This window comes from Corynebacterium sp., from assembly GCF_030532325.1.
GTDB lineage: Bacteria > Actinomycetota > Actinomycetes > Mycobacteriales > Mycobacteriaceae > Corynebacterium.
The window spans coordinates 1-56,178 of sequence record NZ_JAUNLS010000013.1 but is presented as its reverse complement, the minus strand read 5'-3'; the positions used below and the strand labels follow the sequence as shown (position 1 = coordinate 56,178).

The window sequence follows — 56,178 nt, the reverse complement described above, 5'->3', positions numbered from 1 at the left end:
TTGCGGGAATCCCCCCGCACCGCGTAGCCGATGCGCTGGCCGGAGAGCTTCTGCAGACGGTTGGCCGCGGCGCGGACGGCGACCCTGCGCGGGGCCGTCACCAGGACCTTGCCGGAGGATTGATTGGCCAGCGCGGGCGGGACCAGGGTGGTCTTGCCGGTGCCGGGTGGCGCCTGAACCACCACGTGGCCGCTGGCGGGCAGTGAATCAATCGTCTGGGCGACGGGCAAACCCGCGCCGATTTCCTCAAGGTTGAACTGTGGCACGGTGCTCCAGTGTAGTTTCTGGGGTTTATCATCGTGCCTATGACAAAAGTAGCTGTGGTAACTGGTGCCTCCTCCGGAATCGGCGCGGCCTCCGCCCGCGCGCTGGCCGCGGATGGCTGGCAGGTGGTCATCGGCGCGCGCCGCGTCGAGCGTCTCGACGCGCTCGCAGAGGACATCGGCGCGGTGGCCTACCCGCTGGACGTGACCAAGGATGAGTCGGTGACGGAGTTCGTCTCCCACCTCGACCGGGTGGATCTGCTGGTCAACAACGCCGGTGGGGCCAAGGGCCTCGAGCCGCTCGTGGAGACCTCCCTGGAGGATTGGCGGTGGATGTACGAGGTCAACGTGCTGGGCACGGTGCGCATGATCCAAGCGCTCATGCCCAAGCTCGAGGAGTCCGAGTCCGGGCTCATCATCAACATGGGCTCCATCGCTGGGTGGACTACCTACGAGGGCGGCTCCGGCTACAACACCGCCAAGCACGGCGTGCGCGTCATCTCCCGCGCGCTGCGCCTGGAGAACCACACCGTGCGCGTCACCGAGCTGGACCCCGGGCGCGTGGCCACCGAGGAGTTCTCCCTCAACCGCTTCCGCGGCGATGCGCGGCGCGCGGCGCAGGTTTACGATGGGCAGCTCAACCTCAGCGCGGAGGACATCGCCGAGGCGGTTCGGTGGGTCGCCGCGCTGCCGGCCCACGTCAACATTGACACCATGACCATCAAGCCCCGAACCCAGAGCTAGAGAGCCCCCGAACCCAGAGCTAGAGAGCACAGTGAGAGAGTGAGGCAGCGATGATTTTCAGCACCACACCGACCATCGAAGGCTACGAGATCGCCGAGTACCTCAGGGTCATCGGCGGCGAGACCATCTCCGGCATCAAGTTCAGCAAGGACTTCGGGGCGGCCTTTGCCAGCTTCGCCGGTGGCCGCGCCGCGGGCTACGAGGAGGAGGCCTACAAGGCCCGCGAGGCGGCGCTCAACGACATGTGGAACCGCGCCGTCGAGCTGGGCGCGGATGCCGTGGTGGGCATCTCGGTGGACTACTCGACTATCGGCCAGGCCAACGACATGCTTTTCGTCGTGGCCACCGGCACCGCCGTCAAGCTGCGGGCGGTCTAACTACTGCTGCAGGCCGAACTGATCCCACGCCGCCGGGGAGAGGTTCTGGTAGACGTGCTTGAGCTCCTGGTACTCCGCCAGTCCGGTGGGGCCGAGCTCGCGGCCGTTACCTGATTGCTTCATGCCGCCCCACTCCGCCTGCGGGAGGTAGGGGTGGAAGTCGTTGATCCACACGGTGCCGTGGCGCAGGCCGCGAGCCACGCGCTCCGCCTTCCCGGCGTCGGTGGTGAACACGGCGCCCGCCAGGCCGTACTCGGTGTCGTTGGCAATCGCGATGGCCTCCTCTTCCGTGGTGAAGGTCTCCACGGTCACCACGGGGCCGAAGGCCTCGTCGTGCACGCAGTCCATCTCCTGGGTGGCGCCGTCGATGATGGTGGGCAGGTAGTAGATGCCCTTGCCCAGGTCGGTGTTCGCGGTGGAGTCCTCCGTGGTGGCCGCGCGCCCGCCGGTAAGGATGGTGGCGCCCTGCTCGCGCGCCTTGTCGACGTACGCCGCAACCTTCTCGCGGTGCTCCGCCGAGATCAGCGGGCCGGTTTCCGCCAGCTCATCGGTGGGGCCGCCGATCTTGATCTTCTCGGTGCGGGCGACAAGGGCCTCGACGAACCTATCGTGCAGGGACTCCTCCACCACGATGCGCGAGCCCGCCGAGCACACCTGGCCGGAGTGGAAGAAAGCGCCGTTGAGGGCGTTGTCCACGGCGACATCGAAGTCTGCGTCCGCGAAAATTACGTTGGGGTTCTTGCCGCCGAGCTCCAGCGCGGTGCGCTTGACGGTCTCCGCGGCGTTGCGGGCGATGATCTTGCCGGTGGCTAGGCCGCCGGTGAAGGAGACCATGTCCACGTCGGGGTGCTGGGACAGCGGGTTGCCGCAGCGCGCGCCGGCGCCGGTGATGAGGTTACCCACGCCGTCGGGAAGCCCGCATTCCTTGAGCACCGCCATGAGTAGCATCGCGGTGTGCGGGGTGAGCTCCGCCTGCTTGAGCACGAAGGAGTTTCCCGCGGCCAGCGCCGGGGCAACCTTCCAGGAGACCTGCAGCAGCGGGTAGTTCCATGGGGTGATCAGGCCGCAGACGCCCACGGGCTCGACGTCGATACGCGAGCGCAGGTTCTCATCGCCCGGGTCGACGACGCGGCCGTCGTGGTGCGAGGCGAGGGTGCCGAAGTAGTCGAAGGCGTTGGCGATGTCATCCATATCCATGAGCGACTCCGCGTAGCGCTTGCCGGTGTCGGCGGATTCCGCCTGGGCAAAGAGTACCTTGTGCTCGCGGATGTAGTCGGCCACGCGCACGAGCAGCTTGCCGCGCTCGATGGCCGGGGTGGAGGACCACACGCCGGACTCGAAGGACTTCTTGGCCGCCGCGATGGCGCGGAGGGTGTCCTCCTCCGTGGCCTCCGCCACGGTGCCTACGTGACTGCCGTCTGCCGGGCAGATGATGTCGCGGGTCTCGCCGCTGACGGAGGCCTCCCACTGCCCGTCGATGAAGAGGGACTTGGGGGACTCCAGAAGGTCAGTTGCCGTCGGATCAAATAAAGAGGTCATGCTTCTCCTTTGTAGTGGTTTTTAGGATTCTGTAGCGATTCTTAGGATTCAATGCTGTCTTCGCGCCAGGTGCGCTCCGGTTCCGCGCCGTCGGAGACGTCGGAATCCGCGTGCTGCGCGTGCTGGACGTACAGGTAGGCCATGTGGCGTTCGTAGAGGTCGAGTACGTTGTTGATGATTTGGCTCTCGCTGTAGCCGTAGACGTCGTAGCCCAGGGAGCCAGTGAGGTCATAGACCTCGAGGCGGTAGTACTCGGTGTCCTCGCCCTGCGCGTAGTCCGGAAGGTCGGCTGCGACGGGGAAGAGCTGGTAGCGGAACTTTCGCTCGTGTTCCATGGTGACCTGGAGGTCGAGCTGCGGGATGTCGAGCTCAGGGAGCTGGCTTGTCAGCAGTATCGCGTCGTGGCCGCGGGCGCGCAACTGGACCGCGACGGCCTCGAGGGCGATGGCCGCGGTGTCGTTGATGTAGGCGGTCATCTGTTCCTTGGTGGGGAAGGAATCGAGCCTCTCGAGGCGCTGCTTCCAGCGCTCGCCGGAATCCACCGAGGTGCGGCTGGCCACCGCGCCGTGCAGTGCGGTCTGCCGCACCGCGCGCTGGGTGCTCTCCAGGCGCAGGGACTTCCACAGCGAGTACATGACCAAGTAGATCACCACCGCGAAGGGCAGGCCCATGACCACGGTGGCGGACTGGACCGTGGCGATTCCGTCGAGCTGCAGCAGGGCCAGCGTAAGCCCGCCGACGGTCACGGACCAGAAGATGCGCAGCCAGCGGGGACCGTCCTGGCGGCTATCGGTGATGCGGGAGGTGAAGTTGGACATCACCAAGGCGCCGGAGTCGGCGGAGGTGATGTAGAGGAGCAGGCCGATGAATGTGGTGAGGAAGATGACGATGCCCGCGCCCGGGAACTCCGAGAGCATGTCGTAGAAGCCCTGCTCCGGGGCGTTAATGGCTGCTTCGGCGAAGCCGGGGAAGTCGCCCGAGCGGACCATGCCCAACGCGGTGTTGCCAAAGAAGGACATCCACAGAAGGATGAAGAGGAAGGGGAAGGTCAGGGTGCCGAAGATGAACTGGCGCAGGGTGCGTCCGCGGGAAATGCGCGCCAGGAAGAGGCCCACGAAGGTGGCCCAGGCAATCCACCATGCCCAGAAGAAGAGAGTCCAGGACTGCATCCATTCGGACACGTCCGCCTGGTTCTCGGAGAAGGCGAAGGTCTCCATGGTCCACTGCGGCAGGGCAACTACGTAGTCGCCGATGTTGGTGATGAGCGCATTGAAGAGGTAGGAGGTCTTGCCCACGATCACGATGTAAATCATCAGCGCGATGGCGAGGAAGACGTTGAGCTCGGACAGAAAGCGGATGCCCTTATCGACGCCCGAGACCGCCGAGAGCGTAGCAATGGCCACGGCGATAATGATGAGCGCGGACTGCAGGCCCAGCCCCTGCTCGAATCCGAAGATGATGTGGAAGCCATAGGAAAGCTGGACCACGCCGATACCCAGCGAGGCGGTTACGCCGAACACCGTGCCGAGCATGGCGGCGACATCCACGGCATCGCCTACTGGCCCGTGCACGCGCTTACCGATGAGCGGGTAGAGCGCCGAGCGGATAGCCAGCGGCATGTTGAGGCGGTAGGCAAAGTAACCAAAGGCCATGCCCATGAGGGCGTAGAGTGCCCAGCCGGTCAGCCCGTAGTGGAACATGGACCAGACTACGGCCTCCTTGGCCGCCTGGACTGAGCCCGGATCCGCCGTCGGAGGAGTGACGAACATGGTGATGGGCTCGGCCACGGCGAAGAAAACGAGGTCCACGCCGATGCCGGCGGCGAAGAGCATGGAGGCCCAGGAGAAGGTGCTGAACTTGGGCCGCGAGTGGTCCGGGCCCATGCGGATGTTGCCCGCATTGGATAGGGCGATGTAGAGCACGAAGACCACGGCGGCGGTGGCGGTGAGGATGTAGAACCAGCCGAGGTTGGTGGCGATCCAGCCGGTGATGTTGCCCAGGGTGGCCGCCGCGTGCTCTTTGCCGAGCCCGGCGTAGAGCGCCATGGCGATGATCAGCGCGCCCGAGATGATGAGAACGGGATAGTTCGGCTTGGGCACCTCGACTTGGTCAGCGCCGACGTCCGCGCCAGTCTCTGCTTTATAACTGCCGACGAGAGCACGCACCTGGTAACTTCGCCTCTTTTTCGCCCCCGATTGTGGGGGCCGGCCGCGTTGGGACGGGCCTTCCGGATCGTGCGGATCGAAGTTCGCCATCGGGTGCTCCTCTTTCGCTATGGGGTAGGAATTTTATTCTTCGGGTGTCTAAAAAGCTCCGGTTCTCCTGGGACAACGCTGAACGTGAGCAATATCACAATGTGGCGTATTATGCGGACTGTCCAGCCGGAAATTTTCGCCACGTCTGGCAAATATACCTTAAGCTGTGCATTCTCTGAGGGTTGTGGGTACGCTGATAAGAGTGAGCGAAATATATATTCGCCACTAGGTATATTATACATTCTGCATTGTAGTGATTTGCATCACTCTGTAGGCGAGAAGTGAGAGGATTGTGTATGGCGAAGAGGGTAACGGACGAAGTATGCGACGTTGTGGTCGTCGGCGGCGGTTCCGCAGGATCCGTCATCGCGGCGCGGTTGACTGAAGATAAAGACACCAGGGTCCTGGTGCTCGAGGCTGGACGTCCTGATTCCCTCTGGGATCTCTTCATCCACATGCCCTCTGCATTCTCCTTCCCCATTGGGGCGAAGAACTACGACTGGATGTACGAGTCCGAGCCGGAGCCGGAGATGAACGGCCGCCGCATCTACCACGCCCGCGGCAAGCTGCTCGGTGGCTCCTCCTCCGTCAACGGCATGATCTTCCAGCGCGGCAACCCCATGGACTACGAGAAGTGGGGCCGCAACCCGGGCATGGAGAACTGGGACTACGCCCACTGCCTGCCCTACTTCAACCGCATGGAAACCGCCGCGGCTGCCGACGATAACGATCCCCGCCGCGGCCACGACGGCCCGCTGTACCTGTCCCGTGGCCCGGCCACCAGCCCGCTCTTCCAGGCCCTGTTCAAGTCTGTGCAGGAGGCTGGCTACAACCTGACCAACGACGTCAACGGCTACCGCCAGGAGGGTTTTGCGCCCTTCGACCGCAACATCAAGAACGGCAAGCGGTGGTCCGCAGCCCGCGCCTACCTGCACCCGAACGCCGACCGCGAGAACCTGGAGATCCGCACCCGCGCGCTGACCACCAAGATTCTCTTCGAGGGCCAGAAGGCTATCGGCGTGGAATACGAGTGGAAGGGCGGCGTGCACCGCGTGTACGCGGACAAGATCGTGCTCTCCGCGGGCGCCATCAACACCCCGCAGCTGCTGCAGGTCTCCGGTGTGGGCGATGAGAAGCTGCTCAAGCAGCACGGAATTGACGTCGTCAAGCACCTGCCCGGAGTGGGTGAGAATCTGCAGGATCACCTGGAGGTCTACATCCAGTACGAGACCACCAAGTCCACCGACTCCTCGCAGCCCTACCTGGACAAGTGGCGCTGGCCGTTCATGGGCCTGCAGTGGCTGCTGACCCACAAGGGCCCCGTGGCCACCTCGCACTTTGAGGCTGGCGGCTTCGTGCGCTCCAACGACGACGAAGAGTACCCGAACCTCATGTTCCACTTCCTGCCCATGGCGGTGCGCTACGACGGCCAGAAGGCCGACGTCAAGCACGGTTTCCAGTGGCACGTGGGCCCGATGTTCTCCGACACCGTAGGCCACGTCCGCATCAAGAGCGCCAACATTCACGACAAGCCCGAGATCCTCTTCAATTACCTGAAGACGGACCAGGACCGCCGCGAGTGGGTCGAGGCCGTGCGCGTGGCCCGCAGTCTGCTCGACACCAAGGCTATGGAGGAGATCGGCGCGCGCGAGTTCAGCCCGGGCCCCGACGTGCAGACCGACGAGGAAATCCTCGAATGGGTGCGCAACGACGGCGAGACCGCGCTGCACCCCTCCTGCACCTGCAAGATGGGCACGGACGAGATGGCAGTCGTGGACCCGGACACCATGCAGGTCTGGGGTACCGAGGGCCTCTACGTTGCTGACGCCTCCGTCTTCCCCAACGTCACCAACGGCAACATCTACGCCCCGACCATGATGGTGGGTGAAAAGGCCGCGGACCTCATTGCTGGCCGCACCCCGCTCGCCCCGCTCAACATCGAGTGGTACCACGCCAAGAAGGGCATGCCGCTCTACGCCGAGGGCGAGGCCGTGCGTGACCACAAGACGGCGATCAAGGGTGCGCACTAACGTAAGCTAGTCCGCATGCTAGAAGTCTCAATCAAGGGAGAATCCATCAAGCTGGGCCAGTTCATCAAGCTGGCCTCGCTGGTTGCCACCGGCGGCGAAGCCAAGGAACTCATCGAGCAGGGCGCGGTGACGGTCAATGACCGCACCGTGACCCAGCGCGGCGCGACCTTGCACGTGGGCGACGTCGTCTGCATTGGCGATACCTGCGCGCAGGTCGCGGACGACGAGGAGGACGACTACTTCGACGAAGCCACCGCCGACGATGATTTCGACCCCGAGAAGTGGAGGAACCTGTAATGCCGGCGTTCGAAGCCGAAGTGGGCATGCCCTACTGGATCACCTTGACCACCTCTGACGCCGAGGCCTCCGCTGCGTTCTGCTCTGAGGTCCTCGGCTGGGAGTTTGAGGACAACATCGCGCGCCTCGAAGGCCTGCCGATCGCGGAACTTGTCCCCGAGACCGGCGGCGATACCTGGGCCACCTACTTCCTCAGCCGTGACATCAACGCTGATTGCCAGCGCGTCGAGCAGCTGGGCGGAAAGGTGCTAGCGCTTGGCGACGACCACCTCGCCCTCCTCGTCGATCCCGCCGGCGCCATCTTCGGGCTCATCCAGCCGAAGCTGGATCAGTTCGTGGCCGGCGGCGAGCCGGGCACCCCGGTGTGGCACGAGCTGGCAGTCACCCGCGACTTCACCCGGGCGCTGGACTTCTACGGCGAGCTCTTCAACTGGGAGATCCGCGGGGACGAGGCCTACGCGCTGGCCGAGGAACAGGGCGCCGCCTTTGCCGGCATGTGGAACGCGCAGGGGCAATTCCCGGAGCAGGTGCCGAGTTTCTGGCAGACCTACCTCGGTGTGCGCGATATTGACGCCGCGGCGCAGAAGGTGCGTGCCGCGGGCGGCGAGATTATTCGCGAGCCGCATGATTCTCCTTTTGGGCGCCTGTGCATCGTCGCCGATTCCACGGGAGCCACCGTGACCTTCTGCGAAGTGGAGGATGCTCCCGAGGAGCCCATGGATGAGCTCTTCGACGTTTAAAGCTGTCGTCGACATTGTCCAGCGCGTGCCCGCAGGCAACGTCACCACCTATGGTGAGGTGGCCAAGGCGGCGGGCGTGAGCCCCCGCTACGTGGGTTGGGTGATGGGCAAAGCGGAGCTGCCGTGGTGGCGCGTGGTGCGCAGCACGGGGCAATCCCACGACATCGAGCGCGCGCGTGAGCACTGGGAGCGGGAGGGGATCTCCTACTCCGGTGACTGTGCGCTGATGTCTAAGCATGGTCTGGATTGCGACGATCTCGTACGTGGTTGCGATTAAGCAGGTCAATCCTTTCCGCGACGGTGAGCTTCCAGTGGGTGGCTAGTGGGCCTTGCGGGGCGGTCATTACCCAGGTGCCATCCGACATAAGCCAGTAGATGTCCCCGGAGATGGGGTCCATGACGTAGAAGGCCCGTTTGTCTGTCTTGATGTTGTGGTGGTGTTGGCACAAGCAGGCGAGGTTATCGGTGCTGGTGGGCCCTCCCCGTCCGTACTCGACGCGGTGATCGAGCTGGCAGCGCGCGGCCGGAACCGTACAGCCCGGCCAGCGGCAGGTACCGTCCCGGGCCTCGACGAAGGCGCGAGTATTCTCCGTGGGCACGTAGCCCTCGGTGGACGCGGGGAGAATCGGGCGGGTTGTGGTATCGAGCGGCGTGCGGGAGAGATCCTGGTAGCCGTAGCCGGGCAGCAGCGCCAGACTCGAGCCCTGCGCCTGGAAGGTGTTGATCCTGACGCTGGCTTTGACGGGCTCGGTGATGATCTTGACCAGGGCTTCTGCCTGCGAGATTCCGTCCGCCTTGGCGCGCTGGCGCACGAGGGCGTCGATGATCTCGGCGGTGGCGGGATCCGTGGCCAGGGTGAGGTAGCCCTGCTGCGGGCCGCGGATGTACTCGTAGTGATCGGCGGGGACGTCCTCTTCCTCGAGCGGCTGGTAAAAGGTGTCCATTACTTCTTTGATGGCCGCCTTGATGTCCCCGGCGGCGGGCAGGTGCTGGTTGCGCCGCCGCGGGGTGAAGAGGCCGACGAGTGCCTCGTCGACGTGAGGCAGGATCTCCTTCTCAGCGCCAAGTAGGGCAAAGCCGATGGCGCTGAGCCGGGGAGCGTCGAGGAACCAGTGTTGCTGGTTGAGTTCGGTGAGTTGTGGCATGTGCGCGAGCAGCATGAGGGAATAGATCATGCGCTCGGCGGTGTGGGCGCTCACCCCGAGGGAGCGTCCTATGTGGTTGTAGGTGAGTTCTGCGTCCGCGTCGGGGTCCGGAATCACCGAGCTCCACGCCTCAAACATCGCACGATTGTTTGACATAAAGGTCTGGGCTAGGGCGGATTCAGGGTTGCACGGGGCGAAATAGGCTGTAATTAGGGCTGTGGACATGTCATACCCCCAAGTAGTGACATGGTGTGTAGATAGGGAAGGATGCTTTCCTTGCCTGCCATCATATTCGCACAGGTGTTTGTTCGTCAAGGTGTTCGAGGAAAAATTCTTCCACCGATCCTGAGCAGGAAAAACCGCGCGGGAGGGATACACTAGGGGCGTGTTGAAGAAAGCCCTCGCCACCGTTTTCGCCACTGCGCTGGTGGCCCCCACAGCGCAGGCGGCCGTCTTCCTCGATCCCCAGAAGGTCCCGCCGCGCACCCAGGCCACGCTACGCTACGCGGACGGTACAACGGTCTCCACCGGCAACAGCCACGAGTCCCGGCCCGCGCTGTCCCTGGTCAAGCTTTACCTGGGAATGTGGGTGCTCAAGTACGGGGCGCCGGAGGACAAGGCCAAGGTGGAGGACATGATCCGCTTCTCCAACGACGCCACCGCCAGCCACCTCGACCGCACGTACCCGCAGGCCATCCCGGGCATCATCGCGGAGTACGGGCTTAAGGAGACGCACTACCCCGGCTACTGGGGCAACACAACCACCTCCACGGAGGATCTCGCCCGTTTCACCGCGACCATCTGGTCCGATCCGGTGGCGCAGCCGATGGTGAGGGGGATGAGGACGGCGTCGCCAAGAGCGGCGGATGGATACCTGCAGGATTTCGGCACCGCGCGCATTCCGGGCGTGTGGGGCACGAAGCTCGGGTGGGCGGATGATCGCAGCGTGCACGCGACGGTCTCGGTGGGCAATGGCTACAGCATCGCGGCCAATACTTACGGCTCGCCGGGGGATCTCACCGCGGACGTGCTCGGCGCGGTGCGAGTGGTGCCGGATCCGGTGCCCCAACCCCGCACCTGGCAGCAGCTGTGCAAGGAAGTCAATGACCGCCTGCAGCAGGTCGGCTCATCGAAGGTGTGCTGAGACCGGCAGGTAGGAGTAGGTGGTATCGGCGCGGGCCCGGCGGTTTCCGCGCAGGACTGCGTAGATGACGGTGGGGTAGAGCACGGCGGCGACCAGCACGTATTGCACGATCATCACCCACGTGGCGTCCCACATGTAGTTCCACGCAAAGTGGAGCAGGAAGGATCCCGCCAGCGTGCCGAAGCCCACCGCTAGGCGCCACCACAGCGGCTTGTAGGCGCTAAACAGCGCCCAGCCGATGCCGTAACCGGCCAGCGCAGTCAGACACATGTGCAGACCCGGGCCCGCCAGCAGGCGCAGGCCCCACATCTGCAGCATGCCCAGCCAGTCGGAGCTGGGGTGCATCAGGGCGCCGGTTACGGAGTAGAGGAAGTTCTCGTAGACCTCAAAACCCCAGCCCACCATGGCGCCGACGACCATCCCGTGCCACGGGCGGTTGAGCTGGCGGAAGCTGAGCAGAATGAAGAGCACGCCGAGCGCCTTGCTGAACTCCTCCGGGTAGGCGCCCGCCCAGGACATGATGGCGCCGTCCCATCCCACGGTGGCGGCCGTGCTCATGAGCGGGGCTCCCGGGATGAAGGCGAGGGAGACCGCCGCGGTGCATCCCCAGAGCACGCTTGCCGACGCCCACCCGGCCCCCTTCACCCACATCGGGCTCACCCGCCATAGGGCGACGCCGACTGCGCCGAGGGCGGCAGCGATGAGCAGGCTCAGCGCCGCGGGCCCGGGGGCGGGCAGGAACATGACGCCAAAGTTAAGGAGCGCGGGAAGCGAGCCGAGGGCGATGATGACCCACAGCGCTGCCTGAAAGAGTTTCACCTAGACGGCCTCCAGGAATCGTTGGGACAGGGCCTGGGCGTTCTCGCCGGTGATGATGATCTGGTAGTCCAGGTTCTCCTCGCCGGGGATGCTGAGGGCGCGGGTCTGCGAGGGAGCGTCGTCCAGCACGAGCACCTCGCCCTCGTGCTGGACGGGGCCGGTGGGCATCCCGGTGAAGGAGTTGGAGCGGATAGCACGGCGCAGGGCGAGCTCGTCATCGTCGACGTCCTCGGTGATGGTGGCCTGCACCATGGTCTCCCCGCAGTCCCAGGCCAGCGGCAGCATGGACTCGTAATTCGGGGTGCAGTATAGGCCGGGCACGGGGATGTCCCAGTCGTAGCCGGGAACGGAGAGCATGACCTGCTCGGGCTCCGGCTCGGAATAGGGCAGGGCAGCGCTGAGAATCCACGGCGCGCCGAGGACCACCAGGGCCGTGGCCAGGGTGGCAAAAAATGTTCCCGTCAGACGCTGGGGAGGGAAGCGGAAATTTGCCATAGCCCACACTCTAACGCGCGCGATTGACATAGAGTGGCTGGCATGAAGGATCTGTATCAATTTGTCAATGGCCCATGGCTCGAGTCGCACGTCATCCCGGATGATCGCGGCGTCGACGGAGTCTTCCACGATCTGCGCGATGAGGCGGAGCTGCTTGTCCATGACATCGTGAAGGATGATACTGGTCGGCCAGGCGCGCTGTACGCCTCCCACATGAACACCGAGCGGGTCAACGCCGCCGGCGTGCGCCCCCTGGACGCGGACCTGGACCGCCTCGCGGTGGGTTCCCCGGAGGAGCTGGCGCGCGTCTTCGGCGAGCTGGAGCGCGAGGGCATCGGCGCCCCGGTGACCTTCTGGGTGGAGAAGGACTCCGGCTCGGAGGAGGCGGTGGCCTACGTCATCCAGTCCGGTCTCGGCCTGCCGGATGAGGCCTACTACCGCGAGGAGTCCCACGCGGAGACCCTGGCCGCCTACGAGAAGCACGTGGCCGAGATGCTCGGCTTCCTCGATCCCGCGCGGCTTTTCGGTCTGGGTGCGGAGGCCGCCGCTGCGCGCATCGTCGCGCTGGAGAAGGAACTGGCAGCTGGCCACTGGGACGTCGTCAGCGTGCGTGACGCGGTGAAGACCTACAACCCAATGGAGATCTCGGAGCTTCCCGGCATCGTGCGCAACCTGCTTGTGACACTGCCGGATCACCGCGTGGTGAACATGATGCCCTCCTACATGGAGCATGTGGCGGAGATGTTCGGCGCGGACCGCATGGCTGATTGGCAGCTGTGGGCCACCTGGCACATCCTGCTCGCCCGCGCGCCCTACCTGGCGGAGGAGATCGGCGCGAAGAACTTCGAGTTCTTTGGCACCCGACTCTCCGGCGCCACCGCGCAGCGCGATCGTTGGAAGCGCGCCGTCGGCCTGGCGGAGAGCATGGTGGGCCAGGAGATTGGCAAGGTCTTTGTGGAGAAGCACTTCCCGCCCTCCTCCAAGCAGGAGATGGACGAGCTGGTGAGCTACCTCATCGCCGCCTACCGCGAGCGCATCTCCCAGCTGGAGTGGATGACACCGGCCACCCGCGAGCGCGCGCTGGAGAAGCTCTCCCAGTTCAAGGCCAAGATTGGCTACCCCGAGCGCTGGCGCGATTACTCCGGCCTGGAGTTCGGCCCGGATCTGGTGGAGAACGTGCGCGCGGGCAGCGCCTGGAACCACGACTACGAGCTGGCCAAGATTGGCAAGCCCGCGGACCGCGACGAGTGGTTCGCCACCCCGCAGACCGTCAACGCCTTCTACAACCCGGTGGTCAATGACATCACCTTCCCCGCGGCCATCCTGCGCCCGCCGTTCTATAACCCGCTTGCCGACGCCGCCGAGAACTTCGGCGCCATCGGCGCGGTGATCGGCCACGAGATTGGCCACGGCTTTGATGATCAGGGCTCGCAGTATGACGGCCACGGCAACCTCAACTCCTGGTGGACGGAGGAGGACCGTGCGGCCTTTGAGAAGCTCACCGCTCAGCTGGTGGATCAGTACGAGGGCCAGGTGCCCACGGTGCTCAAGGAGGCCGGCATCGAGTCCGCGGGGGTTAACGGCAAGTTCACCCTCGGGGAGAACATCGGTGATCTCGGCGGCCTGGGTATTGCCGTGGTGGCTTACAAGAATTACTGCGCGGACAAGGGCATCGACATGGACGGCGAGCTGCGCGACTTCGAGGTGGAGGGCGCCTCGCCCGAGCTTTACGAGCGCCAGTACACCGGCCTGCAGCGCTTCTTCCTGTCCTGGGCCCGCGTGTGGCGCACGGCCATCCGTCCCGAGATGGCCGCCCAGTACCTGGCCATCGATCCCCACTCCCCGGCGGAGTTCCGCTGCAACATCATCGTGGAGAACGTTGACGAGTACTACGAGGCCTTCGACGTCGAGGGCGGCATCGCCCCGGAGCAGCGCGTCACCATCTGGTAGCTGAGAAACATGGCACTGACGCAAGAAGAACAGCTCGAGCACCTCGCCTCCTACCTCAACGCCCACTACCCGCTGCCGGACTTCCGCCCGCCGTGGAAGGGCGGGGGCTCGCCGGACGCGGATCGGTACTGCGCGCTGCTGCCGGATCGCATCGTGCAGGCCTCGATGCTGCTGCTGGGCACCGCGGTGGACCACAGTCTGCCCGGCACCGCGTTCACGGAGGGGATCTCGGTGGAGGACTCCGTGTACGGGGCCCTCTTTGTGCCCAGCGAGCCCAGCGGGCGCTTCGCGGTGTCGCTGCACTCGGGCGGCTGGTGGCGCGGCAGCGGGCAGGCGCTGGAGATGCAGTGGCGCCCGGAGGTGGCTGCCGCCGCACAGCTGTCCGGGACCACCATCCTCGACGTGGACTACCCCTTGGCCCCCGAGCACACGGTGGCGCAGATGGTGGAGTTCACGCAGGCGGCGGTGGATTCCCTCGCTGGCCCCGTGACCGTGTGGGGCTACTCCTCCGGCGCGGCGCTGGCCAGCCTCGTGCGTGCCGACGCCCTGCTGCTCACCTTCCCGGACTTCGGGGCGCTCGAGGCGCTGCCGGAGGAGATTCGGGGTGGCTGTGTGATCCCCCAGGACTTCCCGCGCACGCTGGTGCAGACCGCGGCGCAGGATGAGGTGGCCGCCCGGGTGGAGATCCCGGGGGCGGAGACCGCGGAGTACGTCTCCACGCACCGCATCTCCACCCCGGAGGTGGCCCGGCAGCGCATCCGCGATACCGCCGCCTTCCTGGCCAGCGTTTAGTCCTTCGCCTCGCCTTCCTTGCGGATCTTCATCTCGGAGTTCTGCCACAGGCCGGAGCGCTGGATCACCTCGTGATCGATGACGGCTTCGGCCGGGGCGTTGCCGCGGGAGTCGGTGCGCAGCTCGTACTTCTCGATGGCGCCCCAGTCACGCGCCCAGTCATGGTTGAGGTAGCTGGGGATCTCGTAGGAGTAGTTGACCGCCTCCGCGGTGGACATCGCGCCACCGCCGGAGAAGGACTGGAAGTCCGTGAGCGAGGTCTGCGCGGCGGCGTCGGGAAGAATACGGTACTGCGGAATCTCCGTCACGCCGGCGTAGTGGTCGAAGGTGCGCTGGCAGGGGAACTGCAGGGCCACGGACCAGTCCAGCAGCGCGGGGGTGCTGGAATCGAATTGGGAGTTGAGGGTGGCCAGCTCGGGCACGCGCGGGGGAGTAAAGGCCATCCAGTCGTCCTCGTCGGTGGAGTCATCCACCGCGACGAGGCGCACGACGTTGGCCTCCTCGGGCAGCTCGTCGAGCGCGATGCGCAGGTTGCGCCACTTCGGGGTGGCGCCGACGTCGGAAAGCTCCGCCTTGCCCTTGTCCACGACCTTCTCGCCGCGCAGGGTGCCGTACTCCAGGGTGAGCTTGAGGCCGTCCTGCTCCACGCCGTTGACGTCGTGGTGGTAGATGTTGCCTGCCGCGCCCACAGCAAGGATCGGGGTGCTCTCGGTGGCCTTGGGCAGGTGGTACCACTGGGTGGTCACCTGGGAGGTGGAGCGCTGCGCATCCGTGTAGGAGCCCAGCACCGGCACCTTGGTGTAGTCAAAGTTGAAGGGCAGGTGCATCCGGGAGCCGTTGACGCCCGCGGTGCCACGCACGCCACCGGTGGAGGAATCGGTGATTTCCGCTTCCTTCTTCTCGGTGGCGGCCTGCTCGTCGCTGGAGGTGGCGTTGGATTCCTCGGTGGAGGCGGAGTCAGCGATAGCACCCACGGAGGCGGAGTTGATGTTCTCCGGTTCGATGGAATCCGGGATCATATTGGGCCCGAAGCCAAAGGAGGGGCGCGTGGGATCCTCGAGGGAATCCTTCAGCTCGCCCTTGACCGGGGTGAGGAAGGACTCGTTGGTGTTGGTCTCCACCAAGGTGGAGTCAGCCAGCGAGCAGACATCGCCCTTGAGGGAGGCCAGGTTGCCGCGGCCCACCGAGTAGGCCTCGCCCTGGGAGACGTAGGCCTTGGCAAAGGAGGCGCAGGAGAAGACCACGATGAGCGCGCAGGCGATGGCGATGGGCGCGGACATGAGGCCCGCCCAGCGCGAGACCTTCGCTGCGGCGGCCGCCTTGAACTCCTCGACGGTCCCCTCTTCCTCCGCCTTGCCCTTGCGATAGCTGTGGGTGATGGCCTGCACCAGGCCCACCGCCAGGACCACCAGGCCGATGAGCAGCATGATGGTGTTAGCCTCCACCGCCTTGTACTGGACGGTGCGGTCCCACCACGGGATGCCAAAGGAGGAGACATACCACCAGGCGTTCCAGCCGGCCAGGGAGATGGCGAGCAGGAAGATCACTGCGGCGATGGAGAAGGTCCGCGCGCGCGGGGAGCGCATGGCGATCTGCGAGAGCACCACCGCGCCCAGCGCGGCGATCACCCCGGCCACGCCGGCGTAGATGCCGAAGTGGTGCGTCCACTTGGTGGGGGTGAACATGAGGAAGAAGGCGGACAGACCCACGATGAGCAGCAGGCGCTGGGTGGGGCCGACCTCCGCGCCGACGACCCGGCGGTCCTTGACAAAGGCAAAGACGATGAGCCCCAGGCAGAAGAGCATGGTGAACATGGCGAAGCGGCGGGTGAGCGAGCCGTCCACGGACTGCTGGAAGAGCGTGGTGTAGCGGACGTACTCCGAGTACCACGGCAGGGAGGGGCCCACCTCGGAGCGCACGCGGGTGGACTCCAGCACGGTGGCCAGCGTCTGGTCGCCGAAGGCCGCCACCATGATGGCGGTGCCGCAGGCCAGGAAGGGGGCGATCATCGCCATCCAGCCCACCTGGGGCGCGCGCTCCGACATGAAGCGGAAGAGGTGCGGCAGGGAGACGAGGAACACGCCCACCGCGAAGAGGCCCGTGGGGCCGGCGGCCAGGGTGATGGTGGCGATGATGGTGCCCACCGCGGCCGGCAGCAGGCGGCGGGTGGCGATGGAACGCTCGAAGGAGGCCCAGGTGAGCATGACGCCGAGCGCCACGATGGGCTCCGGGCGGATGCCGTTGTTGTAGGGCAGCCAGAAGGCCAGGAACATCAGCGCCGCGGTCCAGTGTGCTAGGCGGCGATCGTTGATCACGGAGCCGAAGCGCGGGAGGATCTCGCGGGAGAGGATGAACCAGATGAGCAGCGCGGAGATCAGCGCCGGCAGGCGCACGAAGGCCGAGGCGCTGGAGATCTTGGTCAGGGCCGCGATGAGGTCGTAGTAGGGCGTGCCAAAGGGGGCCTCGGGCACGCCGTACCAGCGGTAGTAGTTGGCCATGTAGGTGGCGTGCTCGGAGACGCGGCCCATGGTGAGGATGAAGCCGTCGTCGGAGGTGTTCGAGCCGAAGATATGCCAGAAACCGAGGATGGCGGCCACCACGCCGTCGAGCGGGCGCACCTGCTTCCAGGTCTCGGGCAGGACGGAGAACTTCTTGCCGTCGAGGCGGTCGATGCGTGCGATGCACACCAGGCTTACCAGCGCCATGGCCACGCCCAGCCACATGGCCAGGGTCTTGATGAGCGTGGGCGAGGAGGTGAAGCGGGAGTTGATCTCCACGTGGATGTCCAGGCCGTCCTTCGTGAGCGCGGCGAGGTTCTCCGGGGTGTCGTCGATCTCGGTGTACACGCCGGTGACCTGCGGGCGGACGTCGTCCTCGGTGGTTGTGGTGTGCTTGCCCACGCGCACGGTGGTGCCTTCACCGGTGGCGTCGATTTTAAGGAGGGCATCCTCCGGCAGGGCGGCAACCTGCTTTGGGGTGAGGGAGAAGATGACCTCGTTGAGGGAGGTCACGGACAGGCCGCCCTCGCCCATGCGCACGAACATGCCGCGGTTGGAGGCCTTGGTGGACTCCTGGGGCACGGTGCCGTAGAGCAGATCCTGGCCCTCGCGCAGCTTGTCGACGCCACTGAGCGGAATCTCTGCGTTAATCTCCTCCGGCGCCACGGAGATGAGCGGCGCGTTGATGGACTGCAGCGAATCGTTCTGCGGCCAGTCAAAGGAGGACTGGGTCTGGTTGACGGGCAAGAACGGGGTAGCCACAAAGCACAAGAAGCCGATGAGGCCAGCGATGATGGCGGTGAGCTTCAGGCTCGTGTTCTTGGGTTTCGTGAGGCTATCTGACACGGCGATCAGTGTACGTCACGGCCCCGAATTATCGGGAACGCACCGCCACCACGAAGGGCCCGGCCTGGGTGGTGTCCCAGCCCTCCTCAAAGACCTCCGGGTTGAAGAAGACCGCCCGGTAGCGCACGTTGGGTTGGTTGGGGTAGATGTCCTCCGCCAGGTGGGTCTTGAAGCCGTCGCCTGGCTCCTCCAGATCGCCGCGGAAGATGATGACGTCCGGCCCGCGCCAGGCGGAGGACTCGAGGGCATCGGCGAACTGCTGCGGGGTCTGCTCCCAGGAATCGCGCGCCCAGGCGGCGATCTGATCATTGCGGGAGTTGAACTGACCCAGCGGGTTGGCGTAGTTGCTGGTGAAGGCGTTGAAGCCAAAGTAGGGGTGGTAGGCCATGAAGAGTTTTTCATCCGTGAGGACGACGGTCTGGTTGGCCTCGTAGCCGTGGCTATCGATGAACTCGCGGATCTCCTGGTAGTTGCGGGCGGAGTCGCTGGTGAAGCGGTCCGCGCGCTCGCCGTAGCCGTCGGTATCGGTGTAGGCGTGGTCGATGCCCTCCTCGTTGGCCTCCGGGATCTGCTGGGCGTAGTAGATGCCGCTGAGCCCGAGCAGCACGGCGAAGCAGGCGGTGATGCGCTTGTTGGTGCTGGCGCTCAAGCGGGAGGGGTAGAGGGTCTCGAAGCCCAGGAGTCGCAGCTCCGCCAGACAGAGGACGCCCGCGGTGGCAAAGATGACGGTGACCACGGACTCCAGGCGGAAGCCCAGCAGCGTGGAACCGGCCAGGGTGACCACCATGGAGGCCACCGTCCACAGATAGATGCCGATGAGCGCCGCGGCCAGCGAGAAGACCGCGCGGTCCTCGATGCGCATGATGAGGTAGATAAGCCCCAGGATGCTGAGCAGGCCGATGAGTGAGAGCGAGAGGAAGGGCGCGGGGATGAGCGTGCCTTCCTCCGGCAGGTAGTGCTGGGCGGTGGATTTCACCGGGAAATCGGCGCGCAGCACGCCCAGGATGTACGGGCCCCAGGCAATCGCCGCGATGGCCAGGGAGCCCACGCCCATGATCACCAGGCGGCCCAGCGGCGCCCAGCGGTGCTCGTAGAAACAGCTGACCACCGCGATGAAGCTCACCACCGTCAGCGCCACCGCGCCGGTGAACAGGGTGTAGAAGCAGGCAGAGATGCCCAGGTAGATGGTCACCGCGGCGGTGGACCACCAGGAGCCGTGGAAGGCGCGGGAGCACAGCACCGCCACCGCCGGCACGCCCATGGCCACCACGGCCGAGTAGGGCTCCTGGGCGTTGAGGGTGAGCGTGACCGCCGTGGTGGTCAGCGCGATCGCCGTGGCCACCGGCAGCGAGCCGACCAGCCGCTGCCACAGCGGCACCAGGATGCAGCCGGCGGCGGAGATCGAGATCAGGGACCAAGGCTGGAAGACCTCCCAGCCCGGCATGCCCAGCAGGTTGGCCAGGCGCCCGCCCAGCCAGAACCAACCCAGGGGATAGAAGGTGGGAAGGCCCTCGTAGTTCATGTCCGCGTAGGACATGGCGTCGGCGCTGCGGGTGAGGAACTGGGTGCGGAAGACCTGATCCACCTGCACGCCGTCCAGCCACAGGTGCGACGCACTCAGCGGCAGGCCGATGGTGGCCAGGGTGAGCAGCGCCGGCGAGAGGTAACACAAAGCGATGGTCAGCCAGTGGCGCCAGGCGGGGCGGGGCTTGTCGGCGTCGTACAGCCACCACACGCACAGCGCGCCCACCAGCACCACGGTGCCCACCGTGCCCACCGTGCTCAGCGCGCGGGTGACCATGGAGGTGCTAAACGCCGGCAGGGAGACCGTCTTGAAGGCCAGGAAGCCCACTAACGCGACAATGCCGCCACCGAGAGCGGCAGCGGCGATGCCCAGGAGGGTCGCACGGCGCGAGGGAGTGTCGGCGTCGTACTCCTCGGTCCGGATGGGCTGCGGGCGCACGTCTACTGGGCTAGTCATGCACCTAGTTTCCCATACCGGGGATGGATTGCAGGAATTAGAAAGGCAGCTTGCGGAAGATCGCCTGCGGGATGAATTTGAACGCCAGGGAGACGTACTCAAACAGCGGGTGGACAAAGATGGACTGCTTGCCGTCGATGACGGCCTGGTAGGTGGCCTCGGCCACGTCCTTGACGTTGACGGTCAGCGGGGCCTCGCCGGCATCGGCGGACATCTTGGTGCGCACCTGGCCCGGGCGGACCACCAGCACCGAGGCGCCGGAGCCGCGCAGGGCCTCGCCCAGGTTGATGAAAAAGCCGTCCACGCCGGCCTTGGAGGCGCCGTAGACAAAGTTGGAGCGGCGCACGCGCATGCCCGCCACGGAGGACAGCGCCACGATGGTGCCGTGGCCCTGCTGCTTGAAGCGCTGGCCCAGCAGCACGCCCAGGGAGACCGGGGCGGTGTAGTTGGTCTGCGCGGAGGCCACCGCGGCCTCCTGATCCTGCCAGAGCTGCTCCTGGTCCCCGAGGGTGCCGAAGGCGATGATGGCGACGTCGACGTCGCCGCGCTCCCACGCCTGCTTGACGACGCCCGGGTGGCCGGCGAAGTCCGTCGCGTCAAAGTCGATCACCTCGACGTCGGCGCCGCGGGATTCCAGGGTGGACGTGGCGTCGTCGATGCGCGGGGAGTCGGCGCGGGCGGCCAGGGTGACCTTAGCCGGGCCGTGCTCGAGGAATTCCTCGACGATGCCCAGGCCGATCTCGGAGGTGCCGCCGAGAAGAAGGATGTGCTGTGCTTGGCCTACTGCGTTAAGCATGGTGGTGTTCCTTTCTTGTAGTGCACTTCTTGAAGTGCACTCTTTTAGTGCAGCTCGAGGCGGCGGGACATATCGGAGGCGAAGACGCCGGTGGGGTCGATTTCGTTGCGGGTCTTGAGCCAGCCCTCCATGCCCGGGTACATCTTGTGGAAGTTCTCGGCGCTGGTGCGGGACTCCTTGGCCAGGTAGAGGCGGCCGCCGAACTCCATGACGCGCTTGTCCAGATCGTCGAGGAAGGAATCCAAGCCCGGCTTGATGGGGAAGTCCACGCAGACGTTCCAGCCCGGCATTGGGTAAGACAGCGGGGCCTTGTTGCCCGGGCCGAAGAGCTTGAAGACGTTGAGCGCGGAGTAGTGGCCGGAGCGCTGCATGTCGCGGATGATGTCCTTGAAGGGCTCCACGGCGTCCATCGGCACGACGAACTGGTACTGCAGGAAGCCCTTGGAGCCGTAGCCGCGGTTCCACTCGCCGATGAGATCCAGCGGCTGGTAGAACTGCGTGAGGTTCTTGATCTGGTTACGCGCCGGGGCGCCCATCATGTAGTAGGCCTCGCCGATGGCCATGAGGGTGAGCTTGTTCATGGTGAAGTTGGGGAAGATATCCGGCACCGTCATCAGCTGCGGGGCGTTGAACTTCAGCGGATCCTTGGCCAGCTTCGGGGCGAGCTCCTCGAGCTGCGCCAGGGTGGCCAGGCTGCCGCGGGAGATGGTGGAGCGGCCCAGCTTCGGCTCCGGGGAGATCACGTCGAACCACGCGGAGGAATAGGTGTAGTTGTGCTCCGAGCCATCCGAGTGGAAGGCGATGGTCTCATCCAGGTTGCTCGTGCGGTCAGTATCTGCGATGAAGTAGGCGGTCTCCGTCTTGGTCATCTTGATCTGCGCGCGCAGGATGATGCCGGTCAGGCCCATGCCGCCGACGGTGGCCCAGAAGAGGGTGCCCTCCGGGTCATCCGCGGAGCCCTCCGGGGTGAGGTGGAGCACGCGGCCGTCGGCCACGAGCAGCTCCATGGAGACCACGTGGTTGCCAAAGGAACCCGCGGAGTGGTGGTTCTTGCCGTGGATGTCCGGGCCGATGGCGCCGCCGATGGTGACCTGGCGGGTGCCGGGCAGGACGGGGACCCACAGGCCGTAGGGCAGGGCGGCCTTCATGAGCTGGTCTAGGGTGACGCCGCCGTCGACGTCGACAATGCCGGATTCCGGATCGATGGAATGGATCTTGTTGAGGGCCTGCATGTCGATGACGAGGCCGCCGCCGTTTTGGGCGGGGTCGCCGTAGGAGCGGCCCATGCCGCGGGCGATGACGCCGCGGCGCAGGTGATCGGGCTTGTCGGAGTTGTCGTCAGCGACCTGCGCGACGGCCTTCTTGATGACTTCGACGTCCTCGGTGACAAGGACATGGGCGGTCGACGGTGCGGTACGTCCCCAACCGTGCAGGGACTTTTCGGTGGTATGTAGTTCCATCACTTACTCTTTGCTCGACGAACTGTATCGTTGTCCAAGCCTACCCACCCGGGCCCTCCGGTGACGGAGACGACACTAGTGATATTCGGTACAAAACGGACGTTCGTCCTGCCCGAATGTGTGAGAACGTGCGCGTTTAGTAGAGGTCCATGATGTCGCGGATCTCCTTCGGCAGCTCCTCCTGCGAGGTGATCTCCGGGCCCTCGTACTCGCGCAGGATCTGGTAGACCCTGCCGCGCGAGGCGGAATCCAGGATGGGCAACTCCTCCGCGATGAGCCGGGTCATGAACCCGTTGAGCGGGGTGCTCGTGTGCTCGGTGGCCAGGAAGTGGCCGCTGCGCTTGTCCTCTTCCGCGCGCTCGTCCTGGGCGGCGCGCTGCACCGGGGTGAGGTGCTCTTTCTTGCTGGAGTACATGCTTGTCAGCCTACCGGGCAGGCAAAAATGCGTATGGTGGGGCCCATGAGCTCCACGGTCACATACATCGGGCGCGACGCCGCCACGGTGACGTTGGCGCGCGAACCGCTCACCATCATCTGCCAAGTCTCCACCGTGCACACCGATATTGAGGTGCACCGCCAGATCGGCTTCTCCGATGCGCTGACCTTTGACGAGCTGCACCGGGTGCTCTCCGTCTGCTTTGGCCTGCCCGCGGAGGATTCGCCCTGGCACTTCTTCGAGCACATCGACGCCCGCGGGCGCCGCATCAACCCTCAGCACCAGGTCTCCGAGTTCCTGTGGCGCGAGGGCGATCAGATCGACTACGCCTGGGGCCTGTGGGACTTCGAGCTGGTCGTCGCGGAGATCTACCCGCGTGACGCGGGCACGCCCGAAGCGCTCTGCGTGGGCGGCTCCGGTTCCTTTGACACTCCCTTCGACATCACCTCCATCAACGCCGAGCTCACCGGTCAGGAGATCATCGACGAGGTCCTCGAGTTGGTCGTCGCCCCGGTGCGCGCCATCATCGAGCGCACCAAGCTCTATGACTTCGTCCCCCTGCTCCAGGCCCTGGACCTGCAGCGCGGAGTGGAATCGATTCCCGAGCTGCGCAGCCTGCCGCGGGAGGTGACCACCGAGGGCCGCGACGCCTTCTGGTCCATGTTGCTGGCGCTGTCCTGCATGGGCGGGCGCGAGCTCACCGACTCCGTGGCGGAGACCACCATGGCGGCCCTGGGCTGGGTGGCTGATGACGGCACCGATCTCAGCGGGGAGGAGATCCGCCGGATGTGCGCGGCATCGCTGGGAGTCCTGGAAGATCTGGGCGCCTACGGGCCCCACGCCGCCGCGCCGGTGGACCGCCTCGACGTTTACCGCGCCGTGCTGCGCAGGTAGAGTGTGTCCGCGTGACTGATAATTCCGTAGAGGTCCACCGCTCCTCAGAGGCGTCGCTCAAGACGCAGCTCGTTCGGTTTGTCTCGGTGGGTGTGTTCACGGCGGCCATCGATTACGGCCTGACCCTGCTGCTGACCTACCTTGGCCTGCACCGCTCGGCGGCGAAGGCGATTGGCTGGGTCTTTGGCACCATCGCCGCCTACATTGCCAACGCGCGCTGGACCTTCGGCTCCAAGGTCTCCGGCCGTACCGCCGGTGCCGTGGCCGCGCTGTACATCTCCACCTTCGCGGTGCAGAACTTCCTCTACTGGGTGCTCAACGCGCCGCTGATCTCCCTCGGTTTTGAGGGCGCGGTGAAGGACACCATCGCCTTTGTCATCGCCCAGGGCGTGGCCACCGTGACCAACTTTGCCATCCAGCGCGTCTTCATCTTTAAGGGCAAGTAACCCATGACGCAGTCGCTGCGCGTGCAGGGCGCCAAGTTCGCCCTCACGGGAGCGATCTCCGCCGTCATCGACGCCTCCGTGACCTGGGTCCTACAGATTGGCCTGGGCGTGCTTGGCGACGTCTCCTCCCGCACCGGCGGCTTCATCTGCGGCACGCTGACCGCCTACCTGCTCAACCGACGCTGGACGTTTAAGGCCAAGGCCTCGCTGCGCAGGCTCGGCGCTGTGATCTTGACGTACACGCTGACCTACGTCATCAACATCGCCATCTACCGGCGCGCGTTTCCCTTCTTTGATCACTCGCTGGACTGGCCGTCCTCGTGGGCGCTGGTCGCGGCCTTTGCGCTGGCGCAGGGCACGGCCACCGTCATCAACTTCTTCGTGCAGCGCTGGTTCATCTTCCGCCAGACACGCAAGTCCTTCGAGGTGCCCTAACTCCTGCGGAAGTCCTCCTTGCGGCCCCTGTTGTGCAGGCGCAGCCACTCGAGGAATCCCTTCGGGTCATGGCGCTGGACCAGGAAGAACCAGCCGAAGCGCGCGAACTCCTGGGGCAGCAGCTTGCGCATGCCGCGCTGCCAGAGCAGGTAGCCGCGGTTGCGGTAGGTAAAGAAGCGCTTGAACTCGCCCTCGGGGTACTGGGTGTGCATCCTGCCGCCGAGGATGGGCTTGAACTCGTCGGAGCCGTCCGGGTGGAGGTAGCTGGTGGTTAGCGCGGTGCCGAAGCTCAAGCCCGAATTGGCCAGGCGGCGGTGGTACTCCACTTCGTCGCCCCGGATGAACAGGCGGTAATCCGGCACGCCGATGACCTCCATGGCCTCGGCGGAGATGAGCGCCCCGTTAAAGAGGGAGGCGATGCCGGGCAGGAAATCCCCCTCGAGCTCGCGCATGTAGCGGCGCCACACCAGGCCTTGGCGCAGGGGAAAGGCCAGCTTGCCTGGCTCGTCGATGTTGCACACCGCCGGGGAGACCTCGTGCAGCCCGTGCTTTTCTGCCACCCGGTAGAGCTCCTCGAGCACTCCGTGATCGGCGGGGCGGCCGTCGTCGTCGGCGCACCAGACGGCGTCGGCACCCAGCGCCAGGGCGGTGAGGAAGCCGAGCGCGAAGCCGCCGGCGCCGCCCAAGTTGGTTTTGGAAGGTACGTACACGGCGCGCTGGCCGGCGAGTTCCTCCACGAGGTCCTGGACGGCGGACTCCGCGCCGTTGTCCACCACGATGACCCACTGCACGGGGTGGGTTTGGTTCACTACCTGCTCCAACGACGCCCGAAGGAGATCAACGCGACGGTGAGTAACAATAACGGCAGCCGTGGACCCGGCGGTGCTCAAGGTGGCAGTCATGCGCTCTATTCTGCCACCCGGGCGTGAGCCCCTAGACTTGTGACATGGATTTGCAGAAAATGTGGCCGCCCTTTGGCCTGAGCATCACCGCCCGCGACGATGAGCATGAGATCACCCTGCGCGTTCTGCGCGATGAGGACATCTGCGCGATCCACGGCGTGACTCCGGAGGAGATCTACGGCCCGGACGTGCCGGTGTACGCCTTTCCCTGGCTCTTTGCGGCGCCAAGCCCCGCCTTCCGCTGGGCCCACCGTGCCGAATTTGGCCCGGAAAAGTGGTCCCTGGACTTGGGCGTGTTCTACCGCAACCAGATCATCGGTGTGGTGGACATGCGGGCCGAGGACTTCAAGAACGCCCGCGCGATTGAGACCGGCTCCTGGCTCTACCACCGCGAGCAGGGCAAGGGCCTGGGCACGCTGGTGCGCCACGCTGTGGCGGGCTTTGCCTTCCGCTACCTGGAGGCCACCAGCCTGCACACCAGCTGGGTGGAAGGCAATGCGGCTTCCGAGCGCGTCTCGGCGAAGGTGGGCTACACAGTCACCGGGGAAAGCACCGAGCCCTCCGGACCGCAGAAGCAACCGATGCCGACGAAGACCGCACGACTCGACCGCGACTCCTACCAGCCCGGCGCCCGCGTGGTGGCCACGGGGCTGACCTTTGAGCTGCGCACGATGCTCGGCGTGCAGTAGCTCCTTTCTCAGCTCTTCCCCTCAGCCCGCCAAAAGTCTGAACCTGGAAAGCTGAACCTCACGGTCGCGCACTGCCCTGCTTGCCGACGCCCTTCTCCCCACCTGCAGGTTCATCCATCCAGGTTCAGCTTTTTGTGATGGAAGGGCTAAAAACAACAAGAGCCCCAACCCATGCGGGTCGGAGCCGTTGTGTTTAAAGCCGTGTCAGCTTAGAGCTGCGGGAGGGAAACGCCCGGGATCATGCCGTTCTGCACTGCGAAAGCAGCGGTGCCCAGGACGGCAGCGGCGATGCCGACGCCCCACAGGATGTCAGCGGTGGTGCCGAACTGGTAGCCCTCCTTGAAGTCGTTCTTGTAGGAAGAGCCGTAGAAGTTCTTAAACGCCTCGGACGAACCCGGGTTCTGTTCGTGGACTTCAGAGCTTCCCTTGTAGGAGCCGTAGTGAGGATCGGAGAAGACGCTCTTGTTGATAGCGTCTACGAACGCATCCTCCCAGGTGGCAGCGGACGCGGTTGCGGTGGACAGGGAGAGCGCAGCTGCGACAGCAACGACGCCAGCGGTGAGACGCTTCATGAGAGGCGCCTTAGAGAGAGGTAAAGAAAAGGTGCGAACGTATTTAATACCGTTTCACTTGTGAAGTAAAGAGCTTTCGTCAAAATATGTCTGACCGTGCACCCATATGGGGGAATGGCCTAGGCGAAATTGCTGGACATGGTCGGTGTGGGGCCATTGCAAGCAGGGGGCAGAAACTCCGGAAAGTACGCCGCTATTTGGGACTGCGCAACATGGATCTTCTTGGTTTGCGGAAGGGTTCCTTAATGAACGCTTACTGAAAACGGGAAAGTTCGATTTAGGCCGAGAAAACATAAGAAGCTCCAGCCGCTGGAGGCTGGAGCTGGGGTTGGATAGGGTTTAGGGGCTTTGTTCCGATCGGTTGAAAATGGAACCAGCTTAGAAGGGGAGCTTGAAGCCCGGGATCATGCCGCTCTGGGATACGAAGGATGCGACGCCGAGGATGGCGGCGGTGATGCCGAAGCCCCACAGGATGTCGGCGGTGGTGCCCCGGGGGTAATCATTCTCGCCGTCGTTGTCGTAAGACGATCCGTAGAACTTGTCCCAGGACTCGGACGATCCGTCGTTCTTATCCATGGCATCGGAGCTGGACTCGTAGGAGCCGTCGTGGGCGTCGGACATTCCGTCGCCGTCCTTGTCGGTGGTCGGCTTGTTCTCGCCGGCGGAGGAGTTGCTGTCCGTGCCGCCGTTGTTGGAGGAGCCTTCGTCGGCAGCGAAGGCCGGGCTCACGGACAGGGACAGTGCGGTGGCAACAGCGACCACACCAGCGGTCAGACGCTTGGTCATAATGTTCTCCTTTGATAGGGGATTAGGGGCATGTGTGAGCCACACTACATGGCAACAAGCGTCATAAGGTTAACAATAGGTGAACTTTGGCTGGCAAAACGAAATAGCTTGACCTAGGCCTCGCTGGCCTCGTCCTCACCGGGGACTGCGTCCTCGTTCTCAAAGCGGCGGCGCAGGTCACGCACGTACTCGCCCACCTCGGGGCCCTCGTATTGACCCACCACGTCGGAGACCTCACCGGCGGCGCGGATGGTGCCGTGGTCGATCCACAGCGCGGTATCGCACAGCTGCGCCAGGAAGTCATTGGAGTGAGACGCAAAGACCAGAATGCCGGAGCGCTTCACTAGCTCCTGCAAGCGCACGCGGGCCTTGGCCATGAAGGCGGCGTCGACGGCGCCGATGCCTTCGTCGAGAAGCAGGATCTCCGGCTCAATGGAGGTCACCACGCCCAGTGCAAGGCGCACGCGCATGCCGGTGGAGTAGGTGCGCAGGGGCATCGCCAAGTAATCGCCCAGCTCAGAGAACTCGGCAATCTCATCCATCTTGGCCTTCATCTGCTTGATGGTCTGGCCCAGGAAGAGGCCGCGGATGATGATGTTGTCGTAGCCGGAGACCTCCGGATCCATGCCCACGCCCAGGTCAAAGACCGGGGCCACGCGCCCGCGGACGTCGGCAGATCCGCGGGTGGGCTCGTAGATGCCGGAGAGCAAGCGCAGCAGCGTGGACTTGCCGGCGCCGTTGTGGCCCACCAGGCCCACGCGGTCGCCTTCGCGCAGGTGCAGGTTGATATCCTTGAGGGCCTCGACCACCACGGTCTTGTCGGCGTTCTGGCCAATCGCACCACCGGCGGTGGAGAGCATGGCCTTCTTCAGGGAGCGGGACTTGGCATCAAAGATGGGAAAGTCCACGCAGGCGTTATAAGTATCGATGGAAACCATGGTGCTCCTTTTAGACCCAGTAGCTCACACGGAAGCGCCATTGGCGCATGGCCAGCCCGGCAATGAGCAGGCCAATGACAGTGCAGGCAAGAACAATCAGCCAGTGGTAGCCGGCCACGGGCTGACCGATCATCGGGGCGCGGACGATCTCCATGTAGTGGTAAAGCGGATTGATCTCAGCGATGCGAGCGCGCTCAGCCACGGCGCCGCCCTGATCCTTGAGAGTGTTGGTCATCCACACAATCGGGGTGACGTAGAACAGCAGCTGGGTCAGGGCCTCAAGCAGCGGGGCGACGTCGCGGAAGCGGGTGGCAACGATGCCAAAGAACATGGCCACCCACACGCCGTTGACCAGCAGCAGCCCCAGCGCCGGGATGAAGAGGAAGAACTCCCAGCCCAGGTGCCGCGGGAAGATGATGATGAGCAGCAGCCAGATGATGAGGTTGTGGCCCAAGAAGAGCGTCTGGCGCCACACTAGGCGGTAGACATGGACCGAGAGCGGCGCGGGGAGCTGCTTGATGAGGCCCTCGTTGTCGATGAAGACGGTGGCGCCTTCCTTGATGGCCCCGGAGATGAAGTTCCACATGATGAGGCCCACGGTGACGTGGGGAAGGAACTCGGCCACGGGGATTTGGAAGAGCATGGAGTACAACAGGCCCAGAGCCGCAGCCATCACGCCGGTGGCGATGGTGATCCAGAAGGGGCCGAGGACGGAGCGGCGGTAGCGCTGCTTGATGTCCTGGAGGCCGAGCATGAACCACAACTCGTGCTGCCTTGCGCCCTGCAGGAGGTCGGCAAAGGCGGCCTTCATCGTCATTGATTGAGACGCCGGGGCGTTGCCGCTTTCAGGGGCGGCGATCATGCGGGCGACGTCCTCACGCAGGTCTTTGTTGTCTTGCACGAAAAACACCCTAGCGCGCATGCTGGGCAAACACCTATCCACACGCCGCGCGGCCAAGCAAAAGGGGTGTTAGCAGGGAAAATGCCGGTTTAGGAATCGTGGCCTAAAGGCGTATAGAGTAAGGGGTCGACCGCCGAAATTCAGGCTTAAAGGAAGGTTTCTGATGCCACTAGGCTTGCCGGATCAGTACGATGTCGCCAGCGTGCGGGGTCTTTACACTGGGCTGTCTGATGGCTGGACCTACCTCAATGCCCACGCCGCGCCGCAGATTGCAGAGCGCGTCGCCGCGGGCGTGGCCCGTTCCTTCCGTACCTCCGCTGCGGTGGCCGCCCAGGAAGAGATGGTGGGCGCGCACTCGGCGCAGAGAACTCCCGGCCAGTTGGAGGGCGCGGCGACCTATGAGGAAGCCCGCCGCGCGGTGGCGGATCTGGTCGGCTCCCGCGCGGAGTGCGTGGTGCTGGGTCCCTCCCTGCCGGTGCTCTACCAGTCACTGTCCCGCGCGCTGCGCCCGCTCATCCGCCGCAATTCCTCGGTGGTGCTCTCCAAGCTCGATCCGCCGGCGCTCTATTCGGCTTTCACTGAGGTCGATGCCACCGTGCGCTGGGCGCAGCCGGATCTGGGCACCGGGGAGCTGCCTGCCTTCCAGTTTGCGGAGCTTGTTGACGGCTCCACGCGCCTCGTAGTCTTCTCCGCCGCGCACGAGCTGCTGGGCACCGTGGCTCCCACCGCGGAGATCCTCGGCCACGTTCACGAGCGCTCCCGTGCGTGGGCGCTTGTCGACGTCACCGCGCTCGCGCCCTACCGCCCCCTGGACTTCGATGACTTCGGTGCGGACATCCTTGGCGTCGACTTGGGTCTGCTGGGCGGCCCGCAACTCGCAGCGCTGGTGTTCCGCGATACCGCGATGTTCCGCCGCCTCGATGCACTAAGCCCCGACAAGGCCGGGGACACGGCCGCAAAGCTGGAAACTCCGGTTTCGCCCGGCCTGGCCGGTGGGGTGGGCCCGCTGGTGGATCACCTGGCGGTGCTGGCCGGCGGGGAGCGCGGCTCGCGCCGGGTGCGCCTGGCGCGCTCACTGGAGCGGCTCAATGACTACATGGATGACCTGCGCGCGGATCTCTACACACTGCTGGGCACCCTACCGGCCGTGCACATCCTTGGCGTGACGGGGGAGGCCGCCGCGGGCGCCTCGGAGGATCGCTTGCCACGCCTGACCTTCGCGGTGCGCGGCGTTCCCGCCGAGGTGGTGCACCGCCGGCTCTTTGATAACGGGCTGGTGACCACCGTGGCCCCGCGTAGCCCGCTGCTCAGCGAGATGGGCGTGGAGGAGATCGGCGGCGCGGTGACCGTGGCGCTGGGGCCTTTTAATACCCGCCACGATATCGAGCACCTCACCCGCGTGGTGGCCTCCCTGGCTTAGTTGGCTTAACCCACTTCGAGGACGAGCGTGCCGGTGACCTCGCCGGAGTCGAGGGCTTTGTGGGCCTGGGCGGCGTCGACAAGCGGGAAGGTGCCGTGGAGGTGGTGGGTGACGCTGCCCTCCTCCAGCCAGGGCCACACGTTGGCCACGGTATCGGCGACGATGGCAGCCTTTTCCTCCGCCGAGCGCGAGCGCAGCGTGGTGCCCTGCAGGGTGAGGCGCTTGGACACCATGACGCCTATGTTGAGCTCCGCCTTGGTGCCGCCCTGCATGCCGATGGTGACCATGTGGCCGCCGGGGGCCAGTGCCTTGAGGTTCTGCTTGAGGTACTTCGCGCCGATGATGTCGAGGACCACATCGCACTGGTTCTTGAGCTCCTCGGCGAAGTCCTGCTCCTTGTAATTGATGAGGATGTCTGCGCCCAGCTTCTTGCAGGTCTCCAGCTTTTCCGCGGAACCGGCGGTCACCGCCACCGTGGCGCCCAGCTGCTTGGCCACCTGGATGGCGAAGGTCCCGATGCCGCCCGCGCCACCGTGAATGAGCACGGTCTGCCCGGCGGAGAGCCTGGCCTCCATGGCGAGGTTGGACCACACGGTGCAGGCCACCTCGATGACCGCGGCGGTCTCGGTGAGGCTGAAGCCCTTCGGCACGGGCAGCACCTGGCCGGCGGGCACGGCGACGTACTCGGCGTAGCCACCACCGGCGAGCAGCACGCCCACCTGGGTTCCCTCCTCGAAGTCCGTGCCGTTGGCGTCGACGATTTCTCCCGCGGCCTCCAAGCCCAGGATCTCGGAGGCGCCCTCCGGCGGCGGGTAGTGCCCGCGGGTCTGCAGCAAGTCGGCGCGGTTAACGCCGGCGGCGCGGATCTTGACTAGGACCTCCCCGGGCTGCAGCAGGGGAGTGTCTACCTCACCGAGCTCTAGGGAATGTGGATCTTCAGGGTTGGTGTGAACGATGGCTTTCATGGCCACCACCCTACAGAAACCCCGAAAGAAACCACTGAAAAATCCACCGAATGAAAGGCCCCATTGAAGTGTTTTATAGTTTGGATTTTTGGCCGGTCAGAGGCCTAAAATGGGAGTAGCAAAGAGATTTTTTGATTGACAATTTCATTCATCTCTCGGGCATAGGAGTATGTCATGCGTTCTCGTCTCTTTGCTGTATTCACCGCCGCGGCCCTCGCCATGGCCCCGCTGCAGGCCAGCGCGGATCCCGCCCCGGTCACCGGCGTGGAGATCAATCACCCGCTGTCCCAGGCCGTTGCCGTGAAGGCCACGTTTGACTTCAACGATGGCCGTGTGGGCTTCGACGCCGCCCGTCAGCTGCGCGGTGAGATGTGGGACATCAATCCGCTCTGGAATGGGCAGCGGCTTCGCGAGGCCGCCTCCTCCCACGGCCTCAACACCAAGCAGAAGTACATGGATGCGCTTATTTACGACGCCGGCCTGTCCAAGATCGCCGTGCAGCGCGCGGTGGAGGCCTCGAAGAAGTTTGAGCACGCGCGTACCGCGAACAACTACTGCCAGCTGGGCGCGCCGAGCGCCTGTCGCGCTGAGGCTACCGCCACCATCAACGGCCGCGGCGGCTGGGGCAACAACCTGGCTGCCGGCTATGGCTCCATGCGCGCGACCGTACTCGACGGCTGGGGCCACGGTGAGCTGGCTGCACTGAATGCGGCGAACGGCCGCTTCAACGGGGCCAATGGGCACTTGTACCAGCTGCTCAACCCGGATAACCGCTACATGGGCTTCGGCTTTGTCTCGGTGCCCGGCTCGACGTACGGTACGGCCGCGGCCTCGACCTTTGCCAATGGGCCCACGACCGTAACCTCGGCGCCAGCAGGCCGGCAGACGGTGTACCTTTACCGCGCGGCCGAAGGCGCTGAGCGCCCCACGGGAATCGTCGGCAATAGAATACCGCTGATTCGGTTCTGACTGCCCGCGTCTAGTAATCTGTTCTCGTTGCGCTGCAGCCGTGGCGCAGCGAGGAGACGTGGCAGAGCGGCCGAATGCACCGGTCTTGAAAACCGGCGAGGTTTATCCCTCCGAGGGTTCAAATCCCTCCGTCTCCGCAGGTTAAAGCATTAAAGTCCCGAGGTACCGTTGCTGGTATCTCGGGACTTCGAGCTTATCCGCGGTCACGGTGATGTGGGCGCCGTCGCTGTGCTTCTGGGCCATGAGCGTGGAGGAGAAGGGGCCGAATCCCTCCTGCAGGAAGGTGTGGGCGGTATCCACGTCCACCGGGGCAACGGGAAGATCATCGATGATGTGCTGTAGTTTTCCATCGCGCCATAGCTCGATGTAGCGGTCATGAACGTGCAGCGAGAAGATGCGGCCGCCTTGGTTGAGCTGGGCGCCTTCGTGAAGCGGCAGTGGCGTGCGGATGCTGTGGCCAAAGACGGTGTCCGCGTCCACGCCGGGGTGCTCGCCCACCAGGAGGTTGACGCTGGTGAAGGGGAAGGTGCGCACGTGACCGGCGTGGAGCTGTGCGAGGAACTGCGCGCTCGGCGCGGCGCGCTCGACGCCGATGGCATCGAGGTAGGCGTCCACATCGAAGACTTCGCTGTTCCACTCACTCATGACGTGTGTCCTTTCTGTTTTGGATGACCAGTCTTGTTAAATACCCAATCCTTTAAATACCCAGTGCCGCACGGGCGTTATCGTGCAGCACCTGTTCCTTCTGCAGGGGGCTCAGCCGCGAGGTGCGGATGTAGTTGAAGGCGCGTACGTACTTGTCCTCCTGGAAATAGGGGAAGTCCGAGCCGGCGAAGACCTGGGTGTTGCCGTAGCTCTCCATGGCCAGGCGCAGGGCGGGCTCGTGGAAGTTGGCGGCGTCGAAGTACATGCGGCGCAGGGCGCGCTGCGGGGAGGAGGGGAAGGCCTCCCAGTCCGTGTAGTTATCCTCGATGCGCTGGAAGAGGAAGGCCAGGTCACCGCCCAAGTGGGCGATGTGGAAGCGCAGGCGCTCGAAGCGCCCCGGTACATCGGCCTTGAGCAGGTGCAGGGCCGCGGTGGCGTCCTCCATCGGGGCGCCGTTGACCCACTCCAGGTGGTGATCGGTGATGAGGGGCGAGCACAGCCCGGCGCCGGTGGGGTGGATGTTGACCATCATGCCGTGGCTGTTGAGGGCCTCCCACAGGGGGTCGAGGGAGGAATCGGCCAGCGTCACGCCATCGTAATGAGCGGGCAGGCTCACCCCGAGGAAGCCGCGCTCGGCGATGAGGGGCACCTCGTTGACGGCCGCGGGGACGTCGTTAAGCGGCAATGCGCCGTAGGCGAGGAAGCGGCCGGGGTGGGCCTCGACGAGGCGGGCGTACTCGTCATTGATCCAGGTGGTCGTGGTGCTATCGACCGGGGACTGCGGGGTAACGGCCAGGATTTGGGTCTCCACGCCGGCCTCGTCCATCCAGTGCAGGCGGTTATCCAGATCCTCGGTGGTGGAATCGGCGCGCAGGTTGCGGGCGATGGCGGTGCTCTGCGGGTCCACGCCGGCCTCTTCCAGCATGTCCAGGTAGGCGGCGGGGTAGACGTGGGCGTGAGTATCGATGGCATCCATGGTGAAGCCTCCTTCTTGAGCGTTTAGGCGTCATTCTCGATGGTATGGGCGTGGCTGGTGCGCTGGCCTAGGATTCCTGCGCCTCCAGCCAGGCGTTGATGCCCCCGCGCAGGGAGAGCACCTGGCTAAACCCGCGCCCCCGCAGCGCCTCGACCGCCTGGGCGGAGCGCAGACCGCTGGCGCAGTAGAGCACCGCCGGGGCATCGGCGTCTACCTGCGGGTCCTCCCCGGCGAGGATGCGATCCAGGGGAAGGTGCACTGAGCCGGGGATAAAGTTCTCGGCGCGCTCGGCGGCGGTACGGACGTCGATAAGCGTGGCGCCTGCGGGCACCTCGCGGACCTCAGGGCGGTCCGCCGGGCGCTGCGGCACCGCGCCACCGGCGCTCAAAGGAATGTACTCCCAGGTCCCGCGGAGGGAATCGAAGTAGCCCAGCGTGCCGATAAGCGGCGTACCCACCCCGGTGAGCAGCTTGAGTGCCTCCAGCGCCATGGCTGAGCCCACGGTCCCCACCACCGGGCCGAGCACCCCGGCCTGGGAGCAGGAGGGCACGCTGCCCGGGGCCGGGGCAGTGGGGAAGACATCCTCGTAGACCGGCCCGTGGCCGGACCAGAACACGGAGAGCTGCGCGTCGAAACCCAAGATGGAGGCCCACACGTGGGGAATGCCCAGCTCGTGGGCCGCCCAGGAGGAAAGGTAGCGGGCGTCGAAGTTGTCGGTGCCGTCGAGGAGCACGTCGGCCCCGCGCAGATCCTCCAGGGCGCGGGCGGCCTGCAGGCGAGGGAAGGTCACGACCTCCACCTCCGGGTTGAGCGCGCGCAGGGCGCTGGCCGCGGAGTCCGTCTTGGCGCGGCCGAGGGTCTCGGTGCTGTGGATGATCTGGCGTTGCAGGTTGGAGAGGGAGACCACGTCGTCGTCGAAAAGCAGAATGCGCCCCACCCCGGCCGCGGCGAGGTAGAGCAGCGCGGGGGAGCCCAACCCGCCCGCGCCGATGACCGCGACGGTGGATGCTGCGAGCTGTGCCTGGCCTTTCTCGCCCCACAGCGCCTCCTGGCGCGCGTAGCGGATGCTCATTACTCCAGCCCCACCCAGTTGGCGGAGCCATCGCTGTGGCGCTGCTCCTTCCAGATGGGCACCTCCGCTTTGACGCGATCGGCGCACTTCTCGGCGGCGTGGAAGGCATCGTGGCGGTGCGCGGCGGCGGCAACCACCACGAAGGCGGTATCGCCAACGCGTAAGTCCCCCGTGCGGTGCGCGCACCACAGCCGGGCCTTGGGGTGGGCGGCGATGACCTCGCCGGCCACACGCTTGATTTCGGCATCGGCGCTGGGGTGCGCGGTGTAGGTGAGCAGCTCCACGCCGCCGCGGCCGGCATCGTGGTCACGCACCACGCCCTCGAAGGTGACCACCGCGCCCATCGCCGGGGTGGAAATATCGGGTGCCACGATGGGCTGGCTGGTCATGAGGGCATCGATGACCACGCCCACCTGCGTGGCGACGTACCCCGGATCACCCTCGCCGGGCACAGTGCTGTGAGTGGCTGCGCTGTTGCTGGTGGTGTTGCCGTCAGTGCTCATTGTTTCCCTCCAGGAGGTTCATGATGTGGCCAAGGACCGGTTCCAGCACCGCCACTGCATCCTTGGCCGCGCCGGTGGAGCCGGGCAGCGCCATGGCGAAGGTGGTGCCGGTGACCCCGGCGATGGTCCGCGAGAGCGCGGCGGTGGGCAGGCCCGCAGATTGGGAGTAGAAGGCGTGCGCCAGGCCCGGCATCTCCCGCTCGATGTGTACAGAGACCGCCTCAACGGTGCGATCATCCGCGGTGATGCCGGTGCCCCCAGAGGTCAAAATGACCGCGGGCCGCTCGGCGAAGGCCGCGGCCACCGCCTCGGCGATCTTGGCGTCTGGCACCACCCGGGCCGCGGCGGTGTTAAAGCCCTGGGCGCGGAGGAAGTCCACCAGGATGGGGCCGGAGCGGTCCTCGTACTCGCCGGCCGCGGCGCGGGTGGAGGAGACCACGACGATGGCGGTCTTCGCATGCGGTGCCTGATTCTGATTCAGGCTCGGTGTTTGTGCAGCTGTCATAATAAGGGAAAGACCTCCACGGTATCGCCGGGGCTGAGGTGGGCATGCGCAGGGATGCGGATGAGCGCTGTGGCGCCGATGGCCTGGGACAGCAGATGGGATCCGGCCCCGCCGTGCAGGCTGGCGCGCAGAGTGCCGTAGGAATCACCCTCCAGCACCCCGCGGCGGAACTGCTCGCGCCCACTGAGCCCCTCGGCGGAGTGAGCCAAGCGCGCGGTGACCGCCTGCGGGGCGCTTCCCAGCAGCGGGGCCACATAGAGCCGGAAGCTCACCAGCGTGGAAATGGGGTTACCAGGCAGGCTCAGCACCGGCACCGCGCCCAGCCGGGACAACCCCTGCGGGCCGCCGGGCTGCTGGGCTACGTGCCCGAACCAGCCGGACTCCGCGAATATCTGGCGGATGACCTCGAACTTGCCATGGGAGATACCACCTGAGGTGACAATCGCATCCGGACGCAGCTGGCGCACAGCGCTGTGCAGCGCCGCCCGCAGGGCCTGCGGATCATCGTTGGTGCGCACGTATCCTGCCACCTCAATACCGTAGTCCTGCGCCATGGCCGCCAGCAGCGGGGCGTTGGCATCGGGGATCTGAGCGCTGCCGCTGCCCCCGATCTCCGCCCCGCCGGTGCAGACGAGAATCCGCGCCGGGGCGAAGACCTGCACCTCCTCAATGCCTTGGAGGGCCAGCGTACCCACCACCGCCGGGCTGATGCGCGTGCCCGCCGGCGCGAGGATCTCACCCGCGCGGGTATCGGAGCCGGCCTTCCGGATGAACTGGCCGTGCGGGGCCGCGGGCACGGTGACCTGCTCTCCCTCCTGGGGGAAGTGCGGGGGCTGGCAGTGCTCGACGGGCACGATGCACGCGGTGTTCTCCGGCACCCGGGCGCCGGTCATGATGGGCGTGGCGCAGCCTTCCTCCAGCGGCCGGGGCTCATCGCCGGCGGCGATGGTGCGCCCCACCCGGAAGGTCCCGCCCTCGGTGGTGGTCAGCGCGTAGCCATCCATCTGGGAGTTATCAAAGTGGGGCAGAGCGCGGCGCGCGGTGATGGTGCGGGCGAGGGTGCGCCCGGGGGCTTTGGCAAGCCGGCAGGCCTCCACCCGCCGCGCCGGCAGCGCCGCGCGGACGGCGGCCAAGTGTTCTTCGTAGGTGCGCACTGCGGCGGGGCTCCTTTCGACGAAATGCGGGTGCCAAGGGCATGCGGGAGGATAAGTCACGCAATCTCTGTTCAGTCTAGGTCGAAGAAAGCGGTGAATGTGCACAGTGCGGTGAGCTGCTGGTGCGGGCGCCGCTTTCTGGCATAGTGGCACTCATGCTTGAGATTCACTATTTTGCTGCCGCCCGCCAGGCCGCCGGGGTGGCGCAGGAAAGCGTTGAGGCGCAGGCCACGCTGGGTGAGCTGCTGGACGCCCTGGTAGAAACTCACCCCGGCACCACGGAGGCCGGCATGAGCTTTGCTGAGGTGCTGGAGCGCTGCACCTTCCTGGTTGATGGCGCACATGCGAAACGCGCCGCCACCCTTGCGGGGGCGACGCGCGTCGATGTGCTGCCGCCATTCGCGGGCGGCTAGGGCCTGCGCCTTTTAGAAGGCGGCCTCCCAAGCCTTGAGCAGGACCTCGGTCTCCTCGGCGGTGGTCACGGTCACGCGCACGCCCTCCGGGAAGACGCGGACGAGGACTTCTTCGGCGGCGAGCTTCTGGCCAACCTCCTGCGGGGTGCCCAGGGAGGCGATGTTTTCCGCTGGGAACCAGATGTGGTTGGCCTGCGAGGCCGGAACGCCGAACTCGGCAAAGTGCTCCACTAGGCGGTCGCGCTGCTCCACGGTCTCGTCGGTGCGCTCCTTGAGCTCCTTCTGGGCGGCCAGGGAGGCGGCCGCGCCCACCTGGGCCACGGTGCTCACGGAGAAGGGGATGGCCACCTTACTCAGTGCCTCGATGATTTCCTGGTTGCCAAAGGCGTAGCCGATGCGCACGCCCGCCAGGCCGTAGGCCTTGGAGAAAGTGCGCAGGCCCACCACGTTGCGGTGGGACTTGACGTAGTCGGTGGCCAGCGGTACGGCGTCGGTGCGGGTGTACTCGATGTAGGCCTCGTCGAGGGCCACGATGACATCCTCCGGCACGGCGGCCAGGAACTCGTCGAATTCCTCGGTGGTGATGGTGGTACCGGTCGGGTTATTCGGGTTGCACACGAAGATCACCTTGGTCTTCTCCGTGATGGCGGCGGCCATGGCCTTGAGATCCACGCGGTGCTCAGCGTTGAGCGGAACCGGCACCGGGGTGGCGCCGACCACCTGGGCAAAGATGGGGTAGGCCTCGAAGGAGCGCCAGGGGAAGAGAACCTCATCACCCGGGGTGCAGGTGATCTGCACCAGCTGCTGGCAGATGGCCGAGGAGCCAGTGCCCACGGTGACCTCCTCAAAGGCCACGCCGAGGTGCTCGGCCAGCGCCTGGCGGATCTCCACTGCGCCCATGTCCGGGTAGCGGTTCGCGTTCGCGGCGGCGGCCTCTATCTCCTTGAGCGCGGCAGGCAGCGGGCCCTGGGAGAGCTCGTTGGAGGACAGTTTGAGCGCGTGATCATTGCGCGCGCCCGGCACGTAGGCGGGCAGGGAGGACAGATCGGGACGGATCATGCGGTAATTCCTTTTCTGTGTTCTTCTTCTGTGTTCTTCGTTCTTTTATGCCGCTACTTGTTGCGCGGGCCGCGCGGACCGAAGTCGAACTCAGCGGTCTCGGGGCCGAAGGCCTGCAGGCCGGCCGGGGCGTCCATCGGATCGAGGCGAACCTCAAGGAAAGCACCGCGCTCGGGGTGGGCGGCGATGTCCTTCAGGGCGCTGGCAAGCTCGCCCTCGGTGCCCGCGACGTAGGACTCCATCGTAGTATCCGGCATGAAGACCTTGGGCAGTTCTGCGTACTTCCACTGCTGGATCTCGTTGTACTCCTGCTCCATGCCCAGGATGAAGCGCTCGATGGTGTAGCCATCGTTATTGACCAGTACGATGATGGGCTTGATCTCCTGGCGCAGGATGGTGGAGAGCTCCTGGGCGGTGAGCTGGAAGGAGCCGTCACCAATGAAGAGCACGTGGCGGCGCTCGGGGTTGGCCAGTTGGGAGCCCAGCACGCAGGGCAGGGTGAAGCCGATGGAACCCCAGATGGTGGAGTTGATGTACTGCACGCCCTCCGGCATGCGCTGCGGGCCCAAGCCGATGTTGGAGGTGCCGGCCTCGGCGATGACCACGTCATCCTCCCGGATGAACTCCAGCATCTGCGGCCAGATACGGGCCTGGGTCAGTGCTGCCTCGGGCTGAATCTCAAAGGCTTCCGGCACGAAGGGCTCGCCGCCCGCCTTCTCCCTCTCAGGCACGCGCTGCGCCAGGATCTCCAGCAGCTCCACGGTGTTGATGCCCACGAAGACGGTGCCGTCGGCGTTGAGGTGCTGATCACCAAAGTTGTAGATGCGGGCGTTATCCAGATCGTGGGTGAAGGAGCCGGAGTTGACCTCGATGAAGCGCGGGTTGGTGGTGATGAGGAAGTCGGAGTTCTCAATGCGCTCTTGCACGCCCGGGGCGGAGGCCGCGCCGTTGTAGGTGCCCAGGAAGAGCGGATCGCGCTCGGAGAGGATGGCCTTGCCGGAGGTCAGCTGGGAGTAGGGCAGCTGGGCCTTGTCGATGATCTGGCGGAAGTACTCGGTGAAGCCGTGGCGGGTGGTGTCCTGATCCACCAGGACGATGGGATCCTTGGCCTCGGCAAGGCGCTCGAGCACGTACTCGGCGGCGGCCTCGAGGCGCTCCTTATCGGAGGTGGCCAGCGCGGTGGAGAAGGGCTCGTCCGGCACCTCAATGCTCAGGTGCGTGATATCGGAGGGGATCTGGATGTGCACCGGGCGCTTCTCGCGCAGGCAGGTGTGCAGGGCGCGGTCGAACTCCTCCACCACGTTCATGGGGGAGACGCGGGTGGCGACCTCAGTGAACGGAGCCATGGAGTCGAGCATGTTGGCAAAGTTGCCGTCGGCCAGCGAGTGGTGGAGGTTCCAGCGGAACTCGGTGGCGTACTGCGGCGGGGCGCCCGCCAGGGAGACCAGCGGGACGTGCTCGGCGCGCGCACCCGCGATGCCGTTGAGCGCGGAGAGCTCGCCTACGCCGTAGGTGGTGAGCAGACAGCCCACGCCGCGCTGGCGGGCGTAGCCGTCGGCGGCGTAAGCGGCGTTGAGTTCATTGCAGGCGCCGACGAAGCGGATGCCCTCGGCCTCATCGATCTGCTCCAGGAAGCTCAGGTTGAAATCCCCCGGCACGCCGATGATCTCGGTGATGCCGATGGCCTTGAGGCGGTCGATGATGAACTCGCCAACGGTGGTCTGCATGGCAGGCAGTGTCCTTTCTCTATGAACCGTTCTGAATTACTTTTGCGATTTAAAGTTACGCCTTGCGGGCGTCGTGGCGCTTCTTGCCCGCCCAGATGAGCACGAGGGCAAGAATCCACAGCGGCAGCGCGATGATGCCCGTGCGGTAGTCCGGCAGCATGGCCATGAGCACCACGACCAGCGCGAAGAAGGCCAGGCACACCACGTTGGCCACGGGGAAGAAGGGGGCGGGGAACTCCGGGCTGCGGCCCTCGGCGGCCAGCCGCTTGCGGAACTTCATGTGCGCGATGCAGATGGAGGACCAAGAGATGAGCTCGGCGCCGACGATGATGGCCATGAGCACGACGAGGATCTTGCCCTCGAAGAGGTAGTTGAGCAGCACCGCTGAGCCCATGAGCAGGGAGTTGAACAGCAGCGCGCGCACCGGCACGCCCTTGGTGCTGGTGGTGCTAAAGAAGGGCGGGGCCTGATCCCCCAAGGAGAGATCCCGCAGCATGCGGGCGCCGGAGAAGGTCATGGTGTTGAACACGGAAAGGGCGGCGACGAGCACGATGATGTTGAGGCCGGTGGCCGCGCCGCTAATGCCGATGGTGGTCAGCGCGCGGACGAAGGGGGAGGTGGAGATATCCAGCTGGTTCCACGGGGCCAGCAGGACAATGACCGCCATGCCGCCGATGTAGAAGAGCAGGATGCGCCAAATGACGTTGTTGATGGCGCGCGGCAGCGTGGCGCGCGGGTTCTCGGCCTCGCCGGCGGCCGTGCCGATGGACTCGATGCCGCCGAAGGTAAAGAGCACCGCGGCCAGGGAGAAGAGCACACCCTTGGCCCCGTTGGGGAACCAGCCGCCGTTCTCCGTGATGTTGCGCATGCCCAGGGCGGGCTCCGGGGTAAGGCCGAAGACGATGGCGAAGCCGACCACGATCATGAGCACCAGCGCGGCGACCTTGACAAAGGAGAGCCAGAACTCGGCCTCGGCGAAGGCGCCGACGTGGATGAGGTTGATGGCGGTGACGATCAGCAGCGTGACCAGTGCGGTGATCCAGTGGGGCAGGCCGGGGAACCAGAAGTCCATGATGGTGCCGGCGGCGGTCAGCTCCAGCATGCCCACGACGATAGTGGTAAACCACCAGTTCCAGCCGGTGACAAAGCCGGCCACGGGGCCGATGTACTCGCGGGCGTAGGCGGAGAAGGAGCCGGAGACCGGGTTCTCCACGGCCATCTCGCCCAGCATGCGCATGATGAGGAAGATGATGGCGCCGGCGATGGCGAAGGCGAGGAGGACCGCGGGGCCGGCCTGCTGAATCGAGGCGCCGGAGCCGAGGAAGAGGCCGGTGCCGATGCTCGAGCCGAAGGCGATCATCTGCAGGTGACGCGACTTCATGCCGCGCTGCAGGCCGCCTTCCTCGCTCGGCGCGGGGCGGGGCGCCTCGGCGGCGTCGACCGCGCGGGAGTGATCAAGAGTGCTCATATATTCCTTATATCTAATGGTGCTGGCCGCGCCCCTCAGGGGGTCACGGGGAGCCTGCCCATGTGAGCCAGGTCATTGCATAAGTCTGAATTATCGCGTGTCACCTTTTTGTTTGTCACTGGACAAATGCGGCAAGTATCTTTGACATATGTCGCATATCCCTCCCCTGTACCTTAATGACATCCAGGACATCCTCGATGACATTGCCCGCAGCATGGGGAGATCCGTCGAGGTGACCACCCCCTCCATCAACGTCATCGCCGCCAGCGCCCAGGTGGGCGAGATTGACAGCCACCGCGCGGACTCCATCCTCCACCGCAGCCCGCCGCCGGAGCCCATCCCCTGGCTGCTGAGCTTTGGCATCCAGGACTCTGAAAAGCCTGTGCGCCTGCCCGCCCACGAGGGCTTCCAGCTCCTGCCGCGCATGGTTTTCCCGCTGCGTCAACACGGCGAGCTGGTGGGGCACCTCTGGTTCATCGATTCCCCGCAGCTCAGCGAGGAGGAAGTGGCTGCTGCGGGCGACTACCTGGAGCGCCTCACGCAGCTGGTGGGCGAGTACGATGCCCCACTGCGTACCCGGGCCGCGCAGCTGGACCAGCTGGCCCGCACGATCCTCTCCGGCAACGAGGGGGCGCTGGCGCTGGCGCGCGACCGCGACGAACTGCCCCGCGACGGCACGCTGACCATCCACCGCGTCTACCTCGACGGCGATCAACAGCGCCTTACCGCGGAGCTCGCCCGCCCGCTGCATCGCCGCCCCTTCCTCACCGCCATGCAGCACGACTCCCTGGTGATCCTTGAATCCCCGCTGGATAGCGCCGATACCCAGCAGCTGCGCGATGAGGTCGCCAGCGCCGCGCTCACCGCCGGCGGGAAGATCGTGGCCTGGGGTGCGGCCAGTGCCGCCGAGACCTCCGTGGGGGAGGCCGCGCGCCGGGCGCGCCTGATGGCGGACGTGGCCAAGCTCTGCGGTGAGGAGTTCCTCGGCTGGACGCAGGCCGGCGCGTGGCGCCTGCTGGTGGGCTGGGAACTCAACGAGTCCACCGTGCGCAGTATTAGCCCGGATGCCGCTGCGCTTCTCGACGACCCCCGCAACTCCTACTGGCGTACCCTGCTGGCCTATCTGGATAATGCCCGCAACGTCAATGCCACTGCGGCTGCGCTCTACATTCACCGCGCCACACTGCACTACCGCTTGGAGCGTGTCCGGGAGATTACGGGCAGCGGCGCCCTGGATGACGGGTGGCGCTGCGTGGCCCTGCATGTGGCGCTGAAACTGCACGCCGCGCTCGAGGAGAACGGTGCTCGCGGGCCCGTTTTGTCAGCGCCTTAAGCGCTCGGGTAGAGTGGGCAAAGATTCATTGCGAATCGCTGGAGACGTGCCAGAGCGGCCGAATGGGGCTCCCTGCTAAGGAGTTGACTTACTTGCGTAGGTCCGGAGGTTCAAATCCTCTCGTCTCCGCCAAAGAAACCCCCTGGTTGAATGTGACCAGGGGGTTTGTTGCATCTGCGTTTGTGGGAGTTTAATTCCCTTAATTCTCGTCAGTTGAATGCTTTTTTCTCATAGTCCAATCAACCCAATACCAAATGCAGAACAGGATAAGACCTATAACCGTTCTGGGAACGGTGCCTAGGTCAAAAACAATTCCGAGAAGCAGCCCTAGAAGGACTAGTGAAGCAAAAAATGCAGCCCACGATAGTTGCGAGTTGTATTTCTTAGGTCTTGGATTCTGCATTCATCTCCCCCGACTGGATGTGGACGAGTCTGCCTAATTCTAAGTGTTGCATTTGGTAAATTTATACCTTCACCCGTGAATGGGGTAGTTCGGTTTTGGCGTGAATGCATCACTCTAATTCGGATTGGGTGAGTGTTTAAGGTTGCGCGTATGTGGTGCGCGTCACTAATCTGGTGAAATGGTGAGCGGACAGAAAAAATCGCAGTCTAGCTGGCGCAGCAACGTGGTCGCGTACGCGCTGGCGGGGGGGGTATTTCCTGACCGCACTGTGTGGGGCGATGACGTCGCTTGCGATATCGCTTCATTTTGCGGCACTGCATAAGGGTGAGGCGCTTGTTGCCGGGATTCTTATCTCTGGCGCGTTGGCGCAAGTCTTTATTGTTCCGCTCTTGGCGCCGGTCTTTGATAGGTATGACGCGCGAGTTGTTGCGCCGGCCGTAGGCTTGTTGGAGCTTGTCACTCTAGCCGTGCTGGCGGCTGTCCCGCACACGGCTGTGCTCATTGCCGGCAACGTGGTGTTGTCCTGTCTGAGTGGCTTATCCATCCCCGCGATTTTTGTCATTGCGGATTCCTGCGTGCCGGAGTCGCAGCAGGCAAGGGTTTTCTCATTGCTTGATACCGCCCGGTTAAGTGGTGGTTTTGCCGGACCGATTATTGGTGGCGCGCTTCTGAGTTGGTCCACGTTGCGGATGGCGCTGCTTATCGAGTGCTTTGCTGTTGCGCTGAGCGTGAGCATCGTGCTCTATGTTGTCCTCGCTGTGCTGCCGAAGGTCCCGTCTCAACAGCTAGATTCGGAGGGGGATGACGCAAAGAGCGGTGACGCGTCTGCTGCGGCCGGAGGCACGGGCTCGTTCTGGCGAAGTCTGCTGCAGGCGCCCATGCTGCTCGCGGCGAGCTCGCAGGCGCGGCAGGCTTTGCTGGCTATCTGGGCTGCGATTGTCTTTACCTCAATCTTCAACGTTGCGTTGGTTTTCTTCATTACCCAATCCCTGCAGGCCAGCGGGCTGATGTACGCGATTGTGGCGCAGGCTTTCATCGTGGGCCGCATCCTCGGCGCGCGGCTGGGCGGGCGGGTGCGCCGCGAGAACGCGCTTGCGGTGGTGGTGGGCGCGGGCACGGTCATGGGGCTGTGTATTGCCCTGCCTGGGCTGGTGCCGTCATTGGCGTTGAGCCTGGTGTGTTTTGCTGCGGGTGGCGTGTGCAATGCGGTGCAGGTGGCCGCGTTGCGCCTCGTTGTGGTCAACGCCGTGGCGCCGGAGATTAAGCCCAAGGCGCTGTCCACTATGGGCTCGGTGAATAACTCAGCCATGCTGGTGGGCTACGTCATCGCCGCCCCCGTGGTTGCCACGGCTGGCCCTACGGCGGCGCTGGTGATCTCCGGGTTGGGCACCGCGGTGCTGACGCTGCTGCCCACTGCACTAGGGGCGGGCAGGCGCGCGCTGAAGGCGGCGGGTATGTAGTTGCATGCAGGAAACGAAAGTAATTAACGCCATAAATTACAATGTGTGTTTCTGCAGGTTGGGGCGTTTCAGATGGGTAGGGTACACTTCCTCCAGTGCGTCAAAGTTGGAGAATTTTTACTCGGGATGTGGCCCGGCTGGGCCGCGTTCCTCGAGCATGGGTAATTCTCATTGGCCTTATTGTCATCCCCTCGCTGTACTCGTGGGTCAACATCGGTGCCTTCCACGATCCCTACAAGGCCACCGAGAACATCAAGGTGGCTGTGGTCAATGAGGACAAAGGTACATACAACCCGCTGACCGGAAAGGTGACGGTGGGGGAGGACGTCGTCAAGCAGCTCCATGAAAATGACCAAATGGGGTGGCAGTTCATGGAGCGCGACGAGGCAGACTCAGCCGTGAAGAACGGCGACGTCTACGCCTCAGTGACCATTCCGGAGAACTTCAGCGAGGAGCTCGTCGGCATCCTCAGCGGCACCTACACCACGCCGAGTCTGGAGTACCGGGTCAACGAGAAGCAGAACGCGATCGCCGTCAAGATCACGGACACCGCCGCGAATAGTCTGGACAAGCAGATCACCTCGGCCTTCCGCCAGAGCGTGGCCACCGCGGCCTCCAAGCAGGTCCACGATAAGGGCACGGACGTGGAGAACAAACTCCTTAAGGCCGCCGACAGCACGAGCGGCGCCTTCGACGAGACCGTCGCGGAGATCGATTCCTCCCGCGAGCGGCTGGAGCGGATTCAGGATAGGTTGCTCGGCGCCCAGGACAGCGTGCGCGGGGCGCGCGGCACCGTCGATGACGTTGCTGCCGCCATGGACTCCGCGCAGCGCGCGCTCGGCGGGGTACAGCAGCTCATCACGGATGCGCAGGGCAACGTGGGTGACTTCACCGATAAGTCCACCGCGGCCTTTGTGCAGGGGGCCACCGCCGTGGCCGAGGGCACCGCCCAGGCCCAGGGCACCATCGCGGACCTCAGCGCCGGGCTTACCCAGGCCAGCGGCCGCTTTGATTCCGCCACCTCCCAGGCCACCGCGGCCATCGACGCCAGCGATCAGTCCCTGGCACAGCTCAAGGAGCTGCTCAATTCCCCCACGCTCTCGCCGGCGACCACCGCCGCGCTCAACGAGTCGATCAGCAAGCTCGAGTCCGGCAACGAGGCCAACAAGAAGCTGCTGGGCAGCCTCAACACCTTAAGTCAGGACGCCGCGGGCGCGGCCGGGCACCTCAAGGCGGGATCCGAGGAGGTGGCCCAGGCGGCCGCCGATACCAAGGCCACCTCCCAGGTGCTGCGCGATACCGTCGATAACTCCCTGCCGGAGATCAACCGGGCGATGGGCAGCATCGGCTCCACCGCGGGCGCTTTGGCCGCCACCCTCGACTCCTCGAAGGCGACGATGCAGGAGGCCGACGGCCTGCTCGAGGGCGTGGCCCAGCAGCTCGGCGCCACCAAGGACACCCTGGACAGCTTCGATGGCGACCTCGCCTCCCTTCAGGAGGGCATGCAGGCCGTGCGCGGCGACGTGGCCGCCCTGCGCTCCGCCACCAATTCCCAGGTGCTGCAAAACATCACCGGCCTGGATTCGGAGGAGATTGGCAACTTCTTTGCCGAGCCCATCCAGATCAAGCAGGAGACCATCTACCCGGTCAAGAGCTACGGCTCCGCCATGGCCGCGCTCTTTACCAACCTCTCGCTGTGGATCGGCGCCTTCGTGCTCATGGTCATCTTCCGCCTCGAGGTGGATAAGGAGGGCTTCAAGCGCGTCACGGTGCGCCAGGCCTACCTGGGCCGTTTCCTGCTCATGGCGGTCATGGTGGTGCTGCAGTCGCTGGTGCTGACCATCGGCGAGCTCATCATGGGCGTGCAGACGGTCAACCCCTTTGCCTTCGTGGTCACCGGCGTGCTCATCGCCCTGGCCTACCTCAGCGTGATCTACGCCTTGTCGACGTCGCTGGGGCACTTAGGGCGCGGCCTATGCGTGGTGCTGGTGATTATCCAGATCCCGGGCGCCTCGGGCCTGTATCCCATCGAGCTCATGCCCAACTTCTTCCGCGCCATCTACCCGCTGCTGCCCTTCACCTATGGCATCGAGGCCATGCGCGAGACCATCGGCGGCTTCTACGGCAACCATTACGCCAAGTACATGGCGGTGCTCGCGCTCATCTTTGTCACCGCGTTCTTCGGCGGCATGATCGTGCGCAAGGCCCTATCCCACTTCAACCTGCTCTTCAACCGCGAGCTGAAGAAGACCGAGCTCTTCAACTACGAGAACGTCCAGGTGGTGGGCTCCGGCTACCGCATCGCGGACATCATCCAGGCCCTGGATTCCCGCAGCGCGCTCAAGGAGGACCTGGAGCGGCGCAAGCACGATTACGGCCGCTGGATCCGCGTCATCGCCGTCATCGGCGTGCTCGGCGTGGTGGTCCTCGCGGTGGCCGCGTGGGCGCTGCCGGGGCAAAAGCCGCTGCTGCTGGGCCTGTGGACGGCGTGGAGCCTCGCGCTGGTCGCGGTTCTGCTGGCCTTTGACTACGTGCGCTCCAGCCTGGCGCAGTCCGAGGAGCTGGTGGAGCTGGACGACGATGAAATCACCCATCCCGACCTGGTGAAAGGAGAAGCCTAATGCGTGGAACACTGCGCCTTATCCTGCGCGATCTGCGCCAGGCCACCCGTAACGTAGCCGGGTCCATGATGCTCTTTGGGCTGGTCCTCATCCCGCTGCTCTTCACTTGGTTCAACGTGCTGGCCAGCTGGGAGCCCTTTGATAACACCGATCAGCTCAAGGTGGCCGTGGCCAGCGAGGACGAGGGCTACACCAGCGACCTGCTTCCCCTCCCGCTCAACGTGGGTGACCAGGTGCTCAACGAGCTGCGTGGCAACGATCAGATGGACTGGGTGGTCACCAACTCCGAGGAGGCCGTCGAGGGAGCCAAGTCCGGCGAGTACTACGCGGCCATCGTCCTGCCGCCCAGCTTCAGCGACGACTTGTTGACCTTCTACTCCGACGGGGCCACGCCGGCAGAGATTGTTTACTACGCCAACGAGAAGAAAAACGCGCTCTCGCCGAAGATCACCGGCGCCGGCGCGGAGGGTGTCTCCGCCAGTATCTCGGAGACCTTCACCCGCACCGTGGGTGATGTCTCCCTGGAATTTGTCACCTCGCTGTCTAACTACCTCAACCAGGGCGACACCCAGGAAGCGCTGCAGCGCATTCAGGCCCGCGCCGACGGCATCGAGAGGCAGCTGAGCATGGGCGCGCGCACCGCCCGCTCCATGGTGGGCTTGGTGGATTCCACCATCCCGCTGGTGGAGAGTGCGCAGAAGATCGCCGGCTCCGCGTCCATCGATCTTCCCCCGCTGGAGACAACCCAGTTCACCGCGCCTTCCGACGCCCTGCGGGAGTCCCTCGGCGCCACGGCGGAGAGCTACAGCGTGGTGCGCGACCGCATCAACGCGGTCTACGACGACGCCTCAGCCACCCACGGCGAGCGCGCCGCCGCGCTGAACACCTTGGCTGCGCAGGTGCAGGGCACCATCGACGGCTACAAGGATCTGCGCGCTCGGGTGGCCGCCCTGCCGCTGCCCGCGGAGTCCGCCACGCTGCTCGGCCGCCTCGACGAGGCCATTGCCGCCCAGGAGGCCGTCCACGAGAGGCTGGTCGCCGCAGCTAGCGCCCCGCTGCCCGAGCGGCCGGATCTCTCCGGCATCGACCGGGCCAAGGAGGCCATCGCCAATGCGCAGGGCGTGGGCCTAAGCTCCTCGCTCAACCAGCTCAGCGAGTCGCTCTCCCAGGTGGGCGGCGACGTGGCAGACGCCAAGACCACCGTGACGCTGGACTCCTCCGGGCTGCAGGACACCAAGCAGGCGCTGCAGGATCTGGCCACTGGCCTGCAGGACAAGGCCACGAGCTTCCACGACCTGCGCAAGGACATTGACAAGGCGGTGGAGACTGGCGATATCACGATGCTGGCCGATCTCATTGGCACCCACCCGGACGCGGTGGCGAACTCCATTGCCGCCCCGGTGAACGTGGACAGGCAGGAGGTCTTCCCCGTGGGCAGCTTCGGCGCCGGCATGACCCCGCTCTACACGGCGTTGGCGCTGTGGGTGGGCTCCCTGCTCTGCGTGGTGGCCGTGCGCCCCGACGTGGTCAACGGTGAGGACTACGGCCGCATACAGCGCTACTTTGGCCGCTACGGCTTTTTGGCCATCATCGGCCTGGCGCAGTCCACACTGCTCATGCTCGGACTCATTCTCTTCGTGCAGGTGGATCCGGCCCACCCGCTGCTCATGCTGCTGGCCGGGTGGACAACGTCGCTGGTGTATATGTTCATCAACTACACGTTGCTCATCGCGCTGGCCAACGCCGGCAAGGCGGTGGCGGTGCTGCTGTTGGTCATCCAGATCTCCAGTGCCGGCGGTGCCTATCCGCTGCAGCTTTTGCCCGAGTGGTTCCAAAACATCAGCCCCTGGATGCCCGCGACGTACACCATCCGCGCGCTGCGCGCGGCCATCGCCGGCACCTACCATGGCGATTTCTGGATAGCCTTGCTGTGCCTGCTCGCCTTCGCGGCGCCGATGGCCTTCATCGGTGTGGTCTTTAACAAGCCGCTGGAAAAGTTCACCCAGGGCTGGGTACACACCTTGGAGAAAACCAAACTCATGTAGTTTGCGCGCGGGGCCCTGGAGGGATACTTTTTCTTGACGTGCACAACCACTCCGGCAAGACCCTGGGCCCCGCGCGACTGACAGCCCTCGGCTTCCTGCTGCTCATCCTCACCGGGACGGCGCTGCTCATGCTGCCCTTCTCCGCAGCGGCCTCGCAGCCCACGCCCTTCTTGCCGGCGCTATTCACCGCCACCTCCGCGGTCTCGCTGACCGGGCTCATCGTGCAGGACACCGGTACCTACTGGAGCCCCTTCGGGCAGGCGGTCATCATCGCGCTCATCCAGGTCGGCGGCCTGGGAATCATGAGCCTGGCCTCGCTGTCCGGCATGCTGCTCACCGGCCGCATCAGCCTCAAGGCGCGGCGCACCACCGCCGCGGAGAGCAGGCCTGTCGACGGCGGCATCCGGCGCACCCTCCTGCTTACTTTCATGGTGACGATGCTCTGCGAGGCCACAGTGGCCGTCGTCATCACGCTGCGCCTGCTGGGCGCCTATGACCTCAGCGTGCAGCGCGCGCTGTGGGAGGGGGTCTTCCACGCCATCTCCGCCTTCAACAACGCGGGCTTTAGCACCTACGATGACAACCTCGTCTCCTTTGTGGGCGATGCGTGGATCGTGCTGCCCCTGGCTGCGGCGCTTATCTCCGGTGGCCTGGGCTACCCGGTCCTCGCGGAGATCGCGCGGCGCCTGCGCAGCAGAATCGCCCGCCTGCGCGGCGGGAACCCGCGCATCCATCACATGTCCATTACCGCGCGGATGACCTTCGCCGCCACGGGCATCCTCTTGGGCGGCGGCATGGTCTTCTTCCTCGTCTCGGAGTGGAACGGCGTGCTGGCGGGGCTGTCCCCCGGGGTGAAGCTCTTCAACGGCTTCTTCATGAGCGCCTCCCCGCGCACCGCGGGTTTTAACACCATCGACTACGCCGAGGCGCACCCCATCACGCTCATGGTCACGGACATCCTCATGTTCATCGGCGGCGGCTCCGCGGGCACGGCCGGCGGCGTGAAGGTCACCACCGCCTGCGTGCTGGCCGCGGCGATGGCCGCTGAGTTCCTCGGCCGGGAGGATACCTCCATCGGGCACCGACGCTTGCCGCGCTCGGTGACCCGCCAGGCCCTGGCGCTGACCGTGGCCGGCATGATGGTGGTGGCCACCAGCGTGGGCCTGCTGCGCGTCTTCGACCCCCAGTTCACCGCGGACCAGGTCACCTTCGAGGTGATCTCGGCCTTCGCCACCGTGGGCCTGTCTACCGGAATTACCGCGTCCCTCTCGGCGCCCTCGCAGGTTATCCTGTGCCTCGTGATGTACCTGGGCCGCGTGGGCCCGACCACCCTCATCGCTGCCCTCGCCGCCCGCGCGGTCAGGTTGCGTTTCCGTTACCCCGAAGAAAGGCCGTTCATTGGCTAGCATTTTTGACGCCATCCGCCGCGATAAGCAGTCCATCGACATCCCGCCCGTGTGTGTGGTCGGCCTCGGCCGCTTCGGCTCCTCGCTGGCCAAGGAGCTCATGGACCATGGTGTCGAGGTCCTCGGCATCGACGCTTCGGAGAAGCTGGTGCGCGAGTACTCGCCCTACCTCACCGAGGCCATCCAGGCCGATACCACCGACGCCGAGGCCCTGCGCCAGCTGGGCGTCGACGAGGTCGAGCGCGTGGTCGTGGCCATCGGCTCCCACCTGGAGGATTCCATCCTTACCGCCTCCAACGTGGTGGAGCTGGGCTGTGGCGACATCTGGGCCAAGGCGGACTCCGACGCCCACGCCCGCATCCTCACCCAGCTCGGCGTGCACCACGTCATCCGCCCCGAGCGCGATACCGGCCGCCGCGTGGCCCACCTGCTGGGCGGGCACTTCGAGGACTTCGCGGAGATCGCCACCGACTACGGCGTGACCACCCTGACCCCGCCGGCCTCCATCGTGCGCCGGCCCACCGTGCTCGCCTCCGTGTGGGAGACCCACCGCGTGCAGCTGGTCTCCGTGCGGGAGGCCTCCGGCAGCTGGCGCCCCATCACCGACGGCATGCGGCTTTCCGCCAATGACCTCATCGCCGTGGCCGGCAGCCCCCTGGACCTCGAGGCCTTCTCCCAGTCCGTATAGCCTGAGCCGTATAGGGCTAGGGTGTCACACGGATCCCCACAGCAACACACACCAGAGGAGAGAGCACGGATGAGCCCCCGGATGAGCCACAGCCGTTTCCCTCGCGCCGTCTACGGCGCCGGCGAGGAGCCGGATCCGCGTTTCAGCATGGCCAACGAGCGCACCTTCCTGGCCTGGATCCGCACCTCCTTGGCCTTCATCGCCGGCGGCGTGGCCCTAGAGACCTTCGATCTCCCCATTGACCCCACCCTCAGCCGCGTGGTCTCCGTGCTCATGCTGCTCGCCGCCATCGTGCTGCCGGCAGTGGCCTGGTGGCAGTGGATGGCCGCGGAAAAGGCCATGCGCCACGGCCGCCCCCTGCCCGCCAACCGTGCGATGCCCGTGGTGGTCGGCGTGGTGATCCTCGTCGGCGTGCTCATCTTCGCCGGGGAGGTGCTCTAGGCCCGTGGCGCTCTACGATCCCGGCCTGCAGCCAGAGCGCACCCGCCTGTCCTGGCAGCGCACCGGCTTGGCGGGGCTCATCGCGGGGCTGCTCGTGGCGCGCGCCCACGTGTGGGCCATCGCGGTGGTGGGACTGCTGGTGGCTGCGGTGTTGCGCAGCGCCTACCAGCGCCTCACCCGCTCCTACGAGGCCCTCCTCAGCGCGGCCGCGCTGCCCGGGGCCGGGCCCTTGTGCGCGGTGGCGGTGGCGACGGCGTCGCTCAGTATGGTGGCACTGGTAGCCGTCTCGTAAGGTTGGTGTGTCAGCTGAAACAGCAGCAATGCTCTCAGAAGCAGCACTGCTAAGTAACACTGTGAAATAACACTGTTAGCGTCGAGGAGGCGTGCCATGGTGGATCTGGAGAAGATTCTGGACAGCGAGGGTGATCTGGACCCGGATCGCGCACGCGAGCTACAAGAACTCGCGGCCCGTCAGCCCATCCGCGAGCTCATTTCCCTCGTGGAGCGCTGCAACCCCGTGCGCGCGGCGCTGCTGTTGCGCCTGCTGCCGCGGCACAAGTCCATCGCCGTCTTCGACGCCCTCGACTTTGCCCAGCAGGCCGACCTCATCGACGAGCTGGGCAACGCCGAAGTCTACGAATACTTCGACTCCCTCGAACCGGAAGACCGCGTGGCCCTGCTTGATGAGCTGCCCGCGGAAATCGCTGACCGCCTGCTGCGCTCTCTGAAGAAGACGGACCGCGATATCACCGGCGTGGTCCTGGGCTACGACAAGGGCTCCGTAGGCCGCCGCATGTCGCCCGAAGTGCCGGAGCTGCACCCGCAGATGACCGCCCGGGCGGCGCTGGAGTACCTCAAGACCACCGGCGATGACCTGGAGACCATCTACACCCTGCCGGTGGTGCGTGAGGATCGCCGCCTGGTGGGCGTGGCCAGCTTCCGCGAGATCTTCCAGGCCTCCGATGACGCCACCCTGGGCGAGCTCATGAAGGAACCCGTCTACGCGGTGGCCAACGCCGACGCCGAGGAGACCGCCCGCTGGTTTTTGCCCCTGGACTTCATGGCCGTGCCCGTGGTGGATGACTCCCGCCGCCTGGTGGGCCTGCTCACCTGGGATGACGCCGCGGACATCGTGGAGGAAGCGGATTCCGAGGATACGGCGCGTTCCGGTGGTACCGAGGCCCTCAACCAGCCCTACATGTCCACCCCGCTGCTCAAGCTGGTGCGCAGCCGTATTGTGTGGCTGCTCGTCCTGGCCATCTCCGCGCTGCTTACCGTGCAGGTGCTCTCCGTCTTCGAGGACACCCTCTCCAAGGCCGTGGTGCTCTCGCTCTTCGTTCCGCTGCTCACCGGTACCGGCGGTAACACGGGTAACCAGGCGGCGACCACCGTCACCCGCGCGCTGGCGCTTGGCGACGTCCGCTCGCGCGACCTCTGGGCCGTCCTCTGGCGGGAGATGCGCGTGGGCGTGCTGCTGGGCTCGGTGCTCGGCGGCCTGGGCTTCGTGCTGGCCTCGCTGGTCTACGGCATGCCCATGGGGGCGGTGATTGGCCTGACACTGCTGCTCATCTGCACGATGTCCGCCACCGTGGGCGGCGCGATGCCGCTGCTGGCCAAGGCCGTGGGCGCGGACCCGGCGGTGTTTTCCAACCCCTTCATCTCCACCTTCTGCGATGCGACGGGCCTGATCATCTACTTCCTCATTGCCAAGAGCATCCTGGGGCTCTAGCGCCTGCTCTCCTTAGCAGCGCTGCTGCTCCCGTACTGTGAGGCACATCTCGTCCCAAAACCGGGGGTAGAAAACGGAAAACTGCTTTTCTGCGTTCTTGGCCTGTGTATGGTGACCAGGTACCCCATGCAGTGGCATGCATAACCTGCATGCCTGCATTTATCCCCCGCATTTATCCCAGGACACCTTAAAGGAGAGAGCGGATGACGACCCCGCAGACTCACGAATCCACGTCCCACGCAGAGGGTGAGGAGGACCACGGCGTCGACCAGCGCGAATGGCGCCGCATGCTCATCGGTCTGTTCACCGGTCTCATCCTCGCGGCCATCGTGTGGTTCATCTTTCCCTCCAACGCAGTCGAGACCGTGATGCAATCCTCCGGCGCTAAGGATGACGTCGAGTACACCCAGAGCGCCCTGCGTGCCGTGGCCGCCGTGACCATCCTCATGGGCGTGTGGTGGATGACTGAGGCCATCCCGCTGGCCGCCACCGCCTTGCTGCCGCTGGTCATCTTCCCGCTGGCAGGCGTGGGCACCATCAAGGAAGTCGGCGCGCCCTATGCCTCGGGCACCATCTTCCTGTTCATGGGTGGCTTCCTCATCGCCCTGGCACTGCAGCGCTGGAACCTGCACCGCCGTATGGCGCTCTATGTGGTCAAGGTGGTGGGCACTTCCCCGAAGCGCCTCGTGCTGGGCTTCATGCTGGCCACCGGCTTCTTGTCCATGTGGGTGTCCAACACGGCGACGGCCGTGGTCATGCTGCCCATCGGCACCTCGGTGCTGGCGCTGACCGCCGACACCGTAGGCGGCTGGAAGAACCAGAAGAAGTTCGCCACCGCGCTCATGCTGGGCATTGCGTACTCCGCCTCCATCGGCTCCCTGGGCACGCTCATTGGTACCCCGCCGAACGCCCTGCTGAAGGGGTATATGGAGGAAACTCATGATATCGTTCTGGGCTTTGGCAAGTGGATGATCGTGGGCATGCCGCTGGCTGTCATCTTCCTTTTCATTGCCTGGTTCCTGCTGGTGACCGTGTTCAAGCCGGAGATGAAGCAGATCCCGGGCGGCAAGGAGCTCATCGACTCCGAAATCCGCGCCCTGGGCTCCTGGACCGGCCCGCAGATCATGACCGGCATCATCTTCGCCGCTGCTGCGGTGAGCTGGGTTGTGCTGCCTTTCTTCCTGGACAAGGAGTCCGGCTATGACGACGCCATCGTGGGCCTGGCCGCCGGTCTGCTGCTGTTTATCATCCCGGCTGACGCCAAAACTGGCGTGCGCCTGCTGGACTGGAAGACGGCCAACGAGATGCCCTGGGACGTCCTACTGCTCTTTGGCGGTGGCCTCTCGCTCTCTTCGATGTTCAACGCCTCCGGCCTGTCCCTGTGGATTGGTGAGATGGCCAAGGGCCTAGGCAGCTTGCCGACGGTCCTCCTCATCGCAGCGGTGGCCCTCCTGGTGCTCTTCCTCACGGAGATCACCTCCAACACTGCGACGGCGGCGACCTTCCTGCCGATTATGGGCGGCGTGGCCGTGGGTATTGGCCTCACCGACAACGGCGACATCAACATCCTGTTGCTCACCATCCCGGTGGCGCTGGCCGCAACCTGCGCCTTCATGCTGCCGGTGGCCACGCCCCCGAACGCGATTGCCTACAGCTCTGGCTACGTCAAGATCGGCGACATGATCAAGGGCGGTATTGGCCTCAACCTCATCGGCTGCGTGCTCATCACGCTCACGGTCTACCTGCTGGCGGTGCCGGTCTTCGGGTTGGCGCTCTAGGGCAGGGGCTTCGAGCTCGCCCGCTCGCTGGCAGCGCAATCGCCAGGTTAACAACACGTAAAAACCGCTGTTGACCTGGCGATTTGTAGCATCTAGCAGTGCGCACTATAGTAATAACACGTTGCAGCGAGCACCGCTTCTTAAGAGCGTGCTTCACGCCAACGGACTGCGCCCGTAGCTCAACGGATAGAGCATCTGACTACGGATCAGAAGGTTGGGGGTTCGAAT

52 protein-coding genes and 2 tRNA genes (1 of these 54 only partly in view) are annotated in these 56,178 nt (G+C 65.3%); 28 read left to right on the top strand and 26 right to left on the bottom strand.

Going from position 1 to position 56,178, the window contains the following annotated elements:
- Positions 1–266 carry the beginning of an ATP-dependent RNA helicase gene (locus tag Q4E25_RS08150; RefSeq protein ID WP_303156240.1) on the bottom strand. The gene continues 1,927 nt to the left of window position 1, outside the view, so 266 of the gene's 2,193 nt are visible here — the first part of the coding sequence; the start codon lies at positions 264–266; its stop codon lies beyond the left edge, outside the window.
- A gap of 39 nt (positions 267–305) precedes the next feature.
- On the opposite strand from Q4E25_RS08150, the gene Q4E25_RS08145 reads away from it, so the two are divergent.
- Positions 306–1,007: an SDR family oxidoreductase gene (locus Q4E25_RS08145; protein WP_303156238.1), complete on the top strand. Its 702-nt coding sequence runs from the start codon at positions 306–308 to the stop codon at positions 1,005–1,007.
- Between the two features lie 50 nt (positions 1,008–1,057).
- Positions 1,058–1,384, top strand: a complete 327-nt coding sequence (locus Q4E25_RS08140) for a YbjQ family protein (protein ID WP_303156235.1) — start codon at positions 1,058–1,060, stop codon at positions 1,382–1,384.
- Here the strand turns inward: Q4E25_RS08140 and Q4E25_RS08135 are convergent, their stop codons facing one another.
- Positions 1,385–2,923 (bottom strand): aldehyde dehydrogenase family protein, encoded by a 1,539-nt coding sequence (locus tag Q4E25_RS08135; protein WP_303156234.1) that lies wholly within the window; start codon positions 2,921–2,923, stop codon positions 1,385–1,387. It abuts the gene before it with no gap.
- Between the two features lie 41 nt (positions 2,924–2,964).
- The gene (gene betT / locus Q4E25_RS08130; RefSeq protein ID WP_303156233.1) at positions 2,965–5,178 is read right to left on the bottom strand and encodes a choline BCCT transporter BetT; all 2,214 of its coding nucleotides are present in this window, start codon (positions 5,176–5,178) and stop codon (positions 2,965–2,967) included.
- A 296-nt stretch (positions 5,179–5,474) separates the two neighbouring features.
- Between betT and betA the strand changes: the two genes are divergently transcribed.
- Genes betA through Q4E25_RS08110 form a run of 4 tightly spaced genes read left to right on the top strand, consistent with a single transcriptional unit; the run spans position 5,475 to position 8,522 of the window.
- Positions 5,475–7,208, top strand: a complete 1,734-nt coding sequence (betA, locus tag Q4E25_RS08125; protein ID WP_303156232.1) for a choline dehydrogenase — start codon at positions 5,475–5,477, stop codon at positions 7,206–7,208.
- Between the two features lie 15 nt (positions 7,209–7,223).
- Complete coding sequence (locus Q4E25_RS08120) at positions 7,224–7,505, top strand: RNA-binding S4 domain-containing protein (protein ID WP_303156231.1); 282 nt, start codon at positions 7,224–7,226, stop codon at positions 7,503–7,505.
- A complete protein-coding gene (locus Q4E25_RS08115; protein WP_303156230.1) occupies positions 7,505–8,245 on the top strand; it encodes a VOC family protein in 741 nt (246 codons plus the stop codon). The genes Q4E25_RS08120 and Q4E25_RS08115 overlap by 1 nt, the downstream gene beginning before the upstream one ends.
- Complete coding sequence (locus Q4E25_RS08110) at positions 8,226–8,522, top strand: MGMT family protein (protein WP_303156228.1); 297 nt, start codon at positions 8,226–8,228, stop codon at positions 8,520–8,522. The genes Q4E25_RS08115 and Q4E25_RS08110 overlap by 20 nt, the downstream gene beginning before the upstream one ends.
- Here the strand turns inward: Q4E25_RS08110 and Q4E25_RS08105 are convergent.
- Positions 8,476–9,546 (bottom strand): HNH endonuclease signature motif containing protein, encoded by a 1,071-nt coding sequence (locus Q4E25_RS08105; protein WP_303156226.1) that lies wholly within the window; start codon positions 9,544–9,546, stop codon positions 8,476–8,478. The genes Q4E25_RS08110 and Q4E25_RS08105 overlap by 47 nt on opposite strands.
- A 229-nt stretch (positions 9,547–9,775) precedes the next feature.
- Between Q4E25_RS08105 and Q4E25_RS08100 the strand changes: the two genes are divergently transcribed.
- Positions 9,776–10,534 (top strand): hypothetical protein, encoded by a 759-nt coding sequence (locus tag Q4E25_RS08100; protein ID WP_303156224.1) that lies wholly within the window; start codon positions 9,776–9,778, stop codon positions 10,532–10,534.
- Here the strand turns inward: Q4E25_RS08100 and Q4E25_RS08095 are convergent.
- Together Q4E25_RS08095 and Q4E25_RS08090 are read right to left on the bottom strand one after the other, a co-directional pair.
- Positions 10,517–11,353 (bottom strand): PrsW family intramembrane metalloprotease, encoded by an 837-nt coding sequence (locus Q4E25_RS08095; protein WP_303156222.1) that lies wholly within the window; start codon positions 11,351–11,353, stop codon positions 10,517–10,519. The genes Q4E25_RS08100 and Q4E25_RS08095 overlap by 18 nt on opposite strands.
- Positions 11,354–11,848 carry a hypothetical protein gene (locus Q4E25_RS08090; RefSeq protein WP_303156220.1) on the bottom strand — a complete coding sequence of 165 codons (495 nt, stop codon included), beginning with the start codon at positions 11,846–11,848 and terminating at the stop codon, positions 11,354–11,356.
- 42 nt (positions 11,849–11,890) lie between these two features.
- Here Q4E25_RS08090 and Q4E25_RS08085 point away from each other — a divergent pair, with 42 nt between their 5' ends.
- Positions 11,891–13,798: a M13 family metallopeptidase gene (locus tag Q4E25_RS08085; protein WP_303156218.1), complete on the top strand. Its 1,908-nt coding sequence runs from the start codon at positions 11,891–11,893 to the stop codon at positions 13,796–13,798.
- A gap of 9 nt (positions 13,799–13,807) precedes the next feature.
- On the top strand, positions 13,808–14,590 hold the full coding sequence (locus Q4E25_RS08080) for an alpha/beta hydrolase (protein ID WP_303156216.1): 783 nt from the start codon (positions 13,808–13,810) through the stop codon (positions 14,588–14,590).
- Here the strand turns inward: Q4E25_RS08080 and Q4E25_RS08075 are convergent.
- The 5 genes from Q4E25_RS08075 to Q4E25_RS08055 form a co-directional block, all read right to left on the bottom strand.
- Positions 14,587–17,934: an arabinosyltransferase domain-containing protein gene (locus tag Q4E25_RS08075; RefSeq protein WP_303156214.1), complete on the bottom strand. Its 3,348-nt coding sequence runs from the start codon at positions 17,932–17,934 to the stop codon at positions 14,587–14,589. The two genes, Q4E25_RS08080 and Q4E25_RS08075, sit on opposite strands and share 4 nt — an antisense overlap.
- A 28-nt stretch (positions 17,935–17,962) precedes the next feature.
- Positions 17,963–19,915, bottom strand: coding sequence for a galactan 5-O-arabinofuranosyltransferase (locus Q4E25_RS08070; RefSeq protein WP_303156212.1), 1,953 nt, complete (start codon positions 19,913–19,915; stop codon positions 17,963–17,965).
- Positions 19,916–19,952: 37 nt separating this feature from the next.
- Positions 19,953–20,711, bottom strand: a complete 759-nt coding sequence (locus Q4E25_RS08065; RefSeq protein ID WP_303156210.1) for a decaprenylphospho-beta-D-erythro-pentofuranosid-2-ulose 2-reductase — start codon at positions 20,709–20,711, stop codon at positions 19,953–19,955.
- A gap of 44 nt (positions 20,712–20,755) precedes the next feature.
- Positions 20,756–22,171, bottom strand: coding sequence for an FAD-binding oxidoreductase (locus Q4E25_RS08060; RefSeq protein ID WP_303156270.1), 1,416 nt, complete (start codon positions 22,169–22,171; stop codon positions 20,756–20,758).
- Between the two features lie 136 nt (positions 22,172–22,307).
- Entirely contained in the window at positions 22,308–22,586 is a 279-nt protein-coding gene (locus Q4E25_RS08055) for a hypothetical protein (RefSeq protein ID WP_303156209.1), read from the bottom strand.
- Positions 22,587–22,619: 33 nt separating this feature from the next.
- Here Q4E25_RS08055 and Q4E25_RS08050 point away from each other — a divergent pair, with 33 nt between their 5' ends.
- From Q4E25_RS08050 to Q4E25_RS08040, 3 genes are read left to right on the top strand one after another with little or no spacing between them, the layout of a single operon-like run.
- Positions 22,620–23,501, top strand: coding sequence for a hypothetical protein (locus Q4E25_RS08050; RefSeq protein WP_303156207.1), 882 nt, complete (start codon positions 22,620–22,622; stop codon positions 23,499–23,501).
- Between the two features lie 11 nt (positions 23,502–23,512).
- Positions 23,513–23,947, top strand: a complete 435-nt coding sequence (locus tag Q4E25_RS08045; RefSeq protein ID WP_303156206.1) for a GtrA family protein — start codon at positions 23,513–23,515, stop codon at positions 23,945–23,947.
- Positions 23,948–23,950: 3 nt separating this feature from the next.
- Positions 23,951–24,382 (top strand): GtrA family protein, encoded by a 432-nt coding sequence (locus tag Q4E25_RS08040; RefSeq protein ID WP_303156204.1) that lies wholly within the window; start codon positions 23,951–23,953, stop codon positions 24,380–24,382.
- Here Q4E25_RS08040 and Q4E25_RS08035 read toward each other — a convergent pair.
- The gene (locus Q4E25_RS08035) at positions 24,379–25,284 is read right to left on the bottom strand and encodes a glycosyltransferase (protein ID WP_303156202.1); all 906 of its coding nucleotides are present in this window, start codon (positions 25,282–25,284) and stop codon (positions 24,379–24,381) included. The two genes, Q4E25_RS08040 and Q4E25_RS08035, sit on opposite strands and share 4 nt — an antisense overlap.
- Before the next feature lie 44 nt (positions 25,285–25,328).
- Between Q4E25_RS08035 and Q4E25_RS08030 the strand changes: the two genes are divergently transcribed.
- The gene (locus Q4E25_RS08030; protein ID WP_303156200.1) at positions 25,329–25,973 is read left to right on the top strand and encodes a GNAT family N-acetyltransferase; all 645 of its coding nucleotides are present in this window, start codon (positions 25,329–25,331) and stop codon (positions 25,971–25,973) included.
- 209 nt (positions 25,974–26,182) lie between these two features.
- Here the strand turns inward: Q4E25_RS08030 and Q4E25_RS08025 are convergent, their stop codons facing one another.
- The 4 genes from Q4E25_RS08025 to Q4E25_RS08010 all read right to left on the bottom strand — a co-directional run bounded on the left by Q4E25_RS08025 (position 26,183) and on the right by Q4E25_RS08010 (position 29,131).
- Positions 26,183–26,545: a hypothetical protein gene (locus Q4E25_RS08025; protein WP_303156198.1), complete on the bottom strand. Its 363-nt coding sequence runs from the start codon at positions 26,543–26,545 to the stop codon at positions 26,183–26,185.
- A 378-nt stretch (positions 26,546–26,923) separates the two neighbouring features.
- Complete coding sequence (locus Q4E25_RS08020; RefSeq protein WP_303156196.1) at positions 26,924–27,331, bottom strand: hypothetical protein; 408 nt, start codon at positions 27,329–27,331, stop codon at positions 26,924–26,926.
- A gap of 113 nt (positions 27,332–27,444) precedes the next feature.
- Complete coding sequence (locus tag Q4E25_RS08015) at positions 27,445–28,269, bottom strand: ABC transporter ATP-binding protein (RefSeq protein ID WP_303156194.1); 825 nt, start codon at positions 28,267–28,269, stop codon at positions 27,445–27,447.
- Positions 28,270–28,279: 10 nt separating this feature from the next.
- On the bottom strand, positions 28,280–29,131 hold the full coding sequence (locus tag Q4E25_RS08010; RefSeq protein ID WP_303156269.1) for an ABC transporter permease: 852 nt from the start codon (positions 29,129–29,131) through the stop codon (positions 28,280–28,282).
- 202 nt (positions 29,132–29,333) lie between these two features.
- Here Q4E25_RS08010 and Q4E25_RS08005 point away from each other — a divergent pair, with 202 nt between their 5' ends.
- Positions 29,334–30,590: an aminotransferase class V-fold PLP-dependent enzyme gene (locus tag Q4E25_RS08005; protein WP_303156192.1), complete on the top strand. Its 1,257-nt coding sequence runs from the start codon at positions 29,334–29,336 to the stop codon at positions 30,588–30,590.
- Between the two features lie 5 nt (positions 30,591–30,595).
- Here Q4E25_RS08005 and Q4E25_RS08000 read toward each other — a convergent pair whose 3' ends face one another.
- Positions 30,596–31,555, bottom strand: a complete 960-nt coding sequence (locus tag Q4E25_RS08000; protein WP_303156190.1) for an NAD(P)H-quinone oxidoreductase — start codon at positions 31,553–31,555, stop codon at positions 30,596–30,598.
- A 174-nt stretch (positions 31,556–31,729) separates the two neighbouring features.
- Here Q4E25_RS08000 and Q4E25_RS07995 point away from each other — a divergent pair, with 174 nt between their 5' ends.
- Together Q4E25_RS07995 and Q4E25_RS07990 are read left to right on the top strand one after the other, a co-directional pair.
- Positions 31,730–32,524 (top strand): CAP domain-containing protein, encoded by a 795-nt coding sequence (locus tag Q4E25_RS07995; protein WP_303156188.1) that lies wholly within the window; start codon positions 31,730–31,732, stop codon positions 32,522–32,524.
- Between the two features lie 52 nt (positions 32,525–32,576).
- Positions 32,577–32,661, top strand: a tRNA-Ser gene (locus Q4E25_RS07990).
- 4 nt (positions 32,662–32,665) lie between these two features.
- Here the strand turns inward: Q4E25_RS07990 and Q4E25_RS07985 are convergent.
- The 6 genes from Q4E25_RS07985 to Q4E25_RS07960 form a co-directional block, all read right to left on the bottom strand.
- On the bottom strand, positions 32,666–33,169 hold the full coding sequence (locus tag Q4E25_RS07985; protein WP_303156187.1) for a hypothetical protein: 504 nt from the start codon (positions 33,167–33,169) through the stop codon (positions 32,666–32,668).
- A gap of 52 nt (positions 33,170–33,221) precedes the next feature.
- The gene (locus Q4E25_RS07980; RefSeq protein WP_303156185.1) at positions 33,222–34,145 is read right to left on the bottom strand and encodes an amidohydrolase family protein; all 924 of its coding nucleotides are present in this window, start codon (positions 34,143–34,145) and stop codon (positions 33,222–33,224) included.
- A gap of 67 nt (positions 34,146–34,212) precedes the next feature.
- A complete protein-coding gene (locus Q4E25_RS07975; protein WP_303156184.1) occupies positions 34,213–35,217 on the bottom strand; it encodes a ThiF family adenylyltransferase in 1,005 nt (334 codons plus the stop codon).
- Entirely contained in the window at positions 35,217–35,606 is a 390-nt protein-coding gene (locus Q4E25_RS07970) for a molybdenum cofactor biosynthesis protein MoaE (protein ID WP_303156267.1), read from the bottom strand. Before Q4E25_RS07970 ends, Q4E25_RS07975 begins: the two co-directional genes overlap by 1 nt.
- Positions 35,607–35,709: 103 nt before the next feature.
- Positions 35,710–36,225: a molybdenum cofactor biosynthesis protein B gene (locus Q4E25_RS07965; protein WP_303156182.1), complete on the bottom strand. Its 516-nt coding sequence runs from the start codon at positions 36,223–36,225 to the stop codon at positions 35,710–35,712.
- On the bottom strand, positions 36,222–37,379 hold the full coding sequence (locus Q4E25_RS07960; RefSeq protein ID WP_303156180.1) for a molybdopterin molybdotransferase MoeA: 1,158 nt from the start codon (positions 37,377–37,379) through the stop codon (positions 36,222–36,224). Before Q4E25_RS07960 ends, Q4E25_RS07965 begins: the two co-directional genes overlap by 4 nt.
- Before the next feature lie 155 nt (positions 37,380–37,534).
- Between Q4E25_RS07960 and Q4E25_RS07955 the strand changes: the two genes are divergently transcribed.
- Positions 37,535–37,792: a MoaD/ThiS family protein gene (locus Q4E25_RS07955; RefSeq protein ID WP_303156178.1), complete on the top strand. Its 258-nt coding sequence runs from the start codon at positions 37,535–37,537 to the stop codon at positions 37,790–37,792.
- Positions 37,793–37,804: 12 nt separating this feature from the next.
- On the opposite strand, the gene hisC is transcribed toward Q4E25_RS07955, so the two are convergent.
- Genes hisC through Q4E25_RS07940 form a run of 3 tightly spaced genes read right to left on the bottom strand, consistent with a single transcriptional unit; the run spans position 37,805 to position 42,046 of the window.
- The gene (gene hisC, locus Q4E25_RS07950) at positions 37,805–38,851 is read right to left on the bottom strand and encodes a histidinol-phosphate transaminase (RefSeq protein ID WP_303156177.1); all 1,047 of its coding nucleotides are present in this window, start codon (positions 38,849–38,851) and stop codon (positions 37,805–37,807) included.
- 53 nt (positions 38,852–38,904) lie between these two features.
- Positions 38,905–40,578 carry an alpha-keto acid decarboxylase family protein gene (locus Q4E25_RS07945; RefSeq protein WP_303156175.1) on the bottom strand — a complete coding sequence of 558 codons (1,674 nt, stop codon included), beginning with the start codon at positions 40,576–40,578 and terminating at the stop codon, positions 38,905–38,907.
- A 55-nt stretch (positions 40,579–40,633) separates the two neighbouring features.
- A complete protein-coding gene (locus tag Q4E25_RS07940; protein WP_303156173.1) occupies positions 40,634–42,046 on the bottom strand; it encodes an amino acid permease in 1,413 nt (470 codons plus the stop codon).
- A 148-nt stretch (positions 42,047–42,194) separates the two neighbouring features.
- Between Q4E25_RS07940 and Q4E25_RS07935 the strand changes: the two genes are divergently transcribed.
- The 11 genes from Q4E25_RS07935 to Q4E25_RS07885 all read left to right on the top strand — a co-directional run bounded on the left by Q4E25_RS07935 (position 42,195) and on the right by Q4E25_RS07885 (position 55,950).
- Positions 42,195–43,379 (top strand): CdaR family transcriptional regulator, encoded by a 1,185-nt coding sequence (locus tag Q4E25_RS07935; protein WP_303156171.1) that lies wholly within the window; start codon positions 42,195–42,197, stop codon positions 43,377–43,379.
- 40 nt (positions 43,380–43,419) lie between these two features.
- Positions 43,420–43,511 (top strand) — tRNA-Ser (locus Q4E25_RS07930).
- Positions 43,512–44,039: 528 nt separating this feature from the next.
- Complete coding sequence (locus Q4E25_RS07925; protein ID WP_303156264.1) at positions 44,040–45,242, top strand: MFS transporter; 1,203 nt, start codon at positions 44,040–44,042, stop codon at positions 45,240–45,242.
- 95 nt (positions 45,243–45,337) lie between these two features.
- Positions 45,338–47,863 (top strand): YhgE/Pip domain-containing protein, encoded by a 2,526-nt coding sequence (locus tag Q4E25_RS07920; protein ID WP_303156170.1) that lies wholly within the window; start codon positions 45,338–45,340, stop codon positions 47,861–47,863.
- Complete coding sequence (locus Q4E25_RS07915) at positions 47,863–49,908, top strand: YhgE/Pip domain-containing protein (protein ID WP_303156168.1); 2,046 nt, start codon at positions 47,863–47,865, stop codon at positions 49,906–49,908. Before Q4E25_RS07920 ends, Q4E25_RS07915 begins: the two co-directional genes overlap by 1 nt.
- A gap of 38 nt (positions 49,909–49,946) precedes the next feature.
- A complete protein-coding gene (locus tag Q4E25_RS07910; RefSeq protein ID WP_303156166.1) occupies positions 49,947–51,314 on the top strand; it encodes a TrkH family potassium uptake protein in 1,368 nt (455 codons plus the stop codon).
- A complete protein-coding gene (locus Q4E25_RS07905; protein WP_303156164.1) occupies positions 51,307–52,002 on the top strand; it encodes a TrkA family potassium uptake protein in 696 nt (231 codons plus the stop codon). The genes Q4E25_RS07910 and Q4E25_RS07905 overlap by 8 nt, the downstream gene beginning before the upstream one ends.
- Positions 52,003–52,083: 81 nt before the next feature.
- Positions 52,084–52,443 (top strand): YidH family protein, encoded by a 360-nt coding sequence (locus Q4E25_RS07900; RefSeq protein ID WP_303156162.1) that lies wholly within the window; start codon positions 52,084–52,086, stop codon positions 52,441–52,443.
- Positions 52,444–52,447: 4 nt separating this feature from the next.
- Positions 52,448–52,735 (top strand): DUF202 domain-containing protein, encoded by a 288-nt coding sequence (locus tag Q4E25_RS07895; RefSeq protein WP_303156160.1) that lies wholly within the window; start codon positions 52,448–52,450, stop codon positions 52,733–52,735.
- 96 nt (positions 52,736–52,831) lie between these two features.
- On the top strand, positions 52,832–54,172 hold the full coding sequence (gene mgtE, locus Q4E25_RS07890) for a magnesium transporter (protein WP_303156159.1): 1,341 nt from the start codon (positions 52,832–52,834) through the stop codon (positions 54,170–54,172).
- A gap of 203 nt (positions 54,173–54,375) precedes the next feature.
- Positions 54,376–55,950, top strand: a complete 1,575-nt coding sequence (locus Q4E25_RS07885; RefSeq protein WP_303156158.1) for a DASS family sodium-coupled anion symporter — start codon at positions 54,376–54,378, stop codon at positions 55,948–55,950.
- The last annotated feature ends 228 nt before the right edge of the window (positions 55,951–56,178 follow it).

What these genes read in the sequence shown, in the direction of transcription:
- Q4E25_RS08145 (WP_303156238.1), top strand. Translation starts at nt 306, where the DNA reads ATGACAAAAGTAGCTGTGGTAACTGGTGCCTCCTCCGGAATCGGCGCG.
- Q4E25_RS08140 (WP_303156235.1), top strand. Translation starts at nt 1,058, where the DNA reads ATGATTTTCAGCACCACACCGACCATCGAAGGCTACGAGATCGCCGAG.
- Q4E25_RS08135 (WP_303156234.1), bottom strand. Translation starts at nt 2,923, where the DNA reads ATGACCTCTTTATTTGATCCGACGGCAACTGACCTTCTGGAGTCCCCC.
- betT (WP_303156233.1), bottom strand. Translation starts at nt 5,178, where the DNA reads ATGGCGAACTTCGATCCGCACGATCCGGAAGGCCCGTCCCAACGCGGC.
- betA (WP_303156232.1), top strand. Translation starts at nt 5,475, where the DNA reads ATGGCGAAGAGGGTAACGGACGAAGTATGCGACGTTGTGGTCGTCGGC.
- Q4E25_RS08120 (WP_303156231.1), top strand. Translation starts at nt 7,224, where the DNA reads ATGCTAGAAGTCTCAATCAAGGGAGAATCCATCAAGCTGGGCCAGTTC.
- Q4E25_RS08115 (WP_303156230.1), top strand. Translation starts at nt 7,505, where the DNA reads ATGCCGGCGTTCGAAGCCGAAGTGGGCATGCCCTACTGGATCACCTTG.
- Q4E25_RS08110 (WP_303156228.1), top strand. Translation starts at nt 8,226, where the DNA reads ATGAGCTCTTCGACGTTTAAAGCTGTCGTCGACATTGTCCAGCGCGTG.
- Q4E25_RS08105 (WP_303156226.1), bottom strand. Translation starts at nt 9,546, where the DNA reads ATGTCAAACAATCGTGCGATGTTTGAGGCGTGGAGCTCGGTGATTCCG.
- Q4E25_RS08090 (WP_303156220.1), bottom strand. Translation starts at nt 11,848, where the DNA reads ATGGCAAATTTCCGCTTCCCTCCCCAGCGTCTGACGGGAACATTTTTT.
- Q4E25_RS08085 (WP_303156218.1), top strand. Translation starts at nt 11,891, where the DNA reads ATGAAGGATCTGTATCAATTTGTCAATGGCCCATGGCTCGAGTCGCAC.
- Q4E25_RS08080 (WP_303156216.1), top strand. Translation starts at nt 13,808, where the DNA reads ATGGCACTGACGCAAGAAGAACAGCTCGAGCACCTCGCCTCCTACCTC.
- Q4E25_RS08070 (WP_303156212.1), bottom strand. Translation starts at nt 19,915, where the DNA reads ATGACTAGCCCAGTAGACGTGCGCCCGCAGCCCATCCGGACCGAGGAG.
- Q4E25_RS08065 (WP_303156210.1), bottom strand. Translation starts at nt 20,711, where the DNA reads ATGCTTAACGCAGTAGGCCAAGCACAGCACATCCTTCTTCTCGGCGGC.
- Q4E25_RS08060 (WP_303156270.1), bottom strand. Translation starts at nt 22,171, where the DNA reads ATGGAACTACATACCACCGAAAAGTCCCTGCACGGTTGGGGACGTACC.
- Q4E25_RS08055 (WP_303156209.1), bottom strand. Translation starts at nt 22,586, where the DNA reads ATGTACTCCAGCAAGAAAGAGCACCTCACCCCGGTGCAGCGCGCCGCC.
- Q4E25_RS08050 (WP_303156207.1), top strand. Translation starts at nt 22,620, where the DNA reads ATGGTGGGGCCCATGAGCTCCACGGTCACATACATCGGGCGCGACGCC.
- Q4E25_RS08040 (WP_303156204.1), top strand. Translation starts at nt 23,951, where the DNA reads ATGACGCAGTCGCTGCGCGTGCAGGGCGCCAAGTTCGCCCTCACGGGA.
- Q4E25_RS08035 (WP_303156202.1), bottom strand. Translation starts at nt 25,284, where the DNA reads ATGACTGCCACCTTGAGCACCGCCGGGTCCACGGCTGCCGTTATTGTT.
- Q4E25_RS08030 (WP_303156200.1), top strand. Translation starts at nt 25,329, where the DNA reads ATGGATTTGCAGAAAATGTGGCCGCCCTTTGGCCTGAGCATCACCGCC.
- Q4E25_RS08025 (WP_303156198.1), bottom strand. Translation starts at nt 26,545, where the DNA reads ATGAAGCGTCTCACCGCTGGCGTCGTTGCTGTCGCAGCTGCGCTCTCC.
- Q4E25_RS08020 (WP_303156196.1), bottom strand. Translation starts at nt 27,331, where the DNA reads ATGACCAAGCGTCTGACCGCTGGTGTGGTCGCTGTTGCCACCGCACTG.
- Q4E25_RS08015 (WP_303156194.1), bottom strand. Translation starts at nt 28,269, where the DNA reads ATGGTTTCCATCGATACTTATAACGCCTGCGTGGACTTTCCCATCTTT.
- Q4E25_RS08010 (WP_303156269.1), bottom strand. Translation starts at nt 29,131, where the DNA reads ATGATCGCCGCCCCTGAAAGCGGCAACGCCCCGGCGTCTCAATCAATG.
- Q4E25_RS08005 (WP_303156192.1), top strand. Translation starts at nt 29,334, where the DNA reads ATGCCACTAGGCTTGCCGGATCAGTACGATGTCGCCAGCGTGCGGGGT.
- Q4E25_RS08000 (WP_303156190.1), bottom strand. Translation starts at nt 31,555, where the DNA reads ATGAAAGCCATCGTTCACACCAACCCTGAAGATCCACATTCCCTAGAG.
- Q4E25_RS07995 (WP_303156188.1), top strand. Translation starts at nt 31,730, where the DNA reads ATGCGTTCTCGTCTCTTTGCTGTATTCACCGCCGCGGCCCTCGCCATG.
- Q4E25_RS07985 (WP_303156187.1), bottom strand. Translation starts at nt 33,169, where the DNA reads ATGAGTGAGTGGAACAGCGAAGTCTTCGATGTGGACGCCTACCTCGAT.
- Q4E25_RS07980 (WP_303156185.1), bottom strand. Translation starts at nt 34,145, where the DNA reads ATGGATGCCATCGATACTCACGCCCACGTCTACCCCGCCGCCTACCTG.
- Q4E25_RS07975 (WP_303156184.1), bottom strand. Translation starts at nt 35,217, where the DNA reads ATGAGCATCCGCTACGCGCGCCAGGAGGCGCTGTGGGGCGAGAAAGGC.
- Q4E25_RS07970 (WP_303156267.1), bottom strand. Translation starts at nt 35,606, where the DNA reads ATGACCAGCCAGCCCATCGTGGCACCCGATATTTCCACCCCGGCGATG.
- Q4E25_RS07965 (WP_303156182.1), bottom strand. Translation starts at nt 36,225, where the DNA reads ATGACAGCTGCACAAACACCGAGCCTGAATCAGAATCAGGCACCGCAT.
- Q4E25_RS07955 (WP_303156178.1), top strand. Translation starts at nt 37,535, where the DNA reads ATGCTTGAGATTCACTATTTTGCTGCCGCCCGCCAGGCCGCCGGGGTG.
- hisC (WP_303156177.1), bottom strand. Translation starts at nt 38,851, where the DNA reads ATGATCCGTCCCGATCTGTCCTCCCTGCCCGCCTACGTGCCGGGCGCG.
- Q4E25_RS07945 (WP_303156175.1), bottom strand. Translation starts at nt 40,578, where the DNA reads ATGCAGACCACCGTTGGCGAGTTCATCATCGACCGCCTCAAGGCCATC.
- Q4E25_RS07940 (WP_303156173.1), bottom strand. Translation starts at nt 42,046, where the DNA reads ATGAGCACTCTTGATCACTCCCGCGCGGTCGACGCCGCCGAGGCGCCC.
- Q4E25_RS07935 (WP_303156171.1), top strand. Translation starts at nt 42,195, where the DNA reads ATGTCGCATATCCCTCCCCTGTACCTTAATGACATCCAGGACATCCTC.
- Q4E25_RS07915 (WP_303156168.1), top strand. Translation starts at nt 47,863, where the DNA reads ATGCGTGGAACACTGCGCCTTATCCTGCGCGATCTGCGCCAGGCCACC.
- Q4E25_RS07900 (WP_303156162.1), top strand. Translation starts at nt 52,084, where the DNA reads ATGAGCCACAGCCGTTTCCCTCGCGCCGTCTACGGCGCCGGCGAGGAG.
- mgtE (WP_303156159.1), top strand. Translation starts at nt 52,832, where the DNA reads ATGGTGGATCTGGAGAAGATTCTGGACAGCGAGGGTGATCTGGACCCG.
- Q4E25_RS07885 (WP_303156158.1), top strand. Translation starts at nt 54,376, where the DNA reads ATGACGACCCCGCAGACTCACGAATCCACGTCCCACGCAGAGGGTGAG.